General features: G+C 61.9%; 58 protein-coding genes and 1 tRNA gene (2 of these 59 running past the window's edge). 21 read left to right on the plus strand and 38 right to left on the minus strand.

The window, feature by feature from the left end; translation table 11 throughout:
• From V4T21_RS05950 to V4T21_RS05965, 4 genes are all read right to left on the minus strand, one after another.
• Nucleotides 1-672, minus strand: partial view of a septal ring lytic transglycosylase RlpA family protein gene (locus V4T21_RS05950; RefSeq protein WP_332714418.1) — the 5' portion only. 384 nt of this gene lie to the left of the window's left edge; 672 of the gene's 1056 nt are visible here — the first part of the coding sequence; its start codon is at nt 670-672; its stop codon lies off the left edge, out of view.
• A gap of 232 nt (nt 673-904) precedes the next feature.
• Nucleotides 905-1642 carry a 5-oxoprolinase subunit PxpA gene (locus tag V4T21_RS05955; RefSeq protein ID WP_332714420.1) on the minus strand — a complete coding sequence of 246 codons (738 nt, stop codon included), beginning with the start codon at nt 1640-1642 and terminating at the stop codon, nt 905-907.
• Nucleotides 1639-2538, minus strand: a complete 900-nt coding sequence (locus V4T21_RS05960; RefSeq protein ID WP_332714422.1) for a 5-oxoprolinase subunit C family protein — start codon at nt 2536-2538, stop codon at nt 1639-1641. Before V4T21_RS05960 ends, V4T21_RS05955 begins: the two co-directional genes overlap by 4 nt.
• A complete protein-coding gene (locus V4T21_RS05965; protein WP_332714424.1) occupies nt 2535-3203 on the minus strand; it encodes a 5-oxoprolinase subunit B family protein in 669 nt (222 codons plus the stop codon). Before V4T21_RS05965 ends, V4T21_RS05960 begins: the two co-directional genes overlap by 4 nt.
• 75 nt (nt 3204-3278) lie before the next feature.
• On the opposite strand from V4T21_RS05965, the gene V4T21_RS05970 reads away from it, so the two are divergent.
• From V4T21_RS05970 to V4T21_RS05985, 4 genes are all read left to right on the plus strand, one after another.
• Nucleotides 3279-3482: a hypothetical protein gene (locus tag V4T21_RS05970; protein ID WP_332714426.1), complete on the plus strand. Its 204-nt coding sequence runs from the start codon at nt 3279-3281 to the stop codon at nt 3480-3482.
• Between the two features lie 75 nt (nt 3483-3557).
• Complete coding sequence (locus tag V4T21_RS05975) at nt 3558-3785, plus strand: hypothetical protein (protein ID WP_332714428.1); 228 nt, start codon at nt 3558-3560, stop codon at nt 3783-3785.
• A 90-nt stretch (nt 3786-3875) separates the two neighbouring features.
• Entirely contained in the window at nt 3876-4127 is a 252-nt protein-coding gene (locus V4T21_RS05980) for a hypothetical protein (RefSeq protein WP_332714430.1), read from the plus strand.
• A gap of 61 nt (nt 4128-4188) precedes the next feature.
• Nucleotides 4189-4491 (plus strand): PRC-barrel domain-containing protein, encoded by a 303-nt coding sequence (locus tag V4T21_RS05985; RefSeq protein ID WP_332714432.1) that lies wholly within the window; start codon nt 4189-4191, stop codon nt 4489-4491.
• 53 nt (nt 4492-4544) lie between these two features.
• Here V4T21_RS05985 and V4T21_RS05990 read toward each other — a convergent pair.
• From V4T21_RS05990 to V4T21_RS06000, 3 genes are all read right to left on the minus strand, one after another.
• Nucleotides 4545-4634 (minus strand) — tRNA-Ser (locus V4T21_RS05990).
• A gap of 77 nt (nt 4635-4711) precedes the next feature.
• Nucleotides 4712-5680 (minus strand): quinone oxidoreductase family protein, encoded by a 969-nt coding sequence (locus V4T21_RS05995; RefSeq protein ID WP_332714434.1) that lies wholly within the window; start codon nt 5678-5680, stop codon nt 4712-4714.
• A gap of 9 nt (nt 5681-5689) precedes the next feature.
• Entirely contained in the window at nt 5690-6766 is a 1077-nt protein-coding gene (locus V4T21_RS06000) for a TerC family protein (protein WP_332714436.1), read from the minus strand.
• A gap of 178 nt (nt 6767-6944) precedes the next feature.
• Here V4T21_RS06000 and V4T21_RS06005 point away from each other — a divergent pair, with 178 nt between their 5' ends.
• Nucleotides 6945-8099, plus strand: a complete 1155-nt coding sequence (locus V4T21_RS06005) for an FAD-dependent monooxygenase (protein ID WP_332714438.1) — start codon at nt 6945-6947, stop codon at nt 8097-8099.
• Nucleotides 8100-8147: 48 nt separating this feature from the next.
• Here V4T21_RS06005 and V4T21_RS06010 read toward each other — a convergent pair whose 3' ends face one another.
• The 3 genes from V4T21_RS06010 to V4T21_RS06020 all read right to left on the minus strand — a co-directional run bounded on the left by V4T21_RS06010 (nt 8148) and on the right by V4T21_RS06020 (nt 12755).
• The gene (locus V4T21_RS06010) at nt 8148-8924 is read right to left on the minus strand and encodes an invasion associated locus B family protein (protein WP_332714440.1); all 777 of its coding nucleotides are present in this window, start codon (nt 8922-8924) and stop codon (nt 8148-8150) included.
• A 76-nt stretch (nt 8925-9000) separates the two neighbouring features.
• Nucleotides 9001-12477, minus strand: a complete 3477-nt coding sequence (gene mfd, locus V4T21_RS06015; RefSeq protein ID WP_332714442.1) for a transcription-repair coupling factor — start codon at nt 12475-12477, stop codon at nt 9001-9003.
• Complete coding sequence (locus V4T21_RS06020) at nt 12474-12755, minus strand: succinate dehydrogenase assembly factor 2 (RefSeq protein ID WP_332714444.1); 282 nt, start codon at nt 12753-12755, stop codon at nt 12474-12476. The genes mfd and V4T21_RS06020 overlap by 4 nt, the downstream gene beginning before the upstream one ends.
• Nucleotides 12756-12878: 123 nt before the next feature.
• On the opposite strand from V4T21_RS06020, the gene recG reads away from it, so the two are divergent.
• The 3 genes from recG (at nt 12879) to V4T21_RS06035 (ending at nt 16735) form a co-directional block, all read left to right on the plus strand.
• A complete protein-coding gene (recG, locus tag V4T21_RS06025) occupies nt 12879-14984 on the plus strand; it encodes an ATP-dependent DNA helicase RecG (protein WP_332714446.1) in 2106 nt (701 codons plus the stop codon).
• Nucleotides 14985-15275: 291 nt separating this feature from the next.
• Nucleotides 15276-16094, plus strand: a complete 819-nt coding sequence (gene mazG / locus V4T21_RS06030; RefSeq protein ID WP_332714448.1) for a nucleoside triphosphate pyrophosphohydrolase — start codon at nt 15276-15278, stop codon at nt 16092-16094.
• Nucleotides 16091-16735, plus strand: a complete 645-nt coding sequence (locus V4T21_RS06035; protein WP_332714450.1) for a histidine phosphatase family protein — start codon at nt 16091-16093, stop codon at nt 16733-16735. The genes mazG and V4T21_RS06035 overlap by 4 nt, the downstream gene beginning before the upstream one ends.
• Here V4T21_RS06035 and hflX read toward each other — a convergent pair.
• The 9 genes from hflX to dusB all read right to left on the minus strand — a co-directional run bounded on the left by hflX (nt 16713) and on the right by dusB (nt 28940).
• The gene (gene hflX / locus V4T21_RS06040; protein WP_332714452.1) at nt 16713-18053 is read right to left on the minus strand and encodes a GTPase HflX; all 1341 of its coding nucleotides are present in this window, start codon (nt 18051-18053) and stop codon (nt 16713-16715) included. The two genes, V4T21_RS06035 and hflX, sit on opposite strands and share 23 nt — an antisense overlap.
• Nucleotides 18050-18295 carry an RNA chaperone Hfq gene (hfq, locus tag V4T21_RS06045; protein WP_309207187.1) on the minus strand — a complete coding sequence of 82 codons (246 nt, stop codon included), beginning with the start codon at nt 18293-18295 and terminating at the stop codon, nt 18050-18052. The genes hflX and hfq overlap by 4 nt, the downstream gene beginning before the upstream one ends.
• A gap of 214 nt (nt 18296-18509) precedes the next feature.
• Nucleotides 18510-19943 carry a potassium transporter TrkG gene (locus V4T21_RS06050; RefSeq protein WP_332714460.1) on the minus strand — a complete coding sequence of 478 codons (1434 nt, stop codon included), beginning with the start codon at nt 19941-19943 and terminating at the stop codon, nt 18510-18512.
• Between the two features lie 16 nt (nt 19944-19959).
• Nucleotides 19960-21336 (minus strand): Trk system potassium transporter TrkA, encoded by a 1377-nt coding sequence (gene trkA, locus V4T21_RS06055; protein WP_332714462.1) that lies wholly within the window; start codon nt 21334-21336, stop codon nt 19960-19962.
• A complete protein-coding gene (gene ntrX, locus V4T21_RS06060) occupies nt 21337-22713 on the minus strand; it encodes a nitrogen assimilation response regulator NtrX (RefSeq protein ID WP_332714464.1) in 1377 nt (458 codons plus the stop codon).
• Nucleotides 22714-25092 carry a sensor histidine kinase NtrY-like gene (locus V4T21_RS06065; RefSeq protein ID WP_332714466.1) on the minus strand — a complete coding sequence of 793 codons (2379 nt, stop codon included), beginning with the start codon at nt 25090-25092 and terminating at the stop codon, nt 22714-22716.
• A 285-nt stretch (nt 25093-25377) separates the two neighbouring features.
• Entirely contained in the window at nt 25378-26826 is a 1449-nt protein-coding gene (gene ntrC, locus V4T21_RS06070) for a nitrogen regulation protein NR(I) (RefSeq protein ID WP_332714468.1), read from the minus strand.
• A 3-nt stretch (nt 26827-26829) separates the two neighbouring features.
• A complete protein-coding gene (locus V4T21_RS06075) occupies nt 26830-27945 on the minus strand; it encodes a two-component system sensor histidine kinase NtrB (protein WP_332714470.1) in 1116 nt (371 codons plus the stop codon).
• Nucleotides 27942-28940, minus strand: a complete 999-nt coding sequence (dusB, locus tag V4T21_RS06080) for a tRNA dihydrouridine synthase DusB (RefSeq protein WP_332714472.1) — start codon at nt 28938-28940, stop codon at nt 27942-27944. The genes V4T21_RS06075 and dusB overlap by 4 nt, the downstream gene beginning before the upstream one ends.
• A 183-nt stretch (nt 28941-29123) precedes the next feature.
• Between dusB and V4T21_RS06085 the strand changes: the two genes are divergently transcribed.
• Both V4T21_RS06085 and V4T21_RS06090 read left to right on the plus strand, forming a co-directional pair.
• Nucleotides 29124-30314, plus strand: a complete 1191-nt coding sequence (locus tag V4T21_RS06085; RefSeq protein WP_332714474.1) for a bifunctional 2-C-methyl-D-erythritol 4-phosphate cytidylyltransferase/2-C-methyl-D-erythritol 2,4-cyclodiphosphate synthase — start codon at nt 29124-29126, stop codon at nt 30312-30314.
• Entirely contained in the window at nt 30314-30799 is a 486-nt protein-coding gene (locus tag V4T21_RS06090; protein ID WP_332714476.1) for a CinA family protein, read from the plus strand. Before V4T21_RS06085 ends, V4T21_RS06090 begins: the two co-directional genes overlap by 1 nt.
• Here V4T21_RS06090 and V4T21_RS06095 read toward each other — a convergent pair.
• Nucleotides 30796-31191 carry an MAPEG family protein gene (locus V4T21_RS06095; RefSeq protein ID WP_332714478.1) on the minus strand — a complete coding sequence of 132 codons (396 nt, stop codon included), beginning with the start codon at nt 31189-31191 and terminating at the stop codon, nt 30796-30798. The genes V4T21_RS06090 and V4T21_RS06095 overlap by 4 nt on opposite strands.
• Nucleotides 31192-31342: 151 nt before the next feature.
• On the opposite strand from V4T21_RS06095, the gene V4T21_RS06100 reads away from it, so the two are divergent.
• The 4 genes from V4T21_RS06100 to V4T21_RS06115 all read left to right on the plus strand — a co-directional run bounded on the left by V4T21_RS06100 (nt 31343) and on the right by V4T21_RS06115 (nt 32805).
• The gene (locus V4T21_RS06100) at nt 31343-31663 is read left to right on the plus strand and encodes an ArsR/SmtB family transcription factor (RefSeq protein ID WP_332714480.1); all 321 of its coding nucleotides are present in this window, start codon (nt 31343-31345) and stop codon (nt 31661-31663) included.
• Nucleotides 31660-32088 (plus strand): SRPBCC family protein, encoded by a 429-nt coding sequence (locus V4T21_RS06105; protein WP_332714482.1) that lies wholly within the window; start codon nt 31660-31662, stop codon nt 32086-32088. Before V4T21_RS06100 ends, V4T21_RS06105 begins: the two co-directional genes overlap by 4 nt.
• A 64-nt stretch (nt 32089-32152) precedes the next feature.
• Nucleotides 32153-32377 (plus strand): hypothetical protein, encoded by a 225-nt coding sequence (locus V4T21_RS06110; protein WP_332714484.1) that lies wholly within the window; start codon nt 32153-32155, stop codon nt 32375-32377.
• Between the two features lie 26 nt (nt 32378-32403).
• Nucleotides 32404-32805: a DUF1801 domain-containing protein gene (locus V4T21_RS06115; protein ID WP_332714486.1), complete on the plus strand. Its 402-nt coding sequence runs from the start codon at nt 32404-32406 to the stop codon at nt 32803-32805.
• Nucleotides 32806-32808: 3 nt separating this feature from the next.
• Here the strand turns inward: V4T21_RS06115 and V4T21_RS06120 are convergent, their stop codons facing one another.
• The 18 genes from V4T21_RS06120 to tpiA form a co-directional block, all read right to left on the minus strand.
• Nucleotides 32809-33030 (minus strand): hypothetical protein, encoded by a 222-nt coding sequence (locus V4T21_RS06120; RefSeq protein WP_332714488.1) that lies wholly within the window; start codon nt 33028-33030, stop codon nt 32809-32811.
• An 18-nt stretch (nt 33031-33048) separates the two neighbouring features.
• Nucleotides 33049-33486 carry a type II toxin-antitoxin system RatA family toxin gene (locus V4T21_RS06125; protein ID WP_332714490.1) on the minus strand — a complete coding sequence of 146 codons (438 nt, stop codon included), beginning with the start codon at nt 33484-33486 and terminating at the stop codon, nt 33049-33051.
• Nucleotides 33486-34445 (minus strand): lipoyl synthase, encoded by a 960-nt coding sequence (gene lipA, locus V4T21_RS06130; RefSeq protein WP_332714492.1) that lies wholly within the window; start codon nt 34443-34445, stop codon nt 33486-33488. Before lipA ends, V4T21_RS06125 begins: the two co-directional genes overlap by 1 nt.
• 69 nt (nt 34446-34514) lie before the next feature.
• Entirely contained in the window at nt 34515-34769 is a 255-nt protein-coding gene (locus tag V4T21_RS06135; protein ID WP_332714494.1) for a GlsB/YeaQ/YmgE family stress response membrane protein, read from the minus strand.
• A gap of 112 nt (nt 34770-34881) precedes the next feature.
• Nucleotides 34882-36321, minus strand: a complete 1440-nt coding sequence (gene lpdA, locus V4T21_RS06140; protein WP_332714496.1) for a dihydrolipoyl dehydrogenase — start codon at nt 36319-36321, stop codon at nt 34882-34884.
• A 22-nt stretch (nt 36322-36343) separates the two neighbouring features.
• Complete coding sequence (locus V4T21_RS06145) at nt 36344-36970, minus strand: SGNH/GDSL hydrolase family protein (protein WP_332715053.1); 627 nt, start codon at nt 36968-36970, stop codon at nt 36344-36346.
• A gap of 14 nt (nt 36971-36984) precedes the next feature.
• Entirely contained in the window at nt 36985-38343 is a 1359-nt protein-coding gene (locus V4T21_RS06150; RefSeq protein ID WP_332714498.1) for a pyruvate dehydrogenase complex dihydrolipoamide acetyltransferase, read from the minus strand.
• Between the two features lie 16 nt (nt 38344-38359).
• The gene (locus V4T21_RS06155) at nt 38360-39763 is read right to left on the minus strand and encodes a pyruvate dehydrogenase complex E1 component subunit beta (RefSeq protein WP_332714500.1); all 1404 of its coding nucleotides are present in this window, start codon (nt 39761-39763) and stop codon (nt 38360-38362) included.
• A gap of 22 nt (nt 39764-39785) precedes the next feature.
• Nucleotides 39786-40796, minus strand: coding sequence for a pyruvate dehydrogenase (acetyl-transferring) E1 component subunit alpha (gene pdhA / locus V4T21_RS06160; RefSeq protein WP_332714502.1), 1011 nt, complete (start codon nt 40794-40796; stop codon nt 39786-39788).
• A gap of 204 nt (nt 40797-41000) precedes the next feature.
• The gene (locus V4T21_RS06165; protein ID WP_332714504.1) at nt 41001-41360 is read right to left on the minus strand and encodes an FtsB family cell division protein; all 360 of its coding nucleotides are present in this window, start codon (nt 41358-41360) and stop codon (nt 41001-41003) included.
• 42 nt (nt 41361-41402) lie between these two features.
• The gene (locus V4T21_RS06170; protein WP_332714506.1) at nt 41403-42368 is read right to left on the minus strand and encodes an NAD(P)-dependent alcohol dehydrogenase; all 966 of its coding nucleotides are present in this window, start codon (nt 42366-42368) and stop codon (nt 41403-41405) included.
• A gap of 27 nt (nt 42369-42395) precedes the next feature.
• Nucleotides 42396-43673 (minus strand): phosphopyruvate hydratase, encoded by a 1278-nt coding sequence (eno, locus tag V4T21_RS06175; protein WP_332714508.1) that lies wholly within the window; start codon nt 43671-43673, stop codon nt 42396-42398.
• 143 nt (nt 43674-43816) lie between these two features.
• Nucleotides 43817-44182, minus strand: coding sequence for a PRC-barrel domain-containing protein (locus V4T21_RS06180; protein ID WP_332714510.1), 366 nt, complete (start codon nt 44180-44182; stop codon nt 43817-43819).
• Between the two features lie 62 nt (nt 44183-44244).
• Nucleotides 44245-45540, minus strand: a complete 1296-nt coding sequence (locus V4T21_RS06185) for an MFS transporter (protein WP_332714512.1) — start codon at nt 45538-45540, stop codon at nt 44245-44247.
• A gap of 206 nt (nt 45541-45746) precedes the next feature.
• Entirely contained in the window at nt 45747-45920 is a 174-nt protein-coding gene (locus V4T21_RS06190) for a DUF4169 family protein (RefSeq protein ID WP_332714513.1), read from the minus strand.
• Between the two features lie 15 nt (nt 45921-45935).
• Nucleotides 45936-47564, minus strand: a complete 1629-nt coding sequence (gene pyrG / locus V4T21_RS06195) for a CTP synthase (RefSeq protein ID WP_332714515.1) — start codon at nt 47562-47564, stop codon at nt 45936-45938.
• A 111-nt stretch (nt 47565-47675) separates the two neighbouring features.
• A complete protein-coding gene (secG, locus tag V4T21_RS06200) occupies nt 47676-48200 on the minus strand; it encodes a preprotein translocase subunit SecG (RefSeq protein ID WP_332714517.1) in 525 nt (174 codons plus the stop codon).
• 224 nt (nt 48201-48424) lie between these two features.
• Nucleotides 48425-49180 carry a triose-phosphate isomerase gene (gene tpiA, locus V4T21_RS06205; protein WP_332714519.1) on the minus strand — a complete coding sequence of 252 codons (756 nt, stop codon included), beginning with the start codon at nt 49178-49180 and terminating at the stop codon, nt 48425-48427.
• 166 nt (nt 49181-49346) lie between these two features.
• Here tpiA and V4T21_RS06210 point away from each other — a divergent pair, with 166 nt between their 5' ends.
• The 7 genes in view from V4T21_RS06210 to V4T21_RS06240 are tightly spaced (at most 15 nt apart) and all read left to right on the plus strand, a layout consistent with a single transcriptional unit that may run on beyond the window.
• Nucleotides 49347-51215, plus strand: a complete 1869-nt coding sequence (locus V4T21_RS06210) for a peptidylprolyl isomerase (RefSeq protein ID WP_332714521.1) — start codon at nt 49347-49349, stop codon at nt 51213-51215.
• 4 nt (nt 51216-51219) lie between these two features.
• Nucleotides 51220-52731 (plus strand): anthranilate synthase component I, encoded by a 1512-nt coding sequence (trpE, locus tag V4T21_RS06215; protein ID WP_332714523.1) that lies wholly within the window; start codon nt 51220-51222, stop codon nt 52729-52731.
• On the plus strand, nt 52728-53327 hold the full coding sequence (locus V4T21_RS06220) for an anthranilate synthase component II (RefSeq protein ID WP_332714525.1): 600 nt from the start codon (nt 52728-52730) through the stop codon (nt 53325-53327). The genes trpE and V4T21_RS06220 overlap by 4 nt, the downstream gene beginning before the upstream one ends.
• 15 nt (nt 53328-53342) lie before the next feature.
• Nucleotides 53343-54356, plus strand: coding sequence for an anthranilate phosphoribosyltransferase (trpD, locus tag V4T21_RS06225; protein ID WP_332714527.1), 1014 nt, complete (start codon nt 53343-53345; stop codon nt 54354-54356).
• Nucleotides 54353-55150, plus strand: a complete 798-nt coding sequence (gene trpC, locus V4T21_RS06230; protein WP_332714529.1) for an indole-3-glycerol phosphate synthase TrpC — start codon at nt 54353-54355, stop codon at nt 55148-55150. The genes trpD and trpC overlap by 4 nt, the downstream gene beginning before the upstream one ends.
• A 3-nt stretch (nt 55151-55153) precedes the next feature.
• Nucleotides 55154-55639, plus strand: a complete 486-nt coding sequence (gene moaC, locus V4T21_RS06235; RefSeq protein WP_332715054.1) for a cyclic pyranopterin monophosphate synthase MoaC — start codon at nt 55154-55156, stop codon at nt 55637-55639.
• Nucleotides 55636-56417: the 5' portion of a molybdopterin molybdotransferase MoeA gene (locus V4T21_RS06240; RefSeq protein ID WP_332714531.1), read on the plus strand. The gene runs 409 nt beyond the window's last position; only the first 782 of its 1191 coding nucleotides appear in the window; it begins with the start codon at nt 55636-55638; its stop codon lies off the right edge, out of view. Before moaC ends, V4T21_RS06240 begins: the two co-directional genes overlap by 4 nt.

Below are 56417 nucleotides of genomic sequence, written 5' to 3' on the forward strand. Positions count from 1 at the left end.
CGGAGCGGCCTCGGCGACCTGGGTCTGCTGATACGCCATGCGGGTATTGATCTCATACGGCGTCAACTGATTGACCGAGGCCGTCAGAAAACGCGTATCGTCGCCATTGAGCGGTGCCGGCCCGACATATTGCACGCGCACCTTGGCCGTGCCCTGCTGCTGGAAGCCCAGAACCTGCGCGGTATGGCGGGAAAGATCGATCACCCGGCTATTGGAGAATGGACCCCGATCGTTGATGCGGACCAGCGCCGAGGTGTTGTTGGCGAGGTTGGTCACGCGCACATAGGAAGGCAGCGGCAGTGTCGGATGCGCGCCAGAGAGATAGTGCTGATCGAAGATTTCGCCATTGGCGGTGAGGCGCCCGTGGAAGGCCGGACCATACCAGGACGCCGTGCCCGTCTGGTCGAGATCGGGCTGTTCGCGCGGCACGAACCTGTTGCCGGCGACGGTATAGGGTTGCCCGACCTGATAGCGCCCGCCCCCCTTGGGAGGATGGTAGGCCGTGCTCACCCGTGGCGAGGCGCCGACACCCATTGAGGATTCCGAGAAAAACTCATTCCCGGCGAAAAGATCGGCGGCTCCGCAGCCGGCCAGAACCATGGCGGATACGGCGGCGGCGCCCAAGGCGGCAGCAAGGGAGCGGCGGCGCGCCGGTGCGATTTTGGTGCTCATACAATCCGACCCAATACAAACAAGATTGTCGATGCGTTCGCGCGTCGAACCCTTGAAAAACCATAGCTTTGTGTAGGTTCTGTTAACGGGGCGGCAATCTCTGGGGTCGCCGGACGTCCGGTAAGGGCGCAGATGTGCGCCGATGAGTGCGCCTCAAAACCCAGTTTGTCATTCCGGGATTTATTCCCGGAATCCAGCGCGACCTCCGCCAGGAACGCTGAACCGGTCGTCCCTAACCCTCCCGACGCACCATAAATTCCGCATCCTCAAATGCTTGACGAACCGCTCGGGCCAAGGCGACCGCCCCCGGCGTATCGCCGTGGAGACATATGGATCGGGCGTCGGATTGAAAGACGCTGCCATCCATGGCGACAGTCTCGCCTTTTTCGGCAAGCCGCAGACAGCGTTCCACGACGACTTTCTCGTCTTCAATCACGCTTCCCACGAGGCTTCGCGATGCAAGCAGCCCGTCGGCGGTATAGGCGCGATCCGCATAGGCTTCCGGGATGAAGCCAATCCCCAGCGCCCGCGCCGCCTCGACCTGCGCGGAAGCGGCCAGCGCCAAAATCGCCATCTCCGGAAACGCTCTGGAGATGGCCGAAAACAGGGCGTGCGCAAGATCGAAATCCTCGGCAGCCATATTTGCCAGTGCGCCATGGAGCTTCACATATTGGATCGAAGTGCCTTCCTCGTCGGCGATTTTGCCAAGCGTGGCGATCTGCGCAATCACCTGATCGCACGTCAATTCCACCCGCATGTCGAGGCGACGGCGTCCGAAATGCTCGCGATCGACAAAACCGGGATGGGCGCCGATGGTGACGCCATTCGCAAGAGCGCTCCTGATCGCCTCACGCATGGTCGTCGCGTCCCCCGCGTGGCCGCCGCACGCAATCGATGCACTTGTCACGATCTCCAGCATCGCGCGATCGTCGCCGACGCCTTCACCCAGATCCGCGTTGAGATCGATCATGGTCGCCATCCCCCGAGCCTATGTGCATGTTCGACAGTCACCGGCGCGAACGTCACGGTTCTGCCCGGCCGCACCTGCGCAAAACGGTCCAGGTCGATATCGATGATGGTCCCGATACGCGGATAGCCGCCGGTCGGCTGGTTGTCGCGCATAAGCACGATAGGCGTCCCGTCGCCCAAAATCTGGATATCGCCCGGCACCACGGCGTCGGAAACCAGTCCCAACACCCGCGCCTCATCAAAGACCGATGTGGTATCTTCCAGCCGGACGCCCATCCTGTCCATGCGCGGAGAAATGCGAAACTGCGCACCGACGAACGCCGTGCGGATCGCCGGCGCGAACAGGTCGGCGTGGACACCCCAGACAAAGCGGATAGGCCCGGATTCGCCGCCGCCGCTCCCTACCGTTTCGCTGGCGGAATTATTCAGCGCGACAAGGCCCAGCGCATCCCCGGCCCGGAGCGCCCTACCCTCAAACCCACCCAGACCAACTGTCGCGTTGGTGGATCGGCTGCCCAGCATTTCGGGAACGTCGATTTCCCTATTGAAGCGCAGATAGGCGTAATTGCCCTCGGGTCCGGTGCGGACGCTCACCTCCGCACCGTCGGAAAGCTCGACGACCGTCGGCCAGGGTTGCTGCTTGCCATCCACTTCGAGCCTGAACGAGCCGCCGGCAAATCCTGCAAGCATTGGAGCGCCGTGATATATGAAATCGAGGCCCTGCTGGCCGATTTCTATGGCGGCACCACATGCGCCTTTCGTCACCAATGCGGCCTGTCGATATCCCTGGCGATCCATAGGTCCGGACGCCCCGATGCCGTACGCAAGCATCCCCGGGCGCCCCCGATCCTGAATGGTGGTCAACGGGCTGACGCGCGTCAGCGTAATGCGGTTCATGACATTGCCTCGAACAGCACATTGTCCCCCGCCCGTATGCTGGTCGGCGGCATGGCGCTCGCATCGAAATTGATAAATCGCGTCCGCCCGATCACTTGCCAGCCGGTCGGAATCTGTGTCGCCGCGATGGCGGTCTGGCGGGCGGCGAACAACACGCTGCCCGCCGGCACGGATGCCCGCACCGTCTCGCGCCGCGGAACCGAAAGCTGCTCGGGGTGCATGCCGCAATAGACGAAGCCGGGCGCAAACCCCACCGAGAGCACTCTCAGCGGTTCGGCGCCGTGCATGTTTATGAATGCAGGTACGTCCAATCCAAGATTGTGGGCCACCGCTTCAATATCCGGGCCGTGCTCCCCGCCGTATGAGATGGCCAGAGTATGCGCAGTCGGCATTTCTCGGCTCTCGCCCGTTTGGTCGATAAGCCCGATTTCGCCGCACAGGACCCTGTAGCCGATCCGATGCGGATCGTAGCGGACGAGCACCGAAACCAGATTGGGAGCAATCTCCAGAACGCCGTCGAGCCCTGCCGCTTCGATATTGCGAGCAAAGGCTATGGCCGCAGCATTCGCCTCCATATCGAGCCGATCGGCAAAGCGGACGAGAACCGCCCGATCGCCCAGAGGCATCAATCGCGGCACGATCTGGCGACTACGGTCTTCGGACACCGGCAGGCCTTTCTCCGTGCGGCTTGCAATGGCGGACCAAACGCGACACGATCATTTCAACGAGGTGGAGGCATCATGCGGATTTTTCTCATTGCGGCCAGTCTTGTCGTGGCGGTCCTCGTGCTTATCGGCCTCGGGTTGTCGGCGGCCGAGTTCGGTATCGTGATGCTCGGCGGCGCCCTCGTCGTCGCCATCGTGATGTTCATCATCACGCGCCGCCGCTATCAGCGGATGACCGACGCGGAAAAGGACGATCGGGAGCCCCCCGCCCTGCCCTAGGTTTTCTCGTTTTTGATTCAATTTGCCCTGGGCCTGTTTGCTGGCCATTGGTTTATCAGGCACACGATGGTCACCATGAAACATATGTCATTGGATCAATTGCAGCAAAAGACCGTGTGCGGGCAGGCTCATGTGGTTCTCGAAAGCCTTGCCCGGTCGCGAACTCTTCCTGGCGAACTGAGCATCACCATAGAAGAAATCCTCGAACGCGCCTGGGAAATCGCCTATCGGCGCTCGGCCGAATCCTCGATGAGCAATGTGATCGACGTTCCCCATTGGGCCTTCCAGCGCGCCGCGTCCTGACCTGCCCTTCCCTTGCCGAACGGGGGGTGGAAAAAACAGATCATTCAGGGCATAGGATCGATAACTCGTCGAAACGGTGGGACCGATCCCATGAGAATCGCCTTCGCTCTCGTTACCGCTCTCCTCTGCGCCGGCTGCGCGTCGTCATCGGCTTCACCGACCGCCTTCGAAGGCACGAGGGTGCATCAGAGAACCGAGGTGGAATGCGTGGCGGGGAACATCAAACCCAGCGGATGCACCACCGAATACGACATCGTATTCATTACATCGCTCAATACCGGCAACCCACTACCCAGTGTTGACGATCTGCGCGCACCCGGCGCAGGCGATTCCGAATTCTGATCCACGGAACTCCGCACCTTCGCGCGGGTTATCCTTGCTCAACCATGCAAGGAGACGTCACATGGATCACTCATCCCACGTTCGCCTGACCGAAGCCGAACTGACCGAAAATGTCCTAAAGGATGCAACGGTTTACGGTGCCGACGACCACAAGGTGGGCAAGGTTTCCCATCTGCACGGCTCCGGCGCTATGGCGGAAGCCGTGATCGATGTCGGCGGTTTCCTGGGCATCGGCTCGAAACCCGTAGCCGTCCCCGTCAACCAGCTCGACCTCATGCGCGACGAGGACGGCAACGTCCACGCCGTCACCAGCTGGACCAAGGATGCGCTCAAGGATATGCCGGAACACCGGCATCACCACTGACGCAAAAGCCCTCACCATCGGTGGGGGCTTTTTATCTTGGCGCTACCATATATTGGCGGGTGGGGGGAGATTCGAACTCCCGAGACGCTCTCACGCCCGCCGGTTTTCAAGACCGGTGCAATCAACCACTCTGCCACCCACCCGACGGACCAGACCCATAAGGATCTGGCCGATCACTCGCGTTTAGCCGTTCAGTGACACCCTGTCCAGAGGATGCGGCTCAAGGCAAAAGGATAGTCGACCCGACAGTCTTGCGCCCCTCGAGTGCCCGATGAGCCTCAGCGGCCTCCGACAGCGCAAAACGCTGCCCGATATGGGGTTTGATGGCTCCCGATTCGACGGCGTCGAACAATGCCTTGGCCCCCGCCAGCAACGCCGGACGCTCGGCGAAATAATGCGCGCCGGTTGGCCGTGTTACGAAGAGCGAGCCCTTCCGGGCCAGAATGCCCAGGTCCGGTACGGCAACCGGCCCCGTTGCATTGCCGTAGCTGACCATCAGCCCCATGGGACGCAGGCAATCGAGAGATTTTTCGAACGTCGCCTGCCCCACCCCGTCATAAACGACATCCACACCTTTTCCATCGGTCAATTCACGGACCCGCTTGGCGAAATCCTCTTCGGAATAATTGATGACCGCATCGCACCCATTGGCGAGCGCCAGTTCAACCTTCTCGGGGCTGCCTGCCGTGCCGATAACGCGAGCGCCGATGGATTTGGCCCATTGGCAGGCGATCAGCCCCATGCCGCCGGCGGCGGCGTGATAGAGGATCGTTTCGCCAGCCCGCACGGGCCAGGTCAGAAACAGCAGATAATACGCCGTCAGCCCTTTGAGCATGATGGCCGCCGCCGTTTCGTAGTCGATTGCATCGGGAAGCGACACCGCCTTGGACGCCGGCATGATCCGCTCCTGGCAATAGGACCCGAGCGTCCCCTGATAGGCGATCCGGTCGCCCGGCTTGAAGTTCGAAACCCCTGCCCCTACCGCCAGAACCTCGCCAGCGCCTTCCGAGCCGGGAATGAGCGGCAGCGGATTCGGGTAGAGCCCCGTGCGGTGATAGGTATCGATGAAGTTGACGCCGATCGCATGGTGACGGACGCGAATTTCGCCGGCGCCCGGCTCCCCAAGCTCCGCATCGCGGAAATCAAGAACTTCGGGTCCGCCAAACTGATCGATGACAACGGCTTTCATGGGCACTGCCTACTCTCTTCTTCTTGCCGTGCGCAGCCTTTCGGGCCGGCGCCGCAGCATGGGTCGTTTTCGGCGAGACTTTTGCACGGCCTCACGCTCTTCGCCAAGTACCTGTTCTTCTTCCGGCTCCGCTTCACCCTCGGGTTCCGGGATAGCGATATCGTCTTCGACAACCACTTCCGGCTCGAATACCTCCGGAACAGTGGCCTCATTCTCTTCCGTTTCCGGCTCGGGCATTTCGGTGACGATGACCGGCTCGATATGGGGTTCGACCGGTGCGGAATGCTCGGCTGGGATGGGATCGAGCGTCGGTTCGGCCCTCTCGGGCACCGCAGTGGCGGTCACGACGGCGGGCATCGGCTCGACCTCGGAGACCCCGCGATGCACAAGCTTGGCGATAGCCAGGACCAACACGCCGAATCCCATGGCGACGTAAAGATATGTCTGGAAAATCTCGAAACCGAGGCCTTCTGCGACCAGAACGGCCCCGACGATGAGCAGGAATCCCAAGGCAAGCGCCTTGATCGATGGATGTCTCTCGATGACCTTGCTGATTTCGGTCGCAGCGAAATACAGGATCGCGATCGAAACGACCACGGCGATGGCCATCGCCTGCACATAGCTGGTCAGGCCGACCGCCGTGACGATCGAATCGACCGAAAACACCGCGTTGATCAGCACGATTTGGGCAATGGCGATCGTCGCAGTGTCCGAGATCGTCATTCCATTTGCTTCCGACCGGCCGCCGGAATGCTCGACAAGGAGATGAAGTTCGCTCACCGCCTTGTAAACGAGGAAAAGACCGCCTCCCAGCAGGATGAGCTCGCGCCAGCTCGGCGACCATCCGGCTATCGTGAATGCAACGCGCTGCAGCCCCAGCACCCAAAGGATTCCCGCCAGGAGGATCAGGCGGAAGATGGCGGCGGCGACCAAGCCGATCTGCAGAATGCGCTGCCTTTGCGCTTCCGGCAGCTTGGCGGCAACCGTCGAAATGAAGACGACATTGTCGGCGCTCAGCGCCACTTCCATGCCGATAAGCAGGGCGAGGCTGGCCCAGAAGGCCGGTTCGAAAACGAAATCGAGCATGTGTTGCCCTCGAGGTTGGAACGCAGGCTATCACCCGCATGCGATATTCGGCGACCGCCCCGGCGCACGTTTTCGCACACTTGCGGGCAAGAACGGCAATAAAGCGGCAAAGCAGGGTGCCTATGCTTGCGATGCGGTCCGCACAAGCCTATCTCTTGACTGATCATAGAGGTGAAACATGGCCACCCACGCTCAAGTCGCCGTTATCGGTGGCGGCCTTGTCGGCAAAGCATCGGCCGTTGCTGCGGCCAAATCGGGGTTTTCGACGCTGCATATTGCTCCGGAGGCTCCCATCGACCGGCGGACGTCGGCGCTCATGGGACCGTCGGTCAGCTACATGATCGATGCGGGCCTGATTGGCGATCCGGAGGCTATCGGCGTTCCGCTCACCCGCATCCGCATCATCGATTGCACCGACCGCTTGCTGCGGGCGCCCGAAACGGTGTTCGCTTCCTCCGAATTCGGCCATCGGGCATTCGGATGGAATTTTCCCAACGCGAAACTGGGCGAAAGTTTTGCCCGTGCCGGGGCCGATTGCGAAAACCTGGAGCTTTTGCCCGCAGCGCTCGCTTCAGCGCAGCGTGTCGATCATCTTTGGCAACTCACACTCGATGACGGCCGGGAAATCACTGCCGATCTTCTCGTCGGCGCCGACGGCAAGGGGTCCAGCGTTCGAAAGGCCGCCGGCATTTCGGCGCGCGAGCGCAAATTCGACCAGGCGGCACTTGTCTGCAACCTTGAGGTCGAACGCGAGTTGGACGGGGAATCGGTGGAATTTCACTACCCCAATGGCCCGTTCACGCTGGTTCCTGCCGGCGGAAATCGCGCCAATCTCGTCTGGATCGATCGTCGCGACGCGCTCGAAGCGGCGCGGCGCGATGACGTGGCGTTGCAAACCGCGATCAACGAGCAATCTCGTCATCTGTTCGGCACGATCAAAATCGTGTCACCGAGCTTTGTTTTTCCCCTTTCCTCGCTCTCGGTCGATGCGGCGGGGCGCGACGGAGCCGTTCTCGTCGGCGAATCGGCCCACGCCTTTCCGCCAATCGGAGCCCAGGGGCTCAACCTGGGTTTGCGGGATGTTGCCGATCTCGATACCTGCCTGAAGGCGGCCAATCCGGGCTCATTCGGCTGGGCCGATGCTGTGAGTCGGAGCTATTCGGCCATCCGCAAGGGCGATCTTGCCCGCACAGGGGCAATCGTCGATGGGTTGTTCGGGTCCCTGCTCTCTCGGCATTTGCCGGCGCAAGCCTTGCGTACAGCGGGCCTCTGGAGCCTCAAGGCCTTTCCCCTGCTGCGGAAGCAGGCCATCTCCCTCGGCATGGGGCAATAAAAAAGGCGGACTGTCCGTCCGCCTTTCAAACTCCGCGAGAAAACCAGCTTACTGAGCCGGTGCTGCCTCAGGGGCAGCGCCTTCAGCGGGCGCGGGTGCTTCTTCGCCACCGGCTTCCATGTCTTCACGCAACTGATTGGCGCGTTCCTGGAGGACTTGCTCAAGCACGTTTTCGGTCGAGGTGGACTGGTTCAGTTCCTCGATGGAAATGCCATCCGGATTGTCATAGGTGGCGGTGAAACCGGCGAGGTTGATATTGATCGTGATATCCTCGTTCTGCCGGTTCTTGGCGATCAGCTTGAGCTCGCTGCCGCGCTTCAGGCTCTGGATATAGGATTCGTTGACCACGAGCTGGGCCGAGCAGGCCTGCGGGTCGCACAGCATGTAAGGAACGCGGACCGGCTTCCCGCTGTCGATTTGCCAGGTCAGCCCAAAGGGCAGCAGCACTCCAATCGGCACGGAGGCGACAGCCAGCAGGCGGCTTTCCTGGCTCGGGTCATCACGCAGGAGGAACGAACCGGTGAAAACGCCGGTGTTGGTTACGACCTGGCGCATGATGCAGGCCTGCCCGCCATCATCGAGCTCGCTGCAGACCTTGAGCCAGTTGTTTGCCGAACCTTCTGTCGTTTCGGCCGTGTCGACCACTCCCGCGTCCGCCGCGGCCTGTGCATAAACGGCGCTGGCCATCGAAAGGGCCAGACCCGTGGCGACAGCGCCGGCAAGTATCGCGTTTAAAACTTTCATGGAAATCCCTGTTGCTCTGGGCAGGTCGAGCCTGCCGAAATCGAACGGTTTGGTACTTTCAAGAGCGGCGAAATCGGGCAATAACATGACACTGCGTCTCTGCCAACGAAGTTGCTCTGCTCCTGTGACCCAAAGGCTTCACCGGATGCTTTGCGCATCACGCGCCTGCAAGGGAGGCGAGCCGCGACAGGATCGCCGCGCTGCCCTTGAGGCGCTGTTCGGCCGTCGGCCAGTTGCGCGCGAACATGATCTTCTGGTCCGGACGCAACTTTGCCGCCTGTGCCGGGTCTGCGATATGACGCACCAATCCGGCAGGATTGGGGAAAATCCCGTTTCGCAACGTGATCAATGCTCCCTTTGGACCGGCATCGACCTTTTCGACATTGGCGGCACGGCAGAGTGATTTGATCAGCACGACCTTGAGCAAGGCTTCCACTTCCTCGGGCAAAGGGCCGAATCTATCGATCATTTCGGCGCCCAGCGCATCGATTTCGCGCGCATCGGTCAGGTCGCCCAACCTACGGTAGAGCTGCATACGCACCTGGAGATCGGGGACATAGGCCTCAGGGATCATCACCGGCATGCCAAGAGATATCTGCGGCGACCACTGCCCGGCCTCCTCTTCCTCGGCAGCCTGCCCTGCCCGCAGCGAAGCGACGGCCTCTTCGAGCATGGATTGGTAAAGCTCGAACCCAACCTCGCGAATATGACCGGATTGCTCGTCGCCGAGCAGATTGCCCGCGCCTCGGATGTCCAGGTCATGGCTCGCAAGCTGGAACCCTGCGCCGAGCGATTCGAGCGACTGGAGAACCTGCAGCCGGCGCTGGGCCTGATCGTTGAGCTTGCGGTCGGCGGGGACCGTGAAAATCGCATAGGCGCGCGTCTTGGAGCGCCCGATACGGCCCCGGATCTGATAAAGCTGGGCCAGGCCGAATTTGTCGGCGCGGTGCACGATCAAGGTGTTGGCGGTGGGAACGTCCAGCCCGGATTCCACGATGGTGGTCGCGACGAGAACGTCGAACTTCCCGTCATAGAAGGCGTTCATCGTGTCATCGAGTTGCTGGGGCGGCATCTGGCCGTTGGCCACGACGAAGCTGACTTCGGGCACATGGTCCCTCAGAAACTGCGCGATATCGGGCTGATCGGAAATGCGTGGGCAGACGTAGAAAGCCTGTCCGCCACGATATTTTTCCCGCAGCAGCGCTTCCCTGACCACCAGCGGATCGAAGGGCGAAACGAAGGTCCGAATGGCAAGGCGGTCGACGGGGGGGGTCGCGAGCAAAGAGAGGTCGCGAACGCCGGTCAGGGCCAGTTGCAGCGTGCGCGGAATGGGTGTCGCCGAGAGCGTCAGCACATGGACATTGCTCTTGAGTTCCTTGAGCCGCTCCTTATGCCCCACGCCGAAATGCTGCTCTTCGTCGACGATCAGCAGCCCAAGATCGCGGAAGGCGATGGATTTGGAAAGCAGCGCGTGCGTGCCGATGACGATATCGACGCTGCCATCCTTCAACCCTTCCTTGGTCGCCTTCAATTCGGCGGCGGGAACGAGGCGCGAGGCCTGGCGAACGCGTACCGGCAGGCCGGAAAACCGTTCGGAAAAGGTCTTGAAATGCTGGCGCGAGAGCAATGTCGTGGGTACGACGACCGCGACCTGGCGCCCGCTCATGGCCATGACGAACGCCGCGCGAAGGGCCACTTCGGTCTTGCCGAAGCCGACATCGCCGCAGACCAGGCGGTCCATGATCCGCCCGGAGGTCAGGTCGTCGAAAACCGCGTCGATGGTTGCCAACTGGTCTTCGGTTTCCTCGTACGGGAAACGGGCGCAGAATTCGTCGTAGGAGCCGGTCTGGATTTCCACCGGGTCGGTCGTCGAGGTCTGCCGGGCGGCGGCGATCTTGATAAGCTGCTCCGCCATATCGCGGATGCGCTTCTTGAGCTTGGATTTCTTGGCCTGCCAGGCCACGCCGCCCAGCTTGTCGAGTTCGGCTCCTTCCGAGCCGTATCGGGACAACAGTTCGATGTTTTCGACCGGCAGATAGAGCTTGTCGCCCTTGGCGTATTCGATCTCGACGCAATCATGGGGCGCGCCGGCCACTTCGATTGCCTTGAGGCCGATGAACCGCCCGATACCGTGATCGACGTGAACGACCAGATCTCCCGCCGAGAGGCTGGTGGCTTCGGTTAGCGCGTCCGATGCCTTCTTGCGGCGCGTCTGGCGGATGATGCGCTCGCCGAGGATATCCTGCTCTGAAAGAACCGCAATGTCGTCAGTAACATAGCCGGTTTCGAGCGGCACCACGACGAGGCCGAGCTGCCCCACCTTGAGGGCAGAAATCTGGTTCCAGTTCTCGAGCTTCTTGATCGCCTTGAGGCCGTGGTCCTTGAGCACCTGCCCCATGCGGTCGCGCGTGCCCTCGGTCCAGCAGGTGACTATTGTCTTCCGCCCGGCCCGCGCCTCGGATTTGATCCGGTCGATCACGGATTCGAACAGATTGGTGTCGGTTGCCTGCCGTTCCGCAGCGAAATTGGGCGCCAGATGGCCAGCGCAATCGATGACCGGCAGGTTTTCGTCGGCCGGCATGAAGGGGGTAAGTTCAGAAATCTCGTGGCTGCGGACGAGTTCGTAAGGCGACTGATCGATGTGATAAAGGAGCTGAGGCTCTATCGGTTTATAGGGCGCGCCCGCCGAACCGCCCTGCTCCCGGGCTTCCTTTCGAGCGGCGTAGTAGTCGCGAATCTGTGCCCGCCGTTCACCATAGGCCTCGGCAACCTGGGCGTCGAAAAACACAGGCGCATCAGCGAGATAGGATGCGAGTGTTCCCATTTCCTCATAGAAAAACGGCAGCCAGTGCTCCATGCCGGCAAAGCGTTGGCCGGCGCTAATGGCTCCATAGAGTGGATCGTCGGCGGTGTTGCCGCCAAAGGTCTTGGTGTAGTTGAGACGGAAGCGGCGGATGGTGTCTTCGGTCAGAAGCGCTTCACTCATGGGGACGAGCGTTATCGAGCGAACATTGCCGGTGGTGCGCTGGCTTTCGGGATCGAAAGTCCTGATGGTTTCAAGCTGCTGGCCGAAAAAATCGAAGCGCAGGGGCGCGTCGCGGCCTGCAGGATAAAGATCGATGAGGCCGCCCCGCACCGCATATTCGCCCGCTTCGCGGACGGTGGGAACGCGCAGATAGCCGTTATTGTTGGCCCAGGCGATGAGCTTGTCGCCGTCGATGATCCGTCCCGCAGCAGCGGAAAAGGTCATGGATTCAACGACCTGCCGGGGCACTACGCGTTGGATCAGAGCATTGACGGCGGTGAGGACGATGGCGCCTTTCGTGCCGGAATCGGTCAACTGGGCAAGGGTCGCCATGCGGGCGGAAATCGTCACCGCATTGGGGGAAACACGGTCGTAGGGAAGGCTATCCCAGGCTGGGAAAGTGAGGACGGGGTGCCCTGGCAGCATGGCTTCGAGGACGTCGGCCATGCGTTGTAGCCGGCGACCGTCACGCGCGACAAAGCAAATGGAAACAGGAGCTTGCGGCGCCTCTTTCAATCTCTCCTCGACCGCACGCGCCAGCACCGCCGGCTGCATGCCGTCGGGGAGATTGGCTAAAATCCTTGAGGGGCGGTCGGAGAGATCGGTCATAGGGTTTCAGTTCGGGTAATCTTGTGATTTCGAATTTTGTCGATCAGGTCGCGATCGGCGTTTTCAGGGATGTCGCGCTGACCCAGAAGCCATGCCTGAAGGTCGGTTTCCTCATGATTCATAAGCACTTCCAGCCGGTCGAGCATGGCTGGATCGAGCGTATCGAGATGGTCGGCGACGTAACCGCCGATCAGGATATCCATCTCCTGGGTGCCACGATGGTTGGCGCGGTAGAGCGCGCGTTTGCGTCGTGTCGTGAGGTCTTGGGGATCAGTCATTTGTGCCGCATATACGGGTTGAGATCGGAGTTAATAGCGGTGATCCGCACACGTGTCAGCCTTTTGCAAACACCAATGTGCGATTAGTGTTCCGTTTCCGTTCATATACGCCGGAATCGAGTCGTGCCACGTCCCGATCTGCTCAACCCGCTATTCAAATCGCTGAAGTCCATGAAGGGAGTGGGGCCGCAGCTTGGCGCCCTGTTCGCCAAATTCTTCGGCGCGCCCGAGGGTCAGGACGCAATCATCCTCGACGTGCTCATGCATATGCCGTCCGGGGTGATCGATCGGAGGGCACAGAATGGGGTCGCCTATGCACCGGTCGGTTCGATCGCCACGCTCAAACTGCATGTCGACGAGCATATCGTTCCGCCGCGCAACAGCCGTGCACCGCTCAGGATACGCGCGCATGACGAGACTGGGGACATCACGCTGATTTTTTTCGGAGCCAGGGGCGGATGGGTCGAAAAGCAATTACCGATCGGAGAGGCCAGATACGTTTCAGGGGAGATCGGATTTTTCGGGCGGGAAAAGCAGATGACCCACCCCGATTATATAGTGGAGCCGGACAATCTTTCCAGCCTGCCCATGGTCGAGCCGGTCTATCCGCTGACCCAGGGGCTTTCGTCCAAGGCGCTGCGCAAGGTGATCGCTTCGGCGCTCGACCTGGTGCCCATCATTCCCGAATGGATCGGCAAGGACCGGCGCACGATCATGAACTGGCCAGGGTTTTCCGAAGCGTTAGCGCATATCCATGCACCGCAGCGGCCGAGTGAGGGCGATATCGTTTCGCCGGCGCGCATGCGGCTGGCCTATGACGAATATCTGGCAGGACAATTGGCGCTGGGCCTTATCCGCGCGACGATGACCAAATCCTCGGGCATCGCGCGGACCATGACGGGGGAAATCACCGGACGGATCGAAACAGCCCTACCCTTTGCGCTGACCGACGGACAGCGGCAGGCAGTCGCCGATATCGCTGAAGATCTGGAACGGCCCACGCGAATGTCGCGGCTGTTGCAGGGTGATGTGGGCTCGGGCAAGACTGTGGTCGCGCTGATGGCCATGGCGATGGTGGCGGAAACCGGCGGCCAATCGGCGCTGATGGCCCCCACCGAGATATTGGCCAGCCAGCACTTCAAGACCCTCAAGCCACTGGCGGAAGCGGCAGGGCTGGGCATCGTGCTGATGACAGGGAAGATGGCAGCCGCCGAGCGCCGGGCAGCCGCGGCGGGACTTGCCGATGGGTCGGTGACTATCGCCGTGGGAACCCATGCGCTGTTTCAAAGCGGCGTGGAATTTCAAAATCTAGCGCTGACGGTGGTGGACGAGCAGCACAGGTTCGGCGTGCATCAGCGGTTGGCGCTGTCGGAAAAAGGGCACAAGACCGATCTGCTGGTGATGACGGCAACGCCGATCCCGCGCACGCTGGTGCTGACTCATTTCGGGGACATGGACGTTTCCGTGCTACGCGAAAAGCCCGCCGGAAGGCAGAAGATCGATACGGCAACGCTGCCGATTTCCGAATATGACCGGGTGGTGGCCCGGCTGGCGGCGCGGCTTGACGAAGGGGCACAGGCCTATTGGGTGTGTCCATTGGTCGAGGAAAGCGAAGTGCTCGACGTCGTCGCCGCCGAGGACCGGTTCGCCGAACTCAAATCCGCGTTCGGGGACAGGGTTGAACTGGTCCACGGACGGATGAGCGCCGCCGACAAACAGGCGGCGATGGCGCGGTTCCAGGCAGGCGAAGCGCAGGTGCTGGTGGCCACGACGGTGATCGAAGTCGGTGTGGACGTTCCCAATGCGACGATCATCGTCATCGAGCATGCCGAGCGGTTCGGGCTGGCGCAACTCCATCAGCTGCGCGGGCGCGTGGGGCGTGGTTCGGCGAGGTCGGCGTGTCTGCTGCTGTATTCCGAACCTTTGAGCGAGACGGCCAAGCAGCGGCTGGAAACGATCCAGACAACCGATGACGGGTTCGAAATCGCGGAAAAGGATCTGGAATTGCGCGGCCAGGGGGACTTGCTGGGTACGCGGCAATCGGGGATGCCGGGATATCGGATCGCGGTTCCCGATGTGCATCGGCATCTGCTGGAGATGGCGCATGACGATGCGCGGGCGGTGCTGGAGCGCAATCCGGGGCTGAAGGGACCCGAGGGGGATGCGGTGCGGGCGCTGCTGTATGTGTTCAGGAAGGATTTGGCGATTCCGTTGATCAAGGCGGGGTGATGGTTGGTGGTGGTTTAGGAACATCAACCGTTGGGGTTGAGGAAGCTGGCGCACCCCTCATCCGACCGCTTCGCGGCCACCTTCTCCCTCAAGGGGAGAAGAGTAGCTGGGGCAGCGTTCCGTTAAGAACTCTAGCGCTGGCTGCAAGAGCCCCCTTCTCCCCTTGAGGGAGAAGGGCCGGGGATGAGGGGTGCACTGAGCTTGCAAGGAGCGGGGAGCAGCTGAACGGTTCCGATAGCGATTTTCCCCCGATATGATCGCGGTTCGAATCTCCATCAAAGGCCCCTCCCCATGCAACCCTCCCGCGATATTTCACGACTGATCGAGATCATGGCACGCCTGCGCGACAAGGAGAGCGGGTGTCCGTGGGATATCGAGCAGGATTTCCGTTCGATCCGCCATTACACGATCGAGGAAGCCTATGAGGTGGCCGATGCGATCGAGCGGGAGGATTATGAGGATCTGCGGGACGAACTCGGCGATTTGCTGTTGCAGCCGGTCTATCACGCGCAGATGGCCAGCGAGGAAGGGCGGTTCGATATTGGGGACGTGATCTATGCGGTGACCGAGAAGCTGATCCGGCGGCATCCGCATGTGTTCGGGGAGGACGAGGCGGGGAACGCTGCGTCGAGCGAAAAACGCTGGGAGACGATCAAGGCGGAAGAGCGGGCGAAGAAGGCCGAGCGGCGGGGCGGGGACAAGCCCCCTTCCCTGCTCGATGACGTGCCCGCGGGATTGCCGGCGCTGACGCGGGCAGGAAAGCTCGCCAAGCGCGCGGCGCGGGTGGGGTTCGATTGGCCGGATACGGAATCGGTGGTGGCCAAGATTCGCGAGGAGCTTGGCGAAGTTGAGGAGGCGTTGGGGATGTCCGATGAGAAGGCCAAGGCCGAAGAGATTGGGGATCTGCTATTCGCCGTCGCCAATCTGGCGCGGCATGTGGGGCTCGATGCCGAGGCGGCGCTGAGGGATGCGAACGCGAAATTCGTGCGTCGGTTCGAGCATGTGGAAGCGCGGTGCCGCGATGATGGGGTGGAGATCAGCGAGGCGGGGCTGGAGCGGTTGGATGGATATTGGAATGAGGTGAGAGCGGCGGACAAGGCAGAAAAATGAAGGATGTCTATGTTGTAACGCATGCCCAATCTCTCCATCACGTCGAAGGCACGGTGGGCGGGTGGCACGATACCGGTCTCACGGCCAAGGGCGAGCGCGACGCGCTATTGATTGCGGAGCGATTGGCGGATTTGATCGGCCCATCAGAGGTCGAAATATTCAGCTCCGATCTGCTGCGTGCGTCCGGCACGGCCAGGATCATTGGCGAGCGACTTGGCAGGCCTCCGCATGAAATGCAAGCACTCAGGGAAATCAGCTACGGGGTGGCGGAAGGTAAGCCTCAAGCCTGGCTGGACGAGCGCTATACGCCCGCTCCCGACCACAATCGATTGGACCACGATTGCGGCATCGAGGGTGCCGAGACACGACGGCAAGTCGCTGAGCGCGTCTTTCCCGCTGTAGCGGCCATTATCGCACGGGAATGTGCGACACAGATTATTGTCAGCCACGGCTTTACGCTCACCATGATCGTTGCAGCGTGGCTAGAATTGCCCGTGGAGGCTTCCGGCTTTTTGGCATTCCCCGCAAAGTCCGGCAGCCTTACACATTTGCGGCAGGACGATTTCTGGCGAAACAGGGCCGTTATGCGATTGGCAAGTACATCGCATCTGGACTCGCTCAGTTCCCGTCCAGCCCAGTAATTCTTCCCGCGAATTTTTCGAGGAACTCGGCACGGTGGCGAGGGAGTACCCGGACGGTGTAGCGGGTGCCGTCGTCGGCGGGGTCACGGGAGATGACTTCGGTGTTGGCGTAGAGCCAACCCGGCTCAGAACCCGCCTCGTGGGGGACGAGGACGCTGAACAGGCGGGCGTCCTGGGCAAGGGCATGTTCGACGGCCAGGAGAAGATCGTCGAGCCCCTGCCCTGTTACAGCCGAAACCGGCACCGTGGCGGCGACCTTGCCGGCGGCGGTGATGCCGGAAAGGTCCGCATGTTCAGGTAGATTGTCGATCTTGTTCCAGACTTCGATAATGGGCGTCGTTTCGCCGGTGACGCCGAGATCGGCCAGGACCGAGAGCACGTCGGCGGCCTGAGCCGGGTGATCGGGATTGGAAACGTCGCGGACATGCAGGACGATTTGGGCCTGGGTCACCTCCTCGAGCGTGCCACGGAAGGCGGCGATGAGGTCGGTGGGCAGGTCGGAGATGAAGCCGACGGTGTCTGACAGAATGATGTCGCGGCCATGGGGCAGCGTCGCGCGGCGCACTGTGGTGTCGAGCGTTGCGAACAGCAGGTCCTCGGCCATGACACCCGAGCCCGTAATGGCGTTGAAAAGGCTCGATTTGCCGGCGTTGGTGTAACCGACCAGCGCCACGACCGGATATGGCACCGCCGCGCGGGGGCCGCGCTGGAGCTGGCGGGTGCGGCGGACTTTTTCGAGCCGCTGTTCGAGAACCAGGATGCGGTTCTGAATCTGGCGCCTGTCGGATTCGATCTGGGTTTCGCCGGGGCCGCCGAGAAAACCGCCGCCGCCGCGTTGGCGTTCGAGGTGGGTCCAGGAGCGGACGAGGCGGCCCTTCTGGTAATTGAGATGGGCGAGCTCGACCTGCAGCACGCCTTCACGCGTGGCGGCGCGTTCACCGAAGATTTCGAGGATCAGGGCCGTGCGATCGAGCACCTTCACCCCGATGTCGCGCTCGAGATTGCGCTGCTGAATGGGCGAAAGGGCTGCGTCGACGACCAGCAGTTCGATCTTTTCCGCCTTAACGATTTCGGCGAGCTGCTGGACCTGTCCGCCGCCCAGATAGGTGGCGGGCTTGATCTCGCGGACCCTCAGAATTTCGGTGAAGACCAGATCGAGCGCGATCGCGGCGGCAAGGCCAATGAACTCGGCGTGCCGTGCTTCGGCTGAGCGCGCATAACGAGCCAATCTGACGTCGGGTGTAATCAGACCCGTGCGCGTCGGGACTTCGCGGAGGTCCACGAAGCCTTTGCCGTCCTCGTCGTTATCGTCAATCAATCTGTCTGGTTCTCTGGATCGAACAACTGGATCGGGGCGCCCGGCATGATCGTGGAAATGGCGTGCTTGTAAACCAACTGGCTCTGGGCATCGCGGCGCAGCAGCAGACAGAAATTATCGAACCAGGTGATGACGCCCTGAAGCTTGACACCGTTGACGAGGAAGATCGTCACCGGGACCTTGTTCTTGCGGACGTGATTGAGAAAGGAATCCTGAAGGTTCTGAACCTTTTCACTGGGCATTGTTGGCCTCTTGTTAAGCGTCGAGCATTACGCGTCAGGTCGGACGCCCGACCACGTCCTTGGATTGACAACCAGTTTTGGTGCCGCCCTGCCCGTCGACGCATTCGCTTGTCAACGGCCCGACTATTACACATCTCCCCGGCCTAGCCTAGAGCGTTTCGACAAAATCGGGATGTGCGGAAACGGCGTTGAAACAAAGGGTTAGAAAGGCTTGCTACCAGCGGTTGCCAGTAATCGCGGCCAGGAGGACGAGGATTTCGATGCGTGCGACGACCGCGAGGGCGGAGATGGTCAGCAGTGTTTCGTCCGAGGCGATGCCTTCTGTCAGCCCCGGTGTCGCTGACGCCAGGAGGTTGCCGACCTGGGAAAAGGCGCCAGCCGAAAGCGCCATCGCGGCGGGGAGCCCATGCCCCTGCGCCGCAAAAAACAGCATGCCGATGGTGACGGTCAGGACCGCGAGGAAGAACGTGCTCCAGACCGATTTGGCGATGATGCGCTGTTCTGAATCATATTGCACGTCGTCGCGCAGAATGGCGCTGGGATAGACGAGGCGGTCGAGCTCGTTGCCCACGTGCTTGAGCATGGTGGCAAGGCGGAAGGCCTTGATGCCTCCGGCGGTGGAATAGGAACAGCCGCCGACGAAGACGATGATGAGGATCACTTCAAAGGGAATCGAAACGCCCAGGCGCTCATCGTGCGTGATGCCGGTGGTGGTTGCGATCGAAACGATGTCGAAGACGTAGTTGAACGCGCTTTCGAGGCCGGTGCGGCCCAGGGGCGGCGCGAGGACCGACGCGAGCACGGCAAGGGCGACGAGAAGGGCCATCGCGGAGAGATAAATCCGGGCCTCGGCCTCCTCGCGCGAGCCCTTGCCGGTGCGTGAAACGAGGAGGCGGTGCCATACGATGGAAGTGGCGCCGACGATCATGAAGAACATCATGATCAGCTCGGCGGGGCGATTGCCGAGGACGGTGGTGCCCGGTTCGGCGGGGATGAAGCCGTTGGTGGCCAGCATGCTCATGGCGGTAACGATCGCGGTATCGGCTGGGACGCGGACGGTGATGAGCAGGACCGCGCAGGCGATGGTCAGCGCGAGGTATGGCAGTGCGATGGAGCGGAGGGTTCTGAGGATGCGCGGGTCGTTTTCGGTACGGGCGTGCTGGATGTGGCGCAGATTGGCGTTGGGCATGCCGCCGACCTGATAGGGGCCGAGGACATAGGCGGCGAGTGCGAGGGTCGCAAAGCCACCGACCCAGCCTACCGTGCCCCGGTAAAAGGCCATCGAGGGGGAGATGTCGGCGAGCGGGCGCAACGTGGTGCCCAGCGTGGTTATGGCAGAGCTGGCTTCGAAGATGGCCCGGACCAGTGAATGGCCCTCGACCAGCATGAAGGCGGGCATCGCGGCGATGACGAGGCTCAGCCAGATGACGATGGCGGCGGTGAAGACCCCTGCCCTGTTGAGCGTGCGCGTTCTCGGGCTGAGCGCCAGGATGGTGACAGCCGAGAGGAAACCGTAGCAGACGATGACGAGGAAAAACGCCTCGAGGGCGCGCCAGTTGGATTCGACGAGCGCGACGAAGAGCGGAAACAGCATCGAGAGCGCGAAGAGGCCGAAGACGCCGGCGGACAGGACCCCAATTGTCGGCACGGCAGCAGCTCCCTGATCAAAAGAAATCTATGCTGACCCGGAACATCTGCTCGACCTGGCGCACGCTGGCGGCGAGAGCGAAGACGATGACGAAATCGCCGGCGCGGATGATCGTGTCGCCGGTCGGCAGGATCGCCTGACTGCCGCGCACGACGGCGCCGATGCGGATGCCGGCCGGAAGATCGAACTCGCGCAGGGGCTTGCCCACCAGTGTCGATGTTTCGAGGGCTTCGGCCTCGATGATTTCGGCGGCGCCATTGGCGAGCGTATAGACGCCCCGGATACGGCCGCGGCGGACGTGGCGGAGAACCTTCGAAACGGTGATGGCGCGCGGGCTGATAAAGGAATCGACATCCAGGCGGCGGGAGATGCCCGGGTATTGGTCCTGATTGACCAGGGCGATGTTGGCGTCGCACCCCATTTCGCTGGCGATGACCGAGGAGAGGATGTTGGTCTTGTCGTCATTGGTCAGCCCCAGGAACATATGGGCGTCGCGGACGTCGACCTCGCGCATGATATCGGCGGACATAGCGTCGCCAAACACCACGATCGAGTGCTTCATGGTCTCGGCGGCGCGCTGGGCGTTGCTGCGGTTGCTTTCGATGATGCGAACGGAGATCGAAGGGTCGGTCTCCTCGATGCGGCGGGCGACGTAGCGGCCGATATTGCCGGCGCCGGCGATCACTACGCGGCTTGGAGGCGCTTCGTCGCGGCCGAACAGGCCGAGGACGCGCTGAATCTGGTCGCGGGAGACGGCGACGATGGCCTGATCGCCGGTGATCATCTGCTCGTGGGAGTGGAGGACCCGCATCTCGCCCTCGCGACGCACAGCCATGACCGTGGCGTTGAGGTTGGGGAAGAGATCGGTCAGGTGCCGCAGGGGCGTATCGATCACCGAACAGTCCTCGGTGACGTCGACCTCGATCACCATGACCTGCCCGTCCTCGAAGGTGATGATCTCGTTGGCGCCGGGATAGGCCATGCGCTGGAGGATCAGGTCGCCCACTTCGACTTCGGGGGAGATGATGACATCGATGGGCAGATGTTCGCGCGAGAACATGTTGCTCCACTCGGGGTCGAGATAGCTTTGCGAGCGGATGCGGGCGATGCGGGTGGGAACCTCGAAGATGGCGTGGGCGACCTGGCACGCGGTCATGTTGACCTCGTCCACCTGGGTAACGGCGATAAGCATATCTGCATCGTTGGCGCCGGCCTGGGCGAGGACGTCGGGATGCGAGCCGTGCCCGTGCAGGCCGCGCGCGTCGAGCGTGTCGCGCACCCGCTGGACCAAGGCGGGATTGTTGTCGATGACGGTGACCTCATTGCCCTCGGCTGAAAGCCGCTCGGCAATGCCATACCCGACCTGCCCCGCCCCGCAGATGATGACGCGCATTTAGAGCCCCAACGACTTGATCTTGCGGTGTAGCGCGCTGCGTTCCATGCCCACGAATTCGGCAGTCTTTGAGATGTTGCCGCCGAATCGTTCGATCTGGGCGATAAGATATTGCCGCTCGAACACTTCGCGCGCTTCACGCAGAGGCAGGCTCATCAGATGGGCAGAGGAGTCGGTGTCGCCGATGGTGGGCAGTACCTCGGAAATATCGGACGGCAGCATTGCGGCTGTGATGATGCCATCAAGGGGCTGCTGGTCGCGGACGAGAATCAGCAGGCGCTCGATGGCGTTGCGGAGCTGGCGCGCATTACCCGGCCAATCCTGGCCCTGCAATACGGCGATGGCATCGTCGCCGAAGAGGAAGCGCGGAAGGTTGTGCATGCGCGAGAGTTGGGCGACGAACAGGGTGACGAGGGCCGGAATGTCCTCGCGCCGTTCGCGCAGGGACGTGAGTTGCAGGGGCACCACCGAAAGGCGATGGAACAGATCCGAGCGGAACTTGCCCTCTTCGATCAGCGAGGCGACGTTTTGTGAACTCGACGATACGATGCGCACGTCGACCGGCACGGGGCCGTGGCCATCGACGCGGGTGAATTTGTTTTCGACCAGCGCCCGCAGCAATGCTGTCTGGGAGTCGAGCGGCAGGGCGGCGACCTCGGAGAGATAAAGCGTGCCGCCATGCGCACGTTCGAGCGCTCCGACTTCGGTGCGCAGCCCGTTCTTGTCGCGCACTTCCCGGCCGAAGAGGACGACCGGAATTTCGTCGGGGGCATAAAGCGAGGCGTTGATTTCGATGAAGGGGCCAGTGGCGCGCGGGCTCTTGAAATGCAGCAAGCGCGCGCAGAGTCCCTTACCGGTCCCTGCCCCGCCCGAGATGAAGACCCGCGAGCGCGTACCCGCCGACTTTTCGATCAACGAGCGCACCTGGGAGATGGCGCCGGAGATGCCGACCAGCTCGGATTCGTCGCCGGTGCGCTCCTTGAGATCGGCAACCTCGGTCTTGAGTTTGCTCGCCTCAATGGCGCGCTGGGTGATGAGCAGCAGGCGGTCGATCTTGAAGGGCTTTTCGATGTAGTCGTAAGCACCGCGGCGAATGGCAGACACGGCGGTTTCGACATTGCCATGACCCGAGATCATGACGACCGGGAGGTCGGGATGATCGGCCTGCAGCACGTCGAGCAGTTGCAGGCCGTCAAGCCGCGAACCCTGCATCCAGATATCGAGGAAGACCAGATTGGGCCTTCGCCGGGCTATCGCCTCGAGAGCACTGTCGGCATCGGATGCCTGACGGGGTTCATAGCCTTCGTCTTCAAGAATGCCGGCGATCAGTTCACGGATATCTTCTTCGTCATCGACAATCAGTATGTCACGAGCCATCTATTTTATCGCCATCGCAGAAACGCGCGATGTCTCCTCTTGGGTCGTTTTTTGGTCGGCAAGAGCCTGTTCAGTCGGCTCGGCGGGCTGTTTTCCACTTTCGTGCAACGGCAATGTGAACGCAAAGCACGCCCCCACCCGCCCGTTGGGATCGGGTTGAGCGTCTCGCAGGTCGATGCGGCCACCGTGCTGTTCGATGATTTTTGCGACAATCGCAAGGCCAAGGCCGGTGCCTTTGTCGCGGGTGGTCATGTAGGGTTCAAGCAATTGATGCCGGTTTTCCTCGGGCCAACCCTTGCCGTTGTCGCTGACCGAAACCACGGCTTCCTCGCCTTCGAGGGCGATCGACACGATGACTTCGGGATCTGCGATGGTATCGATGCCAACCGATTCAATGGCTTCCACGGCGTTCTTGATAAGATTGGTGAGCGCCTGGGAGACAAGCCGCGTATCGAAGAAGGCATAAACGGTTTCGTCCGATAGTTCCGCTCGGATGTTGATCTCGGGCTGGCGCACGCTTTCGAGGAACACGGCCTGACGCACCGTATCAGAAAGATCGGCACGGGTGATGGCCGCCGTGGGCATGCGGGCGAAGGACGAGAATTCATCGACCATGCGGCCGATATCGCCCACCTGACGCACGATGGTGGAAATGCATTTGTCGAAGACGTCGAAATCGTCGACGAGCTTGTTGGCATAACGGCGGCGCAGGCGCTCGGCGGAAAGCTGGATGGGGGTCAGCGGATTCTTGATCTCATGGGCGATGCGACGGGCGACATCAGCCCATGCGCTGTTGCGTTGGGCGGCGACCAGTTCGGTGATGTCATCGAGCGTGACCACATACCCCTTGGATTCGGTGATGGTGCCCTCGCGCGTCAAACGCACCTGATAGGTGCGCCGGTCGAAGCCCGAGGATAGCTGAACCTGATCCTGCACCCTGCCCCGGCGAGCCGATTGAGCGCGCTCGACAGTGGACGCCAGTTCGGGCGCCACAGTGGCCAGTTCCTGGTTCATCAGGTCGAGCTCGCTCTGGCCGAGCGCGGAGCAGGCGCGGGAATTGACCAGCGTGATGCGACCGAAGGCATCGAGCCCGATGATGCCCGCCGAGACCCCCTCCACGACGGCTTCGGTGAACTGGCGGCGCTGGTCGTTGGTGCGGCTGGCGGCGACCAGCGCAGCGCGCTGATTGCGCAATTGCGCCGTCATCTTGTTGAAGCGCACGGCCAGATCGTGGAGATCGCCCCCGCGATCGGGCACCGGGAGCTGCACGTCGAGATCGCCTCTCGAAACGCGGTTGGACGCGATCATGAGATTGCGGATGGGATCGATCAGGCCGTTGGCGAGCGCGATACCGATCCAGAGCGCGGCGAGCAGGAAGACGAAAGCGACGCCCAGATACATGAGCGCATAGGTGATCTGGAACACCAGCCGGTTGGAATCGTAGAGCCGATATTCGGAGATGTTCTCGTCGGTCAGGCGCACATATTCGAGCACTTCGGGATCGACCGGTCGGGCGACGAAAAGAAAGAGATCGTCATAGCCGCGCAGCCGCACGACGTTGCCCACCAGCGAATTGCCGGAACCCGGCGCAATCAGCGTCGGCGTGCCGAAGCCCGCCGCTTCGAGCACCACATCGGGAACACGCGGAACCGCGCCCTGTACGTTGATCTGGGCGCGCATGACGGTTTCGCCCGACCGGTTGACGAGGCTGGTGAACGGCAGCGAACGCGTGGTGGCCAGGGCCGTGAGGATGCGCTGGAAGCGCGGCTGATCGCTCGCATAGGTATCGCGGGCGGCCTCGAGTTCGCTGGCGACCCAGATGGTGTCGTCTCGCAGTACCTGGGCGTGTTCGAGCATGTAGGAGCGGGCAACAAGGCGCGAGCTTTCCACCATGGATCGCATGCGCTCGGAAAACCACTGATCCAGGCCCTGATTGAGCGAGAGCATGGCAACCACTGCCACGATGAAGGCCGGACCGGCGGCGATAATCGCGAACATGGCGACGATACGCACCTGTAGCCGCGCGCCCTCCTGCTTGCGGATGCGCGACTGGACGAGCATCACAAGCTCTGTGAGGACAAGGGCGACGACGAGGGTGACCAGGACGGCGTTGGCGATCCAGATCCAGGTCCACACATCGGGACCGGGCTCGATGTCGGTCGCCCCGCTCATGATCAGGAAGGAGCCGGAGGCGACGACCACAGCAAGAAGCACGACGACGAAACCGACCGTCCGGAGGAGGCGGTTGTCGTGAAAGAGCGGTGCGGTGCTGGTTTTGGGTCGCGAAATGTGCCGGTCGCCTGCGGTTGAATCGAAGTTTGACGCAATGCGGGACGAAGAGCCGGTTTCCACCTTCCCCGAACTCGTCCTAGCCGCCATGCGCACCGCCTCTCCTGCCTTGCGGCGGAAAAAAGCGTACGATCGTGCGGTTACGCTTCATGGTTCGCATTGGATGCATGCTTTCCGCCTGCGCTGGCACTGGTGGCCGTTGAATCCGTGCATTGCGGAGTCTGGCCCATCTCCGCCTTTGGTTCAAGACCAATGTTGCCAAAATGTGACAGTGTTCAACGCGACCCGGTTTTGCCAAGCAAAAGGCTCCTGTGGAGCCTTTCGAGCGTTGAACGCCCACAGAGCTATCCTCGAAGGGCTGACGAGGTGGTGTACTTATCCTAGCAACCGGGAATGTTTAACGATTTCAATCCCGTGGCTACGAATCTTCTTACGGAGCGTGTTGCGATTGAGGCCCAGAAGTTCGGCCGCCTTGATCTGGTTGCCCGAGCACAGGTTGAGAATGGTGGAAATCAGCGGCACCTCGACCTTGTCGATGAGGCGCTGATAGACGCCGGCTGGCGGAAGATTCGGCTCGTGTTCCCGAAAGAGCTGGGCCAATTCGGCTTCGACGACCGTCGCGATATCGGCCGGGCCCGCCGTGGCGGTGAAATCGGTCTTATCGGTGAGGTTCAGTTCGTTCTGGACGATTTCGAGGGAAATCACCTCATCGGCATAGAGCGCGGCAAGACGGCGGACGAGGTTTTCGAGCTCGCGAACGTTTCCGGGCCAATGATATTGCTGCATCAGCTTGAGCGCTTCCGATGACAGCACTTTCGGCACTTCGCCCTCGCACTGGGCGGCCTTGAGGAAGCTCGTGGCGAGGTCCGGAACGTCATCGATGCGCTCGCGCAGGGGCGGCAGGCGGAGGGGGACCACGTTGAGGCGGTAATAGAGATCCTCGCGGAACAGACCCTGGCGGATCAACTGGCTGAGATCGCGGTGGGTGGCCGCGACGATGCGCACGTCGGTCTTGATGGGTGTACGCCCGCCGACCATCGTGTATTCGCCCTCCTGGAGCACGCGCAGAAGCCGCGTCTGGGCATCCATGGGCATGTCGCCGATCTCGTCGAGAAACAGCGTACCGCCTTCGGCCTGCTCGAACCGGCCGGACGATCGGGCCGTCGCGCCGGTGAAGGCGCCCTTTTCGTGGCCGAACAATTCGGCCTCGATCAGATCGCGCGGGATGGCGGCCATGTTGATCGCGACGAAGGGGCCATTCTTGCGCCTGCCGAAATTGTGCAGCGCCTTGGCGACGAGCTCCTTACCGGTGCCGCTCTCGCCGGTGATCATCACCGTCAGATCGGTCTGCATGAGGCGAGCGAGAGCGCGATAGATATCCTGCATCGCCGCCGAACGACCGACGAGCGGCATGTTCTCGCCCTCGTCGGGGCGGCGCTCGGCATCGACGGGGCGATGGGCATCGGCGAGCGCACGGCCGACGACGGCGAGCACTTCGGTGATGTCGAAGGGCTTGGGCAGATATTCATAAGCACCCATCTCGGAGGCGCGGATCGCGGTCATGAAGGTGTTCTGCGCACTCATCACCACCATCGGCAGATCGGGGCGCAGCTTCTTGATCTTGGGCATGACGTCGAAGGCGTTGCCGTCGGGCATGGATACGTCGGTGATCAGGAGATCGCCCTCCCCGCGCGTCACCCAATTCCACATGGTCGAAATGTTGCCGGTGGGGCGCACTTCATAGCCGGCGCGGGAAAGCGCCTGGTTGAGCACCATGCGGATGGCGGCATCGTCGTCGGCGAGAAGGATGGTCTGTCCGGCCATGTGTTATTCCTGGTCTTCGGAAATCTTGGCGTCGGCGCCCTGGGCGACCGGCAAGAGGATACGGAAACGGGTACGGCCCGGGCGGCTTTCGCAATCGATCACCCCGCCGTGGTCGCCCACGATCTTGGCGACGAGCGCAAGGCCCAGGCCGGAGCCCGAGAGCTTGGTGGTGACGAAGGGATCGAAAAGGAACGGCAGGAGGTCGGCGGGGACGCCGGGGCCGTTGTCTTCGATGACGATCTCGAGCGGAAGCGAAATGCGTTGCGCGACACCGGCCACCGCGATGCGGATGCCGGGACGGAAAGCAGTCATGATCCGGATTTCGGGTTTTGGCGTGCGATCAAGGGCTTCTGCAGCATTCTTGATAAGATTCAGGAAGACCTGAATAAGTTGATCGCGATTGCCCAGGACCGGAGGCAGGCTGGGATCGTAGTCCTCGGAAAAGGTGACGCCCTTGGCGACGCCGTTCGAGGCGAGAAGCTTCACGCGTTCGAGGACGACGTGAATGTTGATGGGCAGGCGGTCGATCGGACGTTCGTCGCCGAATACCTCCATGCGGTCGACAAGGTCGACGATCCGGTCCGTCTCGTCGCGAATGAGCCGCGCGAGGATGCGGTCGTCGCCCACTGCCGATTGTTCCAGAAGCTGGGAGGCGCCACGAATTCCGGAGAGCGGGTTCTTGATTTCGTGTGCCAGCATGGCGGCCAGGCCGGTGACCGAACGCGCCGCGCCGCGCGAGACGAGCTGGCGGTCGATCTTGTCGGCCATGGTGCGCTCCTGGAAGGTGAGCGTTACGAACCCCGGCATTTCGGGAATGGGGCTGGCATAGACGTCGGCGATACGGTCCTCGGCGACGCGGGAGGTGCCGACCTGCACGCGGTACTCGGTCATCGGCGCAAGGCGCGCGCCCACGCTCTCGATGAGACTGAGGATGGGCGAGCCAAAGGCGATGAAATCGGAAAGCTTCTGGCGCGTGAGAATGGATGAGGACGCGTGGAAGAAGGCTTCGGCAGCATAGTTGGCGAATGCGATGGACCCATCCTCGCCGCAGACGAGAACCGGCTGGGGCAGAGATTGCAGGATGGAGGCGTGCAGATCGATCTCCATGAGGGCGTTCATGCGGCCCGGCTCCATGTGCAATCGAAAAGGTCCGGGAGGAGACGAAGCACGGCGCGAGGGTCGTCCTCGGTCATGACGGGGCGGCGCACCTCGCTTGCGGTGTTGCCGATGGCGTCGAGATACCAGCCTATGTGCTTGCGGGCCACGCGAATGCCGAGCGCGGTTCCATATTCGGACAGCATGGCCTCGTAATGGGCGGCGACGAGTTCGACCAGATCGGACCCTTCAGGTGCCTCCGATGCCTCTTTGCCTGCAAGATGGGCACCCACCTGCCCCACGATCCAAGGCCGCCCCTGCGCGCCGCGGCCGATCATGACGGCGTGGGCGCCCGATTGGGTGAGCGCGGCATCGGCTTCCGCAGGACCGGTGATATCGCCATTGACGACGACGGGGATGGACACGGCATCGACCACAGGGCGCACCAGATGCCAGCGTGCGGTATCCTTATAGAATTGCTGGCGAGTGCGACCGTGGACGGTGATCATCCTGACGCCGGCGCTTTGCGCGCGGCTGGCGATGTCGGCGGCGTTGAGGCTGTTTTCGTCCCAACCCAGCCGCATCTTGACAGTGACGGGCAGGCTCGTGGCCGCAACGACGGCTTCGACCAGCGACAGCGCGATATCGGGAACGCGCATCAAGGCCGAGCCGGCGAAACCATTGGTGACGCGCTTGGCGGGGCAGCCGAAGTTGAGATCGATCATATCGGCGCCAGCATCCTCGGCGATCTTTGCGCCGCGCACCAGCCAAGCGGCCTCGCACCCGGCAAGCTGGACGATATGGGGCAAGCCGCCGGACGGCGTGAGCTTGCGCACCATTTCCCTTTGTCCGGTGACAAGGGCGGCGCTGGCAATCATTTCGGATACGACCAGACCGGCGCCGAAGCGGGCCGCAAGGTCACGCATGGGCCGATCGGTGATCCCTGCCATGGGGGCAAGAAAAGCACGATTTCTGACAGACAGATTCCCAATGCTTATTTCGCGGGCAACCAACGCCAATCTACTGCCTCAAAATTACACAGCGCCACATTTCTGGTGACAGATTAATCAAAAACCGCAAGGTTTCAATGCCCTGCTATAGATCAGTTTGCTAAAGCGTTGGCCACCTTGTTTCCAGGGGCGCGGAAGGCTAATTGCGGGATAGGATTTGCCTGGCGTATTGCCAAGAATGGTCAAGGTTTAATGACACAGTCTAAAACAATCGTCGCCCTCGTCGTTGCCGCAGGGCGCGGGGAGCGTGCGGGCGGCGATGGAACGCCCAAGCAATATAGGCCCATCGCCGGGATTCCTCTGCTCAGCCGCACTATTTCGGCGCTGCTTGCCGTTGGGCAGATCGACCGGGTGGTACCGGTGATCGGGGCGGATCAAGAAGAATTGTTCGCAGCATTGGGTCTTGCCGATCCGCGGCTGGGCGCACCCGTTATCGGCGGGGACACGCGACAGGTTTCAGTGCTCAAAGGACTCGAAGCCCTTGCGGGCGATCCTCCCGATATCGTCCTCATCCACGATGGGGCACGGCCATTCATCGATGCGGCGCTGGTCGGCAATGTGGTTGCGGTGCTGGATGACGCCGATGGGGCGCTGCCCGTTACGCTGGTGACCGATACGATCAAGCGATCGAACGACGGAAAGACGGTGGGCGGCACCGAGGATCGGACGCAGCTCTTTGCGGCACAGACACCGCAAGGCTTTCATTTCGCGCCCATTTATGACGCTCACCGGCGGGCGATCGCAATGAGCGACGGCTTCACCGACGACGCTGCCATCGCCGAATGGGCCAATCTTTCGGTCGCCCTGGCGCGTGGCGATGCGCGCAACATCAAGATCACACTTCCGGGCGATTTCGAAAGGGCCGCGCGAATGGTTGGAGAAGAAGCCAGGATGGAAACACGCGTCGGATCGGGCTTCGACGTCCATGCGTTCACAGAGGGCGACGCCGTCATACTGGGGAACATATCCATTCCCCATACTGCCAGACTCAAGGGCCACTCGGACGCCGATGTGGTTCTGCACGCGCTTTCGGACGCGCTTTATGGAGCGCTGGCCGATGGCGATATCGGCAAGCACTTTCCGCCCAGCGAGAATGAATGGAAGGATGCCGATTCGGCGATCTTTCTGGAACACGCGGTTTCGCTCGTCCGCCAGCGCGGCGGGCGGCTGGTGCATCTGGACGTAACGATCATCTGCGAGCGCCCCAAGATCGGGCCGCATGTGGATGCAATGCGCGAGCGCATCGCGCAGATCGCCCAGATTTCGGCCAGCCGGGTCGCCGTCAAGGCAACCACTTCGGAGCGTCTGGGCTTTACTGGCCGTGAAGAAGGCATAGCGGCGCAAGCCGTGGCCACCATCGAAGTTCCGCTGGATTATTCGTAATGCTCGACAGCGACACCCTTGGGCTGGCCCGGCAGGTCAACGACCGGCTTATCGTTGCCGGCCATGTGATGGTCACCGCCGAAAGCTGCACGGGCGGGCTGATCGCGGCGTCGCTCACCTCGGTGGCGGGTTCGTCGCGCATGCTCTATGGCGGCTTCGTAACCTACGATAATCGCGCCAAGATCGAAATGATCGCCGTGCCCGAGGCGCTGATCGAGGCGCATGGCGCGGTGTCCGAACAGGTAGCGCGGGCCATGGCGGAAGGCGCGCTGGACAAGGCGAAGGTCGATCTTGCGGTTTCAGTAACCGGTATCGCCGGCCCCGGTGGCGGATCGGAGACAAAGCCCATCGGGCTCGTGCATTTCGGCCTCGCGACCAGGGAGCGCACGCTCGACCGAAAAGAAAAATTCGGCGATCTGGGACGCGACATGGTGCGCCAACTCACCGTGCGAGTTGCACTGCAAATGGTGCTGGACGCCTACTAGGCTATCCAGAGGAAGACTATTCTTCCAAGTGCACCAAACAGCAGTATCGATGTCACGAGAACTTGGACCAAAAATCCAGGATACCGCTTTTCCGGCGCCGCAAGATATCCGACAAAGTACACTACGCGCGCGATAACCCACAGGGCGCCAAATATTGCAGCCCAGGTCACGTCCCAATAAATCGCGAACAGCCACATCGCGGGAAGAAAGATCAACGCCCATTCAATGGTGTTCATATGGGCACGGATCGCACGCTCAAGACGAGGATCACCCGACATTGTGGGGGCAAGAATACCCGTCTTGGCGTGCGTTCTTGCGACGGTCAGCGCCATGCCGAAAAGCGTAATACCGACAAGCAGCGTTATGACGGCAACGGGGTAATAGGCGTCCATGCGAAATCTCCCATCAGACTTATAAGTGCGCGATTCGGCATAAGATTAGATGCCATTTCCATCGACACAATAGCCGTTCTCAGGGGTAGGCTTGACTAACCCATAGCCCATCGGTTATTGATCCAATCAATAGCCGATGGGTTATAGGTTTATGCAACAGCACGATGTTTTATTCCGGACGCTGGCCGATCCGACGCGGCGCGCCATCTTCGAGCGGCTTTGCCGCGACGGAGACCAGACGGTCAGCGCTATCACCGCGCAGGCGGGGGTGTCTCAGCCCGCCGTCTCCAAGCATCTTGGCGTGCTCAAGCGCGCCGGGCTGGTCCGCGACCGGCAGGATGGCCGCCAGACCCATTACAGCGCGGAACTCGACGCTCTCAGGCCGCTGATCGACTGGACCAGGCAGATGACCGGTTTTTGGGAAAATCGGTTCGACGACCTCGAAGACTTACTCAAAAGGATGGACCAATGACGCAAACATCGCCCGAAACCCTTTCCGTGATCGTTGAACGGGAAATCCCCTATGCCCCGGAAAAAATCTGGCGCGCGCTCACCCAACCCCATCTGATCGAGGAATGGCTGATGCGGAACGATTTCGCCGCCTCGGTGGGCCACAAATTCCGCCTGAGCGGCGATTGGGGCGGGGTCGAGTGCGAAGTGTTGACCCTCGATCCGAACAAGACCCTTTCCTACACCTGGGACCACGCCAACGACGACCCCACCTACGCCCTCAAGAGCGTTGTGACCTTCACCCTGACCCCCAGCGAAAAAGGCACGCAATTGCGTATGGAACAGGTCGGGTTCAGGCCCGATCAAAAGCAAGCGTTCGGTGGCGCGAAGGCCGGCTGGAAGTACAATCTCGAAAATCTCGAAGCCGTCGTCAGCCGGTTGGATTAAAGCCGCATCGGGCGCGGCAAACAAATCGCTTTGCCGCGCAAATCAAAATCAAAAGGAGGTATTCTTGAACCTGAGCAAATTGACGCGTCAGACGCACCGCTGGCTATCGATCATTTTCACATTGATCGTTGCGGCAATCTTTATTGCCCTCGGCATGGGGATGGAGCCGGCCGAATGGGTTTATTTTACTCCGTTGGCGCCGCTTGCCCTGTTGCTTGTGACCGGGCTCTATATGTTCGTCCTGCCCTATGCCGTGAGATGGCGGAGTGGCAGGCGTGCCGATGCGTGAGGCTGGTATAAGAGGAGATTGCTACGATGAGCGATGAAGACGTGGCAGAGGCCTCGCGCCTGATCGATGCCAGAATTGCGGAATTGGCAGATTGGCGCGGGCAAAAGCTCGCCCGGGTCCGAGCGCTGATCAAGGAAGTCGAGCCCGGCGTCCTCGAGGAATGGAAGTGGCGTGGGGTGCCCGTATGGTCCCACAATGGCATCCTTTTCACCGGCGAGAGCTACAAGAACTCTATCAAGCTCACCTTTGCCAAGGGCGCGTCTCTGGACGACTCAGCCGGGCTCTTCAATTCCAGCCTCGAAGGCAATACGCGGCGGGCGCTCGATATTTTCGAGAACGATGAAATCGATGAAGCGGCGCTCAAGGCGTTGATGCAGGAAGCGGTGCGGGCGAACGCGGCTTCGAAGGCCGGACGGGCGCGGCGCTGAGATTTATTCGCCTTTGCGCAGCAGCGATATCGCGAGAATGACGAACGGAAGGCCCACGAGAGGAATGGCCCCGCCGGCGACAGCGAGAATCCGCGAAATGGCCTCGGTGGGATCGGGAGCATTCCATGCCCCCGAGGTAACCTGGAACACCATGAAAATCGCCCCGGCGATGATGAGCGTTTCAATCACTCCCAGCAGGATGAAGATGCGCGTGGATTTCTTCATGCTCTCCTCCAGTGTAGCTCAGCTATAGCGGCGATTGGCTTCGGCGACAAAGGCGTCGACGATTTCCTCCTGCTTGGCGGCGAAGGCCGGTTCGGCGACGGCGCGCAGCAGCGGGTTGGCGATGCCGAAATCGATATCGAAGCGGATTGCCGTCCCCTGCTCCGTTTCCTCGAAACTCCAGATGCTGTCGAGGTGGGAGAACGGTCCATCGACGGCGCGGGCGCGCAGGGTACAGGCCGTGTGATCGACATTGATGCGGCTGGTATAGGCTTGGAAGATCGGGCCGAAGCGGATGTGCATGCGCGCGTCGAACTGGGTTTCGGGGTGCGCGCGGCTGCGTTTCACCTCCATGCGCTCGCAATTGGGGATGAATTGCGGGTAGGTTTCGACATCGGCGACGAGCGCAAGCATTTGCGCCGGCGAGTGCGGCACCAAACGCTCCAGTTTTTTCTTCATCAAGCGAGTCCGAGTTTGGCCTGACGCGCCTTGCGCAGCGCGGCGAAATCCTCGCCGGCGTGGTGGGAAGAGCGGGTGAGCGGGCTCGAGGAAACGAGCAGGAAACCCTTGGTCTTGGCGATCGTGGCGTAGGATTTGAATTCCTCGGGCGTCACGTATTTTTCGACCTTGTGGTGCTTGCGGGTGGGCTGCAAGTATTGGCCGATGGTGAGGAAATCGACGTCCGCCACGCGCAGGTCATCCATCAACTGAAGCACTTCGTTGCGGGTTTCGCCGAGGCCCACCATGATGCCGGACTTAGTGAACATCTGCGGGTCGAGCTCTTTCACGCGCTGCAAAAGCCGGATCGAGTGGAAATAGCGCGCGCCAGGGCGGACCGTGAGGTATTTCGACGGCACGGTTTCGAGATTGTGGTTGAAGACGTCGGGCTTGGCGGCGACGACGATCTCCAACGCGCCTTCCTTACGCAGGAAGTCTGGCGTCAGGATCTCGATGGTGGTGCGCGGGTTGCGGGCGCGGATGGCGAGGATCACGTCGGCGAAATGCTGCGCACCGCCGTCGGCCAGATCGTCGCGATCGACCGAGGTGATGACGACGTGTTCGAGGCCGAGCTTTTCGACGGCCTTGGCGACGTTTTCGGGCTCGTTGGGATCGAGGGCGGTCGGCAGGCCGGTGCGCACGTTGCAGAAGGCGCAGGCGCGGGTGCAGATTTCGCCCATGATCATCATGGTGGCGTGCTTCTTGGACCAGCACTCGCCGATATTGGGGCAGCCGGCTTCCTCGCAGACTGTGACCAGCCCGTGCTTGCGGACGATCTCCTGGGTTTCGCGATAAACGGGAGAACCCGGCGCCCTGACCCGAATCCAATCGGGCTTGCGCAGCATTTCGGTGTCGGGCCGCTTGGCCTTTTCCGGGTGGCGGGTGGCCTGGCGTACGGCCGTATCAAGAAGCGTTACCATATCTGCCCCTATCGCGCCTTTCGGGGCGCGGGAATGACGGCCGCGCCCCGAAGGCGCGGCCGCGTGTGGTTATGTGCGTCTACCGCGAAAGAGACGCCCGATCCAGATCAGGATGCACGCGCCGATGACGCCGGCAATCAAACTGCCGATCCAGCCGGCAAACTGAATGCCGAAGATGGCCAGCAGGGCATTGGCGATGATCGCACCGACAATGCCCAGAATGATGTTCATGAGAAGCCCCTGATCGGACCCCATGATCTTCTCCGCAATCCAGCCGGCGATGCCGCCGATGATGATTGCGGCTATCCAACCTACACCTTCCATAGTGGCCTCCAATCGAGTTATGGACGATGGGTCAATGCACCGGGTTCAAATTTGGATGCACCGACTCATGTCGGAAATCCTCCTCCGACATGGAGAGCATAACACTCCATGCCTAGATGTTGAGAGCGTGGCCGTAAGCGTCAAGGACGCTTTCCTTCATTGTTTCCGAGAGCGTGGGGTGCGGGAAGATCGTGTGCATCAGATCTTCCTCGGTGGTTTCGAGGTTCATGGCGACCACGAAGCCCTGGATCAATTCGGTGACCTCGGCGCCGACCATGTGCGCGCCCAGCAATTCACCGGTCTTCTTGTCGAAGATGGTCTTGACCAGCCCGTCGGGCTCGCCCAACGCGATGGCCTTGCCGTTGCCGACGAAGGGAAAGCGGCCGACGCGGATGTCGCGGCCCAGTTCCTTAGCCTTGGCTTCGGTGAGGCCGACGCTGGCGACCTGGGGTTCGCAATAGGTGCAGCCGGGGATTTTCGAGCGGTCGAGGCCGTGGACCTTCTTTCCCGCGATGGTTTCGACGGCGATCACCGCCTCGTGCTCGGCCTTGTGGGCCAGCATGGGTGCGCCGGCAACGTCGCCGATGGCCCAGATGCCTTCGACATTGGTGCGGCCATGATCGTCGACGACGACGACGCCGCGATCGATCTTGACGCCGGCCTTTTCGAGACCGAGGTTTTCGGAATTGGCCTGAACGCCGACCGCCGAGATCAGCACATCGGCCTTGACCTCTTTCTTCTCGCCATTCTTCAGTTCGACATGGGCGGTGATCCCCTGCCCGGCCTTATCGACCTTCGCGACTTTTGCGTCGGTTAGAATGGCGATGCCGCGCTTTTCGAAGCGCTTGCGGGCGAGGCCGGAGATTTCGGCGTCCTCGACCGGCATGATCTGGGGCAGAAGTTCGATGACGGTGACTTCAGCGCCCAGCGAGCGGTAGAAGGACGCGAATTCGATGCCGATGGCACCAGAGCCCATGACGGCGACCGATTTCGGCATTTTCGCCGGTTTCAGCGCCTCGAAATAGGTCCAGATCTTTTCGCCATCCGGCTCGATGCCGGGCAGGACGCGCGGGCGCGCGCCGGTGGCGACGATGATGTTCTTGGCCTTGTAAGTGCCCTCGCCCAGCGTGGTCTTCGGCTTGGGATGCTGCGGCTCTACGGGCTTTTTCTTGGTCGCTTCGACCTTGACTTCACCGGGCTTGGTGATGGTGGCTTCGCCCCAGATGATATCGACCTTGTTCTTTTTCATCAGGAACTGCACGCCGTCATTCATGCGTCCGGCAATGCCGCGCGAACGCTTGACGATGGCGTCGATATCGAAATCGAAGCTGTCGGCCTTAAGCCCGTAATCCTTGGCGTGGCTCATATGGCCGTAGATTTCGGCGGAGCGCAGCAGTGCCTTGGTTGGGATACAGCCCCAGTTCGAGCAGATGCCGGCCATGTGCTCGCGCTCGACAATGGCGGCCTTGAGGCCGAGCTGCGAGGCGCGGATGGCGGCAATGTAGCCGCCGGGACCGGCACCGATGACGATGATATCGTATTGATCCGCCATGGTTTTTCCTCTTATTCTGGCTCTAGAGGCCAAGCATGTCTTTTACGATCGGCGCCAGAGCGTCGCCGATGGCGCGGGTATTGGCAGGGTCGAGATGCACGCCATCGGAGGTTGAGGCCTTGGAGACGGTCGCGGCATCAAAGAAGTGACAGCCGATTTCGGCGGCCACACGGCTGTAGTGGCCGGCAAGCAGGCGGCTTTCGGCGATGGTCTCGTTGAAACGCGGATCGAGCGCCGGGCCATCCGGTTCGGTACAATGGGGCGGAGAGACGAGCAGCACGGGGACATTGCCCAGCTCGGCCCTGACGATCTCCGCCAGCCGCTTCATGCCACGGGCAGCGCCGAAGGCATTGCCGCAGATGAAGCTTTTCATATCGTTGGTGCCCAGCATGATAACCACGGCATCGAGCGGGGCATGGCTGTGGATCAGCGTTGGCAGGACGCGCGCGCCGTTACGATCCGCAGTAGTGGCAAAATCGTCGAACACTGTGGTGCGTCCGCCAAGACCCTCGGCGATGACACGCGCCTTGCCGCCGAGGCCCACTTCCAAGCGGGTGGGCCAGCGGTCTTCATAGGCATGGCGCCCGCCCTGGATGACGGGGTCGGAGCCGTAAGTGAGGCTGTCGCCATAGGCGAGGATGGTTTTCATCATCCGCGCCTTATTTAAGCGAGCATCATTACGGGCGTTTCGATGAGCTTCCGGAACGCCGCCAGAAGTTCGGCGCCCAGGGCACCGTCGACCGAACGGTGATCGCATGAGAGCGTCACCGTCATGAACTGGCCGGTCTTGACCTGGCCCTTTTCGGCATAGACGCGCTCTTCACCGACGCCGACCGCAAGGATGGTGCCGTGTGGCGGGTTGATGACGGCGCCGAAATGCTTGACGCCATACATGCCCAGATTGGACACCGCCGTCGAGCCGCCCTGATATTCATGCGGAGCGAGCTTCTTGTTGCGGGCGCGGGTGGCGAGGTCTTTCACCTCGTCGGAAATCTGGCGCAGGGTCTTCTGATCGCAGGATTTGACGACGGGGGTGAAGAGGCCTCCGGGGACCGCGACGGCCACGGCCACATCGGAACGGTGATGATAGAGGATCGAGTCTCCGGCCCAGGTGGCATTGGCCTGCGGCACCTGCTGGAGGGCGATGGCCCAGGCCTTCATGATGAAATCATTGACCGAAAGCTTGTAGGCCGGCTTGCCGTCCTTGTCCTTCCCGGCGGCGGCGTTGATTTCCTCGCGGGCCTTCATCAGGTCGTCGATGCGGCAATCGACCGTCAGATAGAAGTGCGGAACGGTCTGCTTGGATTCGGTGAGGCGCGCGGCCACTGTCTTGCGCATGCCGTCATTGGGAACGATGTCGTAGGTGCCTTCCTCGTACAGGGCAAGGACCTGGGATTTGCCCATGCCAGCAGCGAGCGAGGTGCCGGCTGCGGGAGCGGCGGACGGCTTGGCGGAGACGCCCTCTTTCTTGGCCTTTTCGATATCGGCCTTGACCACCCGGCCTTTCGGACCCGATCCGGAGACGGCGGAAAGATCGATCCCCGCCTCTTTGGCGAGACGACGCGCCAGAGGCGAGGCGAAGATACGCTTGCCATCGGTCTTGGGCGCGGGAAGCGGCTCGGGGGAGGGCTTGGCGTCGGAACTGGAGGACGGTGCCTTGGGCGCGCCTTCGGATTTAGCTTCCGCCTTTTCTTCCTTCTGGTCGACCTTGGGCTCTTCCTTGGGCGCTTCGGCCTTGGCGCTATCGGCAGGAGCGTCGCCTATGGCATCGGCGCTTTCGCCCTCCTCAAGGAGGACGGCGATCACGGCGTTGACCTTGACGTTCTCGGCCCCTTCGGCGACGAGAATCTTGCCGATGGTGCCTTCGTCGACGGCTTCCACTTCCATGGTGGCCTTGTCGGTTTCGATTTCGGCGATCACGTCGCCGGAGGAGACGGTGTCGCCCTCCTTGACGTGCCATTTGGCCAGCGTGCCCTCTTCCATGGTCGGCGACAGGGCGGGCATTGTGATGTTGACGGGCATCGGTACCTCCCTTTGACTAGCGATAGGTGACGGCGTTGACGGCGGCGATAACCTCGTCGACGCTGGGCAGGGCCAGCTTTTCGAGATTGGCGGCGTAGGGCATGGGGACATCCTTGCCGGTGACGCGGGTGACCGGCGCATCGAGGTAATCGAAGGCGTGCTCCATGAGACGCGCGGCGATTTCAGCACCGATGCCGCCCTGGGGCCACCCCTCTTCGACGGTCACGCAGCGGCCGGTCTTTTTGACCGATTCAATCACCGTATCGATATCGAGGGGACGCAGGGTGCGCAGGTCGATCAGTTCCACATCGACGCCGGCGGCGACCAGCTTTTCGGTGGCCTGGGTCGCGTAGCGCATGCCCATGGAGAAGGAGACGATGGTGACATCCTTGCCCTCACGCGCCACGCGCGCCTTGCCGATGGGAAGGACGAAATCGTCCATCTTGGGCACTTCCCCGGTAGAGCCGTAGAGGATCTCGTTTTCGAGGAAGATCACCGGATTGGGCGAACGGATGGCGGCTTTCAAGAGCCCCTTGGCATCGGCGGCTGTATAGGGCGCGATGACGGTGAGGCCCGGAATGTGGCTGTACCAGGCCGAATAGTCCTGGCTGTGCTGGGCACCGACGCGGGCGGCGGCACCGTTGGGGCCACGGAACACCATGGGCGCCTTGACCTGCCCGCCCGACATATAGAGCTGCTTGGCGGCGGAGTTGATGATCTGGTCGATCGCCTGCATGGCGAAGTTCCAGGTCATGAATTCGACGACGGGCTTGAGGCCCGCGAACGCCGCTCCGACGCCGAGGCCGGCAAAGCCGTGCTCGGTAATCGGGGTGTCGATGACGCGTTCGGCACCGAATTCCTGCAGCAGGCCTTGCGTGACCTTATAGGCGCCCTGGTATTCGGCGACTTCCTCGCCCATGACGAAGACGTCCTTATCGGCGCGCATTTCCTCGGCCATGGCGTCGCGGAGCGCTTCGCGGACGGTCATGGTGACCATTTCGACATCGCTGGGGATATGGGGATCGTTCTGCGGCTTGAACTGGGGCGCGGCGGGGGCATCGGTGGTCTTGGTGGTGGGCTGGGACTTGTCCTCGACAGCGTCGGAATAGCCCGGCTTTTCGGATTCCTTAGGCTCGTCCGAGCCGATTTCCGGCTCGGGAACGGCGCTGGCGTCCTCCCCTTCGGCGACCAGCGCGGCAATCGGGGTGTTGACCTTCACGCCCTCGGTGCCTTCGGCGATGAAGAGTTTGGCGACGATGCCTTCATCGACCGATTCCACTTCCATGGTGGCCTTGTCGGTTTCAATCTCGGCCAGCACGTCGCCGGGCGCAACCTTGTCGCCTTCCTTGACCATCCATTTGGACAGCTTGCCCTCTTCCATGGTGGGCGAGAGCGCGGGCATCAGAATATCGGTAGCCATATGTTTTCTCCTGGGCCTGCGCTTAGTCGATCAGGATGTCGGTATAGAGCTCGGCTGCTTCGGGCTCTGGATCGTTAGTGGCGAAATCGGCGGCCTCGGTGACGATGGCGCGGATGTCCTTTTCGATATCCTTGAGCTCATCCTCGCTGGCATAGTTCTTTTCGAGGATGCGCTTGCGGACCTGCTCGATCGGGTCGCGCTCGGAGCGCATGGTGGTCACTTCATCCTTGGAACGGTATTTCGCCGGATCGGACATTGAATGGCCGCGATAACGGTATGTCAGCATTTCGAGAATGTAAGGGCCCTTGCCCGACCGCGCGTGTTCGATGGCGCGTTCGGCGGCGTCTTTCACCATGCGGACATCCATGCCGTCGACCTGTTCGCCGGGGATATCGAATGAGAGGCCGCGCTGGGAGAAATCGGTGGTCGCCGCGGCACGCTCGATTGAGGTTCCCATGGCGTATTTGTTGTTTTCGATCACATAAACGACCGGCAGGTTCCAGAGCTTGGCCATGTTGAAGCTCTCGTAAACCTGACCCTGGTTGGCGGCGCCGTCACCGAAATAGGTGATCGCAACCGAATCCTCGCCGCGATATTTCGAGGCGAAGGCGAGGCCGGTACCGAGCGGCACCTGGGCGCCGACGATGCCATTGCCGCCGTAAAACCGATGCTCGTTGGAGAACATGTGCATCGAGCCGCCCTTGCCCTTGGAGAGCCCGCCCTGGCGCCCGGTCAATTCAGCCATGACACCCTTGGGATCGAGGCCCATGACCAGCATGTGGCCGTGGTCGCGATAGCCGGTGATCTGGGCGTCTTCGCCCTTCTTGGAGGCCATGGTGATGCCGGTGACCACGGCTTCCTGACCGATATAGAGGTGGCAGAAGCCGCCGATCAGGCCCATGCCATACATCTGGCCGGCCTTTTCCTCAAAGCGCCGGATGAGCAGCATTTCGCGGAAGGCATGGAGTTCTTCGTCCTTGGTCAATTCGGGTGAATTGGATTTGGCCTTGGCGGCCGTCGCTTTACGCGCCATGCGACATCTCCGGAGAATGGATCGGTGCCGCCACCCCTTGTGAGGTGCACGGGATGCTGGGAGGCATTGATGCACAATAGCGTGCGCTGCGCTACCGGCAAAGACGGCATGCAGCGCTTAGCAGCTCAATAACATGTTGATATTCATGGATATTATCCGATAAACTTATTTTTGGTTTATCGATTAAATGAACTGAAAATTGGTTTACGATCGTTCCTGGGGAACGATTATGACGTCGTCCGGATGGACGAGACCGAGCAAGGCGCGGGCGCGCTCGGTCAGGATGTCCGGATCGAGCCTGCGGGGATCGAAAAGGGCGATCCTGTGCTCGAAGGAATCGATTTCGATTTCGAGAGCAGCCTGCCGTGCTTCGAGAACGCGGATCTGGCCGAGCATCTCGCGTTGACTGTCGATGCCGAAAGCTCCGGTGACGACATGATAGCCCAGATAGCCTTGAAACGCGAGCAAACCGGCGGTGATGCTCAGCTTGAGAAGGATAGAGGGACGTTTGACGCGGGTGGGCATGAAAAACTCGAACCAGAATACGCTGCCAAGCTCTTTCATACTTCGTCAAGCTTAAGGACTTGTTGCCGTGCCCCCTTCCCTTCAGGTGGAAACGGAAACAACCACCTTGCCAATGGCGTCGCCGCTGCCAAGTCGCTCAAGAGCCTCGGCCGTCCGCTCGAGCGGAAACACACCGTCAATGACGGGCTTGAGCTGGCCGGCAACGCATTGGTGCGCCAGCTCTGAAAAATCGAGCGGTGCGATCTTATAGACGAGAACGCCCAGGCGCTTTTTCTGCATGCTGCCGATTGCGCCTCCGAAACATGCGACCGACAGCAGGCTGGAGATCGTTCCGCCAATGACCACCACGGTTCCGCCTTGGCGCAGCACCCTGGCATAGGCTCCGGCGGAACGCCGGGCGACGACGTCAACGATCAGATCATATCTTTTCGGTTCGGCGGCGAAATCGGTGGTGCGGTAGTCGATGAAGGTGTCCGCGCCCAGGGCGAGCAGGCGCTCGCGCTTTATCGCCGTGTCAACTGCGGTGACGCTAGCGGCGCCCATTTGTCTCGCGAGCTGGATGGCGAAGGTGCCCACGCCGCCGCCGGCGCCGTTGATGAGAACTGAGGCGCCGGCCACAGAACGCTTGCGCAGTCCCTGCAGCGCCAAGGCACCGGCCTGCGGTATCGCGGCGGCATCGATGAAGTCCAGATCATCCGGGATCGGCGCGAGCGCCGAGGTTTTGGCGCGCGCATAGTCGGCGAACGCGCCCCAGGCGCCGTCGGAAAGATCGCCGAAAACGCGATCTCCGACGGCAAAGCCCTTGGCTCCCGTTCCGAGCGCCTCAACGACGCCGGCAATGTCGGCGCCGCCGATCTTGTGCGATGGGCCAAACGGCTCGGTAACCCGGGCCATGGGATTGCCGACCAACCTATCCCAATCCCACGAATTGACCGACGCGGCATGCACTCGCACCAGTACCTCGCCGGGACCGGGCTGCGGCCTGGCGATTTCGACGAGCCGTAGCGCTTGGGGAGGACCGTAACGTTCGGCAAGTACCGCCCGCATGCGATGCCCTCCCCGGCCCGCGCTGTTTTATGCGCCCTTGAGGATCGAGCGTCCGGCGTAGCGGCCGGAGGTGCCCAGGAATTCCTCGATGCGGATGAGCTGGTTGTATTTGGCCAGCCGGTCGGAGCGGGCGAGCGAACCCGTCTTGATCTGCCCGCAGTTCAGCGCCACGGCGAGGTCGGCGATTGTGGAATCCTCGGTTTCGCCCGAACGGTGCGACATGACCGAGGTGTAGCTAGCCTTGTGGGCGGTCTCGACGGCCTCGAGAGTTTCCGAGAGCGAGCCAATCTGGTTGACCTTGACGAGGATCGAATTGGCGACGCCCATCTTGATGCCGGAGACGAGGCGCTCGGTGTTGGTGACGAAAAGATCGTCGCCAACCAACTGGACCTTGCCGCCGATGGCGTCGGTTAGGGCCTTCCAGCCGTCCCAATCGTCTTCGGCCATGCCGTCTTCGATCGAGATGATCGGGAAGCGGGCGGTAAGGTCTTCGAGGTAACGGACCATTTCGTCCGACCCCAGGGTCTTGCCTTCGCCCTTGAGGTTGTAGGTGCCATTGTCGAAGAACTCGGTCGAAGCGCAGTCGAGTGCGAGATAGACGTCTTCGCCCGGGGCGTAGCCGGCCTTTTCGATGGACTTCATGATGAAGCCCAGTGCGTCCTCGGTGGAGGAAAGGTTCGGGGCGAAACCGCCCTCATCGCCAACATTGGTGTTGTGGCCTTCGGCGGCGAGGCCCTTCTTGAGAGTATGGAAGATTTCCGAACCGATCCGCACGGCGTCGGCGATCGAATCCGCGCCGACCGGCATGATCATGAATTCCTGGATATCGATCGGGTTGTCGGCATGCTCACCGCCATTGATGATATTCATCATCGGCACGGGCAGTAGGCGGGCGTTCGGGCCGCCGACATAGCGCCAGAGCGGCAGGGCGCTCGATTCGGCAGCGGCGCGGGCGATGGCGAGGGACACGCCGAGAATGGCGTTGGCGCCGAGCTTGGCCTTGTTGGGCGTGCCGTCCAGCTCGATCATGGCCTGATCGACGGCGATCTGGTCGAGGGCGTCCATGCCTTCGATTTCGCTGGCGATCAGCGTGTTGACGTTGTCGACGGCGTCAAGGACGCCCTTGCCCAGATAGGCCTCGCCGCCATCGCGCAGTTCCACCGCCTCGTGCGCGCCGGTCGAGGCGCCGGAAGGAACGGCGGCGCGGCCGAAGCTGCCATCGTCGAGAACGACGTCGACCTCGACTGTGGGATTGCCGCGGCTGTCAAAAATCTGACGGCCGATGACGTCAACGATAGCAGACATGAAAGCGCCCTTTGCTTTATGTGATGATGCCGGTCGGCAACCTTCTAATGAACCGTCCGGACGTGGGAAAGGGCTTGCCGCAAAAATAATGCGGGCGGATGACACGCACCCGCCCGCTCGCAAATCGCTTATATAAGGGCGATCTAATTCCAGTAAGGATCGATCTTGTAATAGGAATAGGCTTCCTGTCGCGCGTAAAGACCGTCTTCCTTGGTCAGTTCGCCGATCGTATCGGCGGGCGCGGCTTCGAGTTCTTCCTTGGTGAAGGGCACGACATAGCCATCCTGATCCTGGTCGTAATCGAGCGTCGCCCAGGGAACGGGGTGAAATTTCTCGCCCATTCCAAGAAAGCCGCCAAAGCCGACGACGGCGAACATGATGGCGTTGTCGGTCTTGTCGAGGACGATGTCCTCGACCTTTCCGATCTTCTGGCCGTCGAGATTATAGACGTCCGTGCCAACGGCACGGGTAGCGCGGATGGCCGTTGTGTGGCCGGATGCAGTGGGCATGAGCAACCTCCGTGGTTTTGTTTTGCCGTCAACGACGACACACCACGGAGGTTCCCTTTTCGTCAGTTTTCGTCTTGCCTGATAAAGGCGAACGCAACCAGCGTCATGACGGCGGCCAGGATCATGTAATAGCCGACGGTGTGCAGGCCGAAAGTCGTGGCCAGCCATGTGGCGATATAGGGCGCCAGGGATGCGCCGAAGATGCCACCGAGGTTGAAGGTCAGCGATGCGCCGGTGTAGCGCACGGCGGTGGGGAACGGCGCGGCGAGCGCGGTGCCCAGCGGACCATAGGTCATGCCCATCAGTGCAAAGCCCAGGCAGAGGAACCCCGTGACGCCGACGATATTGCCGGAATCGAAAAGCGGGGCCAGCACGAGGCCGAACAGGCCGATGCCGATCGACACCAGCACCATGACCCGGCGCATGCCGTAACGGTCGGCGAGGATGGCCGTGGGCGGGATTAGAAGGCCGAAGAAGACCACACCGATCATCTGCATGACCAGGAATTCTTCACGGCTGTAGCCCAACTGGCCGGTGCCCCAGCTGAGGGAAAACACCGTCATGATGTAAAAGAGCACGAAGGTGGCCAACGCGGCCATCGTTCCCAGCACGAGGCTTGCCTTGTGGTGCTTGAACAGATCGAGGAACGGCACTTCGACGCGCTCGGCCTTTTCCACTGCCTTGGCGAATTCGGGCGTCTCGGAGATCTTGAGACGGATGAAGAGGCCGAGGATCACCAGAAGCGCCGAGAAAATAAACGGAACGCGCCAGCCCCAGGCGAAGAAGGCTTCATCGGTCAGCACTTCGGCCAGCAGGAGGAAGACACAGGTGGCCAGGAAAAAGCCGACCGGTGCGCCGAGCTGGGGAAACATGCCGTACCAAGCGCGCTTGCCTTCCGGCGCGTTCTCGGTGGCGAGCAGCACGGCGCCGCCCCATTCACCGCCCAGCCCGATCCCCTGCCCCAGACGGCACAGCGCGAGCAGCAGAGGCGCCGCGACGCCGATCTGCGCGTAGGTCGGCAGGAAACCGATCAGCACTGTGGATATGCCCATGGTGAGAAGCGCAGCCACCAGCGTGGTCTTGCGGCCGATACGGTCGCCATAGTGACCAAAGATCGCCGCACCGATCGGGCGCGCGAAAAAGGCGATGGCGAAGGTCGCGAGCGACGAGAGTAGCGCCGAGGTGGCATCGCCCGTGGGAAAGAAGAGCTGCGGGAATACGATAACTGCGGCCGTGGCGTAGATGTAGAAATCGAAGAACTCGATGGTCGTGCCGATCATCGAGGCCGCGAGCACGCGGCGGGCCGAATTGCCCGTCGCGGGTGCCGCCGCCGTGGCGGCTGTGGTGGTTGTCGACATGGTCTTGTCCGGGCGCACAAATCTGATCGACAGCCCGGATGGGTTGCCGCACAAAGCGGATGGCGCCGTTGGTGATCAACGCTTTGGGCACGCGGACGGGGAGGAGAGCGTCAGCGCGCCGAGTTGGTGTACCGTGCGGTACGGTGCTGCGCAAACGTTTTGAAAAGCCCCATTGTGGACGTATGGTCGCACAATAAAAGCGCGTTTCAGTCTCGCTTGTGACCGTCTAGATCGCGATCGAGCTTGTCGGAAATCTTGCTTTCGAGATCCCGCTCGGCCCTGGTGCGGCCGAATTTGGCACGATTGGCCTCCGAGGCCCGCTCCTTTTGGGCGCGGGCCTTGGCTTTGCGGGCCTGACGGAGATTGACGATCTCGGCCAAAGCCCCTCCCCCTTTTTACACCAGCCGGCTCTGTTCGACGGCTGCCGAAATGAACGACTTGAACAGCGGATGAGGTTCAAAGGGACGGGATTTCAGCTCGGGATGATACTGAACGCCGATGAACCAGGGGTGATCGGTGCGTTCCACGATCTCGGGCAGCGTCCCATCCGGCGAGAGGCCGGAGAACAGCAGGCCGTTGGCTTCGAGCACCTTGCGGTACTTCATATTCACTTCGAAGCGATGGCGATGGCGCTCGGAGATACGGTTGGTGCCATAGATGTCCGCAACCCGGCTACCGCGAACCAGCTGGGCGGGATAGGCGCCCAGACGCATGGTACCGCCGAGATCGGTGTCTTCCCCGCGCTGTTCCTTGTTGTTTTCCTTGACCCATTCGGTCATCAGGCCCACGACCGGCTCCCGGGTGGGACCAAATTCGGTCGATGAGGCTTTTGGAATGTGCGCGGTGTTGCGGGCCGCTTCGATGCAGGCCATCTGCATGCCGAAGCAGATGCCGAAATAGGGCACGTCACGAATACGCGCGAAACGGGCAGCGTTGATCTTGCCTTCCGAACCGCGCTCTCCGAACCCGCCGGGCACGAGAATACCGTGGATGCCTTCGAGATAAGGCGCCGGATCGTCGCGTTCGAAAACCTCGGAATCGATCCATTCGAGGTTGACCTTGACGTTGTTGGCAATGCCGCCATGCGTCAGCGCTTCGGACAGCGACTTATAGGCGTCCTTCAACCCGGTGTATTTGCCCACGATGGCGATGTTGACCTCGCCCTCGGGATTGTGGATGCGGCGCGAAATTTCGAGCCAGCGCTCCAGATCGGGTTCCGCCGCGTCCTTGATGCCGAAGGCCGCGAGAACCTCGGCGTCCAGGCCTTCCTCGTGATAGGCGATCGGCACATCATAAATCGACGTGACGTCGAGCGCCTGAATGACCGCCGAGGGGCGCACATTGCAAAACAGCGACAGCTTGCGCTTCTCGCCTTCCGGAATCGGACGGTCGCAGCGCACGAGCAATACGTCGGGCTGGATGCCGATGGAGCGCAGTTCCTTGACCGAATGCTGGGTCGGCTTGGTCTTGAGCTCTCCCGCCGAGGGGATGAACGGCATCAGGGTGAGATGAATGAAAACAGCATCGCCGCGCGGCAGTTCATTGCCGAGCTGACGGATCGCTTCGAGGAAAGGCATCGCCTCGATATCACCGACGGTGCCGCCGATCTCGCAGAGGACGAAATCGAAATCGTCATTGTCCGAGGTGACGAAGGATTTGATCTCATCGGTGACGTGCGGGATCACCTGCACCGTCGCACCGAGATAATCGCCGCGACGTTCCTTGGTGAGAATGTCGGAATAGATGCGGCCGGTGGTGATGTTGTCCTGCTGGTTGGCGGACCGACCGGTGAAGCGCTCATAGTGACCGAGATCGAGATCGGTCTCCGCGCCGTCGTCGGTGACGAATACCTCGCCGTGCTGATAGGGCGACATCGTGCCCGGATCGACGTTGAGATAGGGGTCGAGCTTGCGCAGGCGAACCCTATAGCCGCGTGCCTGAAGCATCGCGCCGAGCGCCGCCGAAGCAAGACCTTTTCCGAGCGAGGAAACCACGCCACCGGTGATGAAAACGTACCGAGCCATGGAATTTTACCTTACACATGCCGCTTTTGATTCGAAGCGCGAAATTGCCGCGCCCACACAAAAAAGAAGGGGATGTCGCCATCCCCAACCTTCTCAACCTTTCCGGCAACCTTAGTTGCCGGGGTTGTTCGTCGTTTGCGCCGCCGGCGCAGTGTCCTCGGTGGCGGGGTCCGCCGTCACGGGCTCTTCTTGGGCCGGTGCGGGAACCTCGGGCACGGCCAGGTCTGGCGCGGCCGCAGGAGCCTCGTCGGTTACGGCCGGAGCCCCAAGGTCATCATTGCCGGTCGCCGGAGCGGCAGGGGCCGAAAGATCGTCATTGCCGGTGCCCAGCGCATCGAGAGCATCAAGCACGCTCGCCGGGCCGCCGTCGGGGCTCTGGGCCGCCTGATCCAGAATGGAGCTCGCGCTACGGTCGGTCTGGCTGATGATTGTCAACCCGATCGCCGTAACCATGAAGAGCGTGCCGAGAATGGCCGTGGTGCGGGTGAGAAGATTGGCCGAGCCGCGCGCCGACATGAAACCGCCGCCGCCACCGCCGCCCATTCCAAGCCCGCCGCCCTCAGACCGCTGGAGCAGGATCACGACGATCATGGCGATCACGATCAACAGATAGGCGACAATCAGTACTGTGGCCATGTAACGGTTCGTCCTTCAAAACTCTTGGCGTCGGCGGCCGGCATATGGGAGCCCGGCGCCGCCAGCGCAATACCCCCGGAGTTGTTCGGTGCTTAACAGCTTAAGCCCTGCCCGTCCGGCCGGGACGTGAGCAAGGCTCTGCACAGGCATCGCGTTGGGCGGCGTTCTACACGCAAAGATCGGCATTGGCCAGCCCTTCGGAGCGACAGTTTTTCCTCTTCGGCTTACGCCGCCACGATAATGGAAAAGAAGTCGTTGGCCAAAAGGCTCGCCCCGCCGACTAGCGCACCGTTGACATTGTCGGTGCTCAGGATCTCCTCGGCATTGGAGGGCTTTACAGAGCCGCCGTAAAGAAGAAGAGCGGAGCGCCCTTCCCCGCCGAACCGCTCGACAAGCAGCCGGCGCATATGCGCGTGCATGTCGGCGATATCCCCAATCGTGGGCGTCCGCCCCGTGCCGATGGCCCAGACCGGCTCATAGGCAACAATGATCCGCGTGTTCTCGAACCGGTCTGGAAGCGAATGGGCGAGCTGTTCGGCGACGACCTGATTCGCCCGGCCCTCCATGCGTTCGCTTTCGGTTTCGCCGACGCAGATGATGGGCACCAGTCCCGCAGCCAATGCCGCCTGGGTCTTCTCCCTGACGAGCGCGCTGCTTTCGCCGTGGTCGGCGCGCCGTTCGGAATGGCCTACGATTACGTGGGATGCACCGGCATCGAGGAGCATCGTCGCGCTAATGTCGCCCGTGTGGGCGCCGCTAACCTGGGTGTGGCAATCCTGACCGCCGATGCGGATGGCGCTTCCCTCGGCTTGCCGGGCGGCACGGTAAACAAGAGTCGCGGGCGGGCAGATCAGCACATCGCCGGCGATGTCCCCGGCTTCTTCGAGCAGGGTCTTGAGCCGCGTCAATTGCTCAAGCGCCGCTTTCGTCCCATTCATCTTCCAGTTTCCGGCAATCAGTGGCCGCAATTGCTCCTGCATCCCTACCCCAACAACACCTTGCACGCATAATCAGAATGGCTTAACCGGGCCTCGACACGTGCTTGCGGGGCTCGATACACCCTGTCTATTATGCGCGCGCCTCGAACGCCATAGGGCAGCCGTTAGACAATAGGCGTGCCGCCCGCTTTCAACCGATCGGACCACAATGCTCGACAATCTCCGCAATTTCGGCCGCAGCTGGATCGCCAAAATCCTTCTGGGCGTGCTCATCATCGCCGTGGCCGGTTTCGGAATTCCGAGCGTGTTTCTCGATCTCAACGCCAATACCGTGGCGCGGGTGGGCGACCAGAACATTTCGGTGCGCGATTTCGATCGCGTCTATCGCAGCCAGATCAACCAGTTCGCCGCCCAGACGGGCACGGCGCCGACGCCCGAGCAGGCTTTGGGCTATGGGCTGCCTAACTCCGCCATCGGGCGGCTGGCCAACGACGCCTCGATCGAAATTCTGGCGCGCAATCTGGGCTTGGGCGCTTCGGATGCAAAGCTTGTCGAACTGGTGCGCCAGGACCCCTCGTTCGCCAGCTCCATGGGATTGTTCGACACCAACGAATTTACCGCCATGCTGCGCCAGTCCGGCTTTACCGAGGCCGAATATCTCAACCTTCAGCGCCGCGCCGCGAGCCGCGAACAGTTGGGAATGATCTTCAACGGTGCCTATGTCCCCCAGGTGGCGCTCGAAATCGCCCGCGCCTATGACAACGACCAGCGCGCCATCGAATATATCACGCTGAGCCCCGTGCTGTTCGAAACGAGCGAGGAGCCGACCGAAGAGGAACTGACCCAGTTCTTCGAGGAGAACCAGACGCGGTTCCGGACCGTGGAAACGCGAACCGTCAGCCTGTTGCCGCTGACCGCCGAGGCCCTGGCTCCCGGCGTCGAGGTCACCGAGGACGAAATCGCCGCCGAGTACGAGCAGACCGCCAGCCAGTTCGTGACGCCCGAGCGGCGGACGATCCATCAGCTCGCACTACCGGATGCTGAAGCCGCTCAGGCCTTCGCCGACGGCATCGAGGCTGGATCGTCCTTCGCCAGCGTCGTATCGGAAACCGGTTTGCAGACCGAAGTCGCAGAGCTGGGCAATCTGGCGCGGAGCGAAATCACCGACGCTGCGGTCGCCCAGGCGGCGTTCGAGCTCGAGGAAAACGGCTATGCCGTTATCGAGGGTGCCAGTGGCCAGCGCGCCATTTGGGTCAGCGCGATCCAGGAAGAAGGCCAGGCGCCGCTCGAAAATGTGCGCGGTCAGCTCGAACAGACTTTGAGCCTGGAAAAGGCACGCGATCTGCTGTTCACCGTCTATGATGAGATCGAAGAAGCGCGCGCCGCCTTCCTTCCGGTGGCCCAGGTTGCCGAACGCTATGGTCTTGAGGTTTACGATCTCGATCTGACGGCGGATGGCACAGCGCTCGCCGGCATCGACACGCTGCCGCAGGGATCGGCGCAGACCATTGTCAACGCGGTGTTCGCCGCGTCGCCCGACATGCGCGTTACGCCTGCCATCAATCTCGGCTCGAACCGCACCGCGTTTTTCGAGCTCGGCGAGGTCCAGCCGGCACGCGACCAGACGCTGGACGAAGTGCGCGACGACGTTGTGGCTGCGTGGCGGGAGCTCCAGACCGATATGGAGATGACCCGGGCGGCCGAGGACATGGTTGCCGATATCGACGCGGGCAACGACCTGTTCACTGTGGCGGCCGAAAACGGGCAGACGCCGCAGACGTCAGCGCCTTTCACCCGCAACACCGCGACCGCCGCGCTCGATCCCCAGGTTGCTCAGGCAGCGTTCCAGGGTGGCGAAGGCTATGCGGGCTATGTGCCCACCCAGGATGGCGGCATGGTGGTTTTTCAGGTGACCGAGGTTACCCCTGCTTCCGCCGATGCGACCTCGCAGGTCGCGCAGTCGCTGGAAATCAGCTTCGCCGACCTGATCTTTGCTAATTTCGTCGAGGGCCTGCGCCAGGATGTCGGGATCAGGATCAACGAGGAAGCCCTCAACCGCGTGATCGGGCTGCAATAGGACCATGTCGGACGACGATAGCTTCAGGTCTTTTGCCGCCACCTACGAGGCCGGGCACGGTCAGGTGCTCTACCGGCGCGTGGTGGCGGATCTCGAAACGCCCATAGGCACGTATCTCAAGCTGGCCGAGGGGCGACGTCACAGCTTCCTGCTCGAATCCGTCGAAGGCGGCGCGTTGCGTGGGCGCTATTCGATGATCGGGCTCGAACCCGATCTGCTATGGCGGGTCGTGGACGGGCAGGCGCAGATCAACCGGTCGGCGGCGACCGACAGGGAGGCCTATACCGCCCTGCCCGACCAGCCGCTCGACGCGCTGCGCAATTTGATCGCCGAAAGCCAGATCGACATGCCGAAGGAATTGCCGGCCAATTCGGCGGGCGTTTTCGGCTATCTGGGCTATGACATGGTGCGGTTCATGGAAGAACTGCCCGACGACAATCCCGACACCATCGGGGTTCCGGACGCACTGATGATGCGCCCCTCGATCATGGCGGTGTTCGATACGCTCAAGGACGAGATGTTCCTAACCGCGCCGGTCTATCCGCGCGAGGGCGTAACGGCACGGCAGGCCTATGAAGCGGCCAATGATCGGATCGAAGAAGCCATATCGCGGCTCGAAGCGCCCTTGCCTCGTGGCAATGACATTCCCGACCTCGCCAGGATCGAGGTGACGTCGAACACTTCCCGCGAAGACTATTTCAAGATGGTCCGGGCGGCGCAGGATTACATCGCGGCGGGTGATATCTTCCAGGTGGTGCTCAGCCAGCGGTTTTCCGCCGACTTTACGCTACCTCCAACCGCGCTCTACCGCGCCCTGCGGCGCACCAACCCCTCGCCCTACATGTATTTCCTCGATTTCGGCGATTTTTCCGTCGCGGGCTCGAGCCCGGAAATCCTGGTGCGGGTGGATCGGGGCGAAGTGACCATCCGCCCGATCGCGGGCACGCGCAAGCGCGGGGCCACGCCCGAACGCGACAAGGAACTGGCCGACGAATTGCTGGCCGATCCCAAGGAGCTTTCCGAACATCTGATGCTGCTCGATCTGGGCCGCAACGACGTGGGCCGGGTGGCCGAGATCGGGTCGGTCAAGGTAACCGACAAGTTCTTCCTCGAATATTATTCCCACGTCATGCACATCGTCTCCAACGTGGTTGGCACGCTCGATCCGAAATACGACAACATCGATGCGCTCGCCGCCGGCTTTCCCGCCGGCACGGTATCGGGAGCGCCAAAGGTGCGGGCGATGGAGATCATCGACGAGCTCGAAGTGGCGCGGCGCGGCGTTTATGCCGGGTGCGTGGGGTATTTCGGGGCCGACGGGCGTATGGACACCTGCATCGTGCTGCGTACAGCTATCCTCAAGGATGGCAAGCTCCATGTGCAGGCCGGTGCCGGGATCGTCGCGGATTCCAAGCCCGAACTCGAACAGCTCGAATGCGAGAACAAGGCCCGCGCCCTGTTCAGCGCCGCCGAAGAAGCGCTACGCTATGCGGGGCAATCGAAGGTAGGCCAATGATGCGCGTGCTGGTCATCGATAATTACGACAGCTTCACCTACAACCTCGTCCATTATATCGGCGAGCTGGGGGCCGAGGTCGAAGTCGTGCGCAACGACAAGATCACGCTCGACCAAGTGGGCGAGCGGGTTCCGGATGCGATCGTCATTTCTCCCGGCCCGTGCACGCCTAACGAAGCGGGCATCTGCCTGCCGCTGATCGAGCGTTTCGCCGGCGAAATCCCCATGTTCGGCGTATGCCTCGGGCTGCAATCGATGGGCCAGGCCTTTGGTGGCGAGGTCGTAAGGGCGCCGGTGCCGATGCATGGCAAGGTGTCCACGATCACCCATGATGGACGCGGCGTGTTCCGTGGGATCAACAAGCAGTTCGAGGCGACCCGGTATCATTCGCTCGTCGTGCGCGACGAGACCCTGCCCGACGATCTGTCGGTCACGGCCCGGTCCGAAGACGGTCAGATCATGGGCCTACAGCACCGCCACCTGCCGGTGCACGGCGTGCAGTTCCACCCCGAAAGCATTTCGTCGGAGAACGGGCACGCCATCTTGCAGAATTTTCTCAACCTGGCGCGCGACTTCAACAAAGATCGCGCCGCCTGATCCGAAAGGCATGTCATGGACATCAAAGGAGCGCTTCACCGGCTTGCGGATGGCAAGGATCTGACGGGAACCGAAATGCGCGAGGTGATGGATATCGTCATGTCGGGCGATGCCACCCCTTCCCAGATCGGTGCGTTCCTCATGGGCATGCGGGTCAAGGGCGAGACGGTGGGCGAAATCGCCGCCGCCGTTTCCATCCTGCGCGCCAAGATGGTGCCCGTCGAGGCGCCGGAAGGTGCAATCGATATCGTGGGCACGGGCGGCGACGGCGCGGGAACGCTCAACATCTCGACCGGCGCCTCGATCGTGGTGGCGGCAGCGGGCATCCCGGTCGCCAAGCACGGCAACCGCGCGCTTTCGTCCAAGTCCGGCTCGGCCGAAGCGTTGCAGAAGCTCGGTGTCAGCCTGGAATTGAACCCCGAACAGATTGCGACCTGCATAAGGGAAGCGGGAATCGGGTTCATGTTCGCGCCCAACCACCATCCGGCCATGCGCCATGTTGGGCCGGCACGCACCGAAATGGGCGTCAGGACCATGTTCAACCTGCTTGGCCCACAGGCCAACCCGGCCGGGGTCAAACGCTATCTTCTGGGCGTCTATGATAATGAATGGGTCGAGCCCGTGGCCGCCGCGCTTTTGGCCAATCAGGCCAAGTCGGCCTGGGTCGTCCATGGCGACAGCGGGCTGGACGAGCTTTCGACGACCGGGCCGTCTTTCGTTTCCCAGATCAAGGCGGGCAATCTCACCTCGTTCGAGGTGACGCCCGAGGAAGCCGGTCTGCAACGGGCAACGCTTTCCGACATCGTGGGCGGCGATCCCGCGCACAATGCGGCCGAACTGCGTAAGCTACTCGATGGCGCCAAAGGGCCCTATCGCGATATCGTGCTGCTCAACGCGGCTGCGGCTTTCATCATTTGCGACAGGGTGGAAACTCTTCGTGAGGGTGTCGAACTGGGCGCCCAGATGGTCGACAACGGCAAGGCCAAGGCAACGCTGGAAAAGCTGATAGCGGTTTCGGAGGCGGTATGAGCGATATCCTGCGCAAGATCGAAGCCTATAAGCGCGAGGAAATCGCGGCGGCAAAATCCGCAATTCCCTTGGCCGAACTCTCCGCCGCCGCCCGCGAGCAGGATGCGCCGCGTGGGTTCGTCAAGGCGCTGCGGACCAAGCGGAAGGCCGGAGACTACGGCCTCATCGCAGAGGTCAAGAAGGCCAGTCCCTCCAAGGGACTTATTCGTTCCGATTTCAATCCGCCGATATTGGCCAGAGCCTATGAGGATGGCGGCGCGGCGTGCCTTTCGGTCCTGACCGACACGCCTTCGTTTCAGGGCCGGCCGGAGTTTCTGAACGCCGCTAAGGCGGCGACCAACCTGCCTGCCCTGCGCAAGGATTTCCTTTTCGAGCCTTATCAGGTGGTCGAGGCACGCGCCTGGGGCGCCGATTGCATCCTCATCATTCTCGCTTCGGTCGACGATACCGCCGCTCGGGCACTACTCGAAGCCGCCGCCGAATGGGGGATGGACGCGCTTGTCGAAGTGCATGACGCACCCGAGATGGAGCGCGCACTGGCGCTGGAAGCCGAGTTCATCGGCATCAACAACCGCGATCTGCGCACGTTCGAGGTGTCGCTCGAAACCACGGTGGCGCTCGCCAGGATGGTTCCTGACAACCGCCTGCTGGTTTCGGAAAGCGGCATCTTCACCCATGACGACGTGCTGCGCCTCGAGGCAGAGGCCGGCGTCGGCTGCTTCCTCGTGGGCGAAAGCCTGATGCGACAGGATGACGTGACGGCGGCGACGCGCGCATTGCTGACGGGAGATTGAGCCCTGGCCGATCGTCTCACCCATCTTGACGAAAAAGGCGCGGCGCGGATCGTCGATATCGCCGCCAAGGACGAAACCGCGCGCCGCGCCGTGGCGGCCGCCCGGTTGCACGCAACGCCAGAAATCGTCGAGGCCATCTTCGGCGGCACGCTCAAAAAGGGCGATGCGGTTGCCGTGGCCCGGGTGGCGGGGATCATGGCGGCCAAGAAGACTTCGGACCTGATCCCGCTCTGCCATCCCATTCCGGTGACCAAAATCGCCGTCGAGATCGAACGTGGCACAGATCCCGAAATCATCGCCATAACCGCCACTGTCGAAACCGTGGGGCGCACGGGGGTCGAGATGGAGGCGCTGACGGCGGCCTCCGTCGCTGCGCTGACGCTCTATGACATGGCCAAGGCGCTCGACAAGGGCATGACCATCACCGATATCGGCCTGCTGGAAAAAAGCGGCGGCAAATCGGGCGATTTCCGCAAGGCCGCGCCGTGATTTCGGTCGATGAAGCGCTGGCGCGCATTCTGGCCGATATCCCTACCCTTCCCATCGAAGCCGTGACGCTTGCTGACGCCACCGGCAGAACCGTGGCGCGGGATATCCAAGCCGGACTCTTCAATCCCGCCTTCGACGTCAGTGCCATGGACGGCTATGCGGTGCGGGCGGAGGACGTTTCGCCGGGCAAAGGGCTCAGGATGGTCGGCGTATCCCAAGCCGGGGCCGGCTTTCCCGGCACGGTGGGTCCGGGCGAGTGCGCGCGCATCTTCACCGGTGCGCCGGTGCCCGAGGGTGCGGACGCAGTCATCATGCAGGAAGAAGCGAGCGCCGAGGGCGACACGATCAGCTTTTCGCAGGGCGTGGAACCGGGCCGCAGCATCCGCTTCCGGGGCGATGATTTCGCGCAAGGCGATATTCTCGTGCGGGCAGGCACATCCCTCACGCCGCAGAATTTAACTCTGGTCGCGGCCGGCAATGTGGATATGGTCAACGTATTCTCTCGCCCCCGCATTGCCCTGCTCACCACTGGCGACGAACTCGTCTCGCCGGGCAGTCCCGTGGGGCCGGACCAGATCGTGGCTTCCAATTCGGTGGGGCTTCGCGCGCTGTTTAGCCCGTACGCCAGTGCCATTGCCGACCGCGGCATCGTCGGCGACGATCGCGAAACGCTCGGGATGTCCCTCGCCGATGCGCTTGCGGACGAACCGGACGTATTGCTGACGACTGGTGGAGCCAGCGTGGGCGAGCACGATCTCGTGCAGGAAATGTTCAAGGC

The organism is Pelagibacterium mangrovi, assembly GCF_036662815.1.
Classification (GTDB): Bacteria; Pseudomonadota; Alphaproteobacteria; order Rhizobiales; family Devosiaceae; genus Pelagibacterium; species Pelagibacterium mangrovi.

Coding starts and splice junctions, on each gene's coding strand:
- V4T21_RS05955 (WP_332714420.1), bottom strand. CDS start 1,642: ATGATCGATCTCAACGCGGATCTGGGTGAAGGCGTCGGCGACGATCGC.
- V4T21_RS05960 (WP_332714422.1), bottom strand. CDS start 2,538: ATGAACCGCATTACGCTGACGCGCGTCAGCCCGTTGACCACCATTCAG.
- V4T21_RS05970 (WP_332714426.1), top strand. CDS start 3,279: ATGCGGATTTTTCTCATTGCGGCCAGTCTTGTCGTGGCGGTCCTCGTG.
- V4T21_RS05975 (WP_332714428.1), top strand. CDS start 3,558: ATGAAACATATGTCATTGGATCAATTGCAGCAAAAGACCGTGTGCGGG.
- V4T21_RS05980 (WP_332714430.1), top strand. CDS start 3,876: ATGAGAATCGCCTTCGCTCTCGTTACCGCTCTCCTCTGCGCCGGCTGC.
- V4T21_RS05985 (WP_332714432.1), top strand. CDS start 4,189: ATGGATCACTCATCCCACGTTCGCCTGACCGAAGCCGAACTGACCGAA.
- V4T21_RS05995 (WP_332714434.1), bottom strand. CDS start 5,680: ATGAAAGCCGTTGTCATCGATCAGTTTGGCGGACCCGAAGTTCTTGAT.
- V4T21_RS06000 (WP_332714436.1), bottom strand. CDS start 6,766: ATGCTCGATTTCGTTTTCGAACCGGCCTTCTGGGCCAGCCTCGCCCTG.
- V4T21_RS06005 (WP_332714438.1), top strand. CDS start 6,945: ATGGCCACCCACGCTCAAGTCGCCGTTATCGGTGGCGGCCTTGTCGGC.
- mfd (WP_332714442.1), bottom strand. CDS start 12,477: ATGACCGATCTCTCCGACCGCCCCTCAAGGATTTTAGCCAATCTCCCC.
- V4T21_RS06020 (WP_332714444.1), bottom strand. CDS start 12,755: ATGACTGATCCCCAAGACCTCACGACACGACGCAAACGCGCGCTCTAC.
- mazG (WP_332714448.1), top strand. CDS start 15,276: ATGCAACCCTCCCGCGATATTTCACGACTGATCGAGATCATGGCACGC.
- V4T21_RS06035 (WP_332714450.1), top strand. CDS start 16,091: ATGAAGGATGTCTATGTTGTAACGCATGCCCAATCTCTCCATCACGTC.
- hfq (WP_309207187.1), bottom strand. CDS start 18,295: ATGCCCAGTGAAAAGGTTCAGAACCTTCAGGATTCCTTTCTCAATCAC.
- trkA (WP_332714462.1), bottom strand. CDS start 21,336: ATGCGCGTCATCATCTGCGGGGCGGGGCAGGTCGGGTATGGCATTGCC.
- ntrX (WP_332714464.1), bottom strand. CDS start 22,713: ATGGCTCGTGACATACTGATTGTCGATGACGAAGAAGATATCCGTGAA.
- V4T21_RS06065 (WP_332714466.1), bottom strand. CDS start 25,092: ATGGCGGCTAGGACGAGTTCGGGGAAGGTGGAAACCGGCTCTTCGTCC.
- ntrC (WP_332714468.1), bottom strand. CDS start 26,826: ATGGCCGGACAGACCATCCTTCTCGCCGACGACGATGCCGCCATCCGC.
- V4T21_RS06075 (WP_332714470.1), bottom strand. CDS start 27,945: ATGAACGCCCTCATGGAGATCGATCTGCACGCCTCCATCCTGCAATCT.
- V4T21_RS06085 (WP_332714474.1), top strand. CDS start 29,124: ATGACACAGTCTAAAACAATCGTCGCCCTCGTCGTTGCCGCAGGGCGC.
- V4T21_RS06090 (WP_332714476.1), top strand. CDS start 30,314: ATGCTCGACAGCGACACCCTTGGGCTGGCCCGGCAGGTCAACGACCGG.
- V4T21_RS06095 (WP_332714478.1), bottom strand. CDS start 31,191: ATGGACGCCTATTACCCCGTTGCCGTCATAACGCTGCTTGTCGGTATT.
- V4T21_RS06100 (WP_332714480.1), top strand. CDS start 31,343: ATGCAACAGCACGATGTTTTATTCCGGACGCTGGCCGATCCGACGCGG.
- V4T21_RS06105 (WP_332714482.1), top strand. CDS start 31,660: ATGACGCAAACATCGCCCGAAACCCTTTCCGTGATCGTTGAACGGGAA.
- V4T21_RS06115 (WP_332714486.1), top strand. CDS start 32,404: ATGAGCGATGAAGACGTGGCAGAGGCCTCGCGCCTGATCGATGCCAGA.
- V4T21_RS06120 (WP_332714488.1), bottom strand. CDS start 33,030: ATGAAGAAATCCACGCGCATCTTCATCCTGCTGGGAGTGATTGAAACG.
- V4T21_RS06125 (WP_332714490.1), bottom strand. CDS start 33,486: ATGAAGAAAAAACTGGAGCGTTTGGTGCCGCACTCGCCGGCGCAAATG.
- lipA (WP_332714492.1), bottom strand. CDS start 34,445: ATGGTAACGCTTCTTGATACGGCCGTACGCCAGGCCACCCGCCACCCG.
- V4T21_RS06135 (WP_332714494.1), bottom strand. CDS start 34,769: ATGGAAGGTGTAGGTTGGATAGCCGCAATCATCATCGGCGGCATCGCC.
- lpdA (WP_332714496.1), bottom strand. CDS start 36,321: ATGGCGGATCAATACGATATCATCGTCATCGGTGCCGGTCCCGGCGGC.
- V4T21_RS06145 (WP_332715053.1), bottom strand. CDS start 36,970: ATGAAAACCATCCTCGCCTATGGCGACAGCCTCACTTACGGCTCCGAC.
- V4T21_RS06150 (WP_332714498.1), bottom strand. CDS start 38,343: ATGCCCGTCAACATCACAATGCCCGCCCTGTCGCCGACCATGGAAGAG.
- V4T21_RS06155 (WP_332714500.1), bottom strand. CDS start 39,763: ATGGCTACCGATATTCTGATGCCCGCGCTCTCGCCCACCATGGAAGAG.
- pdhA (WP_332714502.1), bottom strand. CDS start 40,796: ATGGCGCGTAAAGCGACGGCCGCCAAGGCCAAATCCAATTCACCCGAA.
- V4T21_RS06165 (WP_332714504.1), bottom strand. CDS start 41,360: ATGAAAGAGCTTGGCAGCGTATTCTGGTTCGAGTTTTTCATGCCCACC.
- V4T21_RS06170 (WP_332714506.1), bottom strand. CDS start 42,368: ATGCGGGCGGTACTTGCCGAACGTTACGGTCCTCCCCAAGCGCTACGG.
- eno (WP_332714508.1), bottom strand. CDS start 43,673: ATGTCTGCTATCGTTGACGTCATCGGCCGTCAGATTTTTGACAGCCGC.
- V4T21_RS06180 (WP_332714510.1), bottom strand. CDS start 44,182: ATGCCCACTGCATCCGGCCACACAACGGCCATCCGCGCTACCCGTGCC.
- V4T21_RS06185 (WP_332714512.1), bottom strand. CDS start 45,540: ATGTCGACAACCACCACAGCCGCCACGGCGGCGGCACCCGCGACGGGC.
- pyrG (WP_332714515.1), bottom strand. CDS start 47,564: ATGGCTCGGTACGTTTTCATCACCGGTGGCGTGGTTTCCTCGCTCGGA.
- secG (WP_332714517.1), bottom strand. CDS start 48,200: ATGGCCACAGTACTGATTGTCGCCTATCTGTTGATCGTGATCGCCATG.
- tpiA (WP_332714519.1), bottom strand. CDS start 49,180: ATGCAGGAGCAATTGCGGCCACTGATTGCCGGAAACTGGAAGATGAAT.
- V4T21_RS06210 (WP_332714521.1), top strand. CDS start 49,347: ATGCTCGACAATCTCCGCAATTTCGGCCGCAGCTGGATCGCCAAAATC.
- trpE (WP_332714523.1), top strand. CDS start 51,220: ATGTCGGACGACGATAGCTTCAGGTCTTTTGCCGCCACCTACGAGGCC.
- V4T21_RS06220 (WP_332714525.1), top strand. CDS start 52,728: ATGATGCGCGTGCTGGTCATCGATAATTACGACAGCTTCACCTACAAC.
- trpD (WP_332714527.1), top strand. CDS start 53,343: ATGGACATCAAAGGAGCGCTTCACCGGCTTGCGGATGGCAAGGATCTG.
- trpC (WP_332714529.1), top strand. CDS start 54,353: ATGAGCGATATCCTGCGCAAGATCGAAGCCTATAAGCGCGAGGAAATC.